Below are 53,435 nucleotides of genomic sequence, written 5' to 3'. Positions count from 1 at the left end.
CCCGCCGTCGACACTGGCCCGGCGCGGTCTGATGCCCGACTCCGTCGAGTACCGCTCGCACGACCTCGCATTCACCAGGGAGGAAGCGCGGGAGTATCTCACGGTGCACAGCGGAGCGCTCGAGGAAGTCGACCTCGACGCCGCCTGCGAACGCACCGGCGGGTGGGCCGCGGCTCTGGCCCTGTTGGCCGGCTGGATGCGGGGGGCTGAGCCGTCGCAGCGGCTTCCCCGCAATTTCAGCGGCGACCACCGCGCCATCGCCGACTATCTCGTGAGCGAAGTGCTCGACCAGCTCACCCCGGGGGATCGCGAATTTCTGTTGATGACCTCGGTCGTTGACTCGATCACTCTGCCTTTCGCGGTGTTTCTGACCGGGCATGACGATGCCGGTGACATCCTGGACCACCTTGAGATCCACACGTCGCTGATCAGTCGTCGAGACGATGGGGAGAGCATCTACACCTATCACCCCACGCTGCTCAGCTATCTGCGGGCCGAGCTGCGCCGCCGGGACTTCAGCGTTTTCACACGCAGTGTTTCTGCTGCATCCGAGTGGTATTGCCGTCACGGCCGCGCCGATCTGGCGCTCGAACTCGGTCTCCGCTCCGACCACCCCGTCGATTTGCTCGCTGCTCTCGACGACGCCGGCGTGCAGCTGGTGTTCGATGGCCAGGCCGAGCTGGTTGTGCGCGTTCTCGGAGCGCTTGACCGTGCTCGTCTCCACTCGCCGACAACCCACGTTCTGAACGCTCTGGTCTCTGCACCGTACTTTCCCGACGAGGTGCGGGTCGATCACCATCTCGCTGCCGCGGCCCCCGGCATCGGGGCAGTCCCCGTCGACATCCGGCTCATCGCGGCGACGCTCACCGTGCTGCGAGCCTCGGCCTCGGAGTTGGCCGGGCTGAAAAGTCGTGTGAAGCAGATCGAAGTCGAGGTTTCGCGCGACGACGATTCGTCGGAAGCACGGGGAGGCCTCGCGTCTGACGCTGTGCTGTTTTCTCGCCTCGCCCACGCCGCATTCTTCGAGGCGGAGGGCGACCTTGACGGGGCGCTGGGCGTTCTGCACGACGCCGTCGAAAGCTCCCGGTTCTCGTCGCATCCCTGGCTTCACTTGATTCTGCTCGAGGCCGCCGCCACGGTGGCGTCCCGGCAGGGGAGATGGCCGGAGAGCGACTCATTGCATGAGGAGATGGCCACGCTGGCCGGCGCCGACGGCCAACCGACTAATCTCGTGGGGGCCCACGTTCAGTTCGCGGTGTCTTCACGAGAATTCGAGCGTCTCGATTCCGGTCAGGTTGAGGCTCAGCTCGATGATCTCATCGCTGCGCTTCCGCTCGACCTCGCGCCCGGTGTGATGATTCCTGCCCGGGCGCTTCGTTTTCTCCATCAGCTCGACACCAGAGAGCATCCGCGCACCACTGTCGACGACCTCGACCGTTTGCTCAAGGCCTATTCCCACTCTCACCCCAGCACACTCGCCCTGTGCTCGTTTCGTTACGTCGCGGCCATGCTCCACCTTCATGACCGGCACCAGGCGAGGCTCGCGGTCGACCTCGTCACCGCCGAATTGGGCGACGCGTCGCTCGAGTCCGCGCTCGCCGTGGCGCAGTACAACTCGTCGGCCGGTCGGCAATCGAGGGTCGAGGTGACCCTCGAAGACGCCCTCGACTCCTCGCGCCAGATTTGGAACGGCACGACGCCGGTGCACGGGTGGATTCTCTTGGCCGACTGGGCCGAGCTGTCCGGGCGCTCGACCCGCGCCGACTCCCTCGTGGTGAAGGCCTTGGAATGCGCCGAGCTGATGCGGGCCCGCCGGCCGTTTGTCGCCGAAGAGCAACGCGGAGTTCGCCTCGTCGAATCCCGCATCGGCAGGCTTGGCTCGCATGACGAATTCGCCCGGTCGATCATCGAGGCGGCGGGGTTCCTCGCCCCACCCAGTCAGCCGCGGTCACCGGATGCGGCCTACTTCACGCCCAAGGAACGGGAAATTCTGCGGGAACTCCCACGGCACCAAAGCGTGGGTGAGATTGCGGCGAAGCAGCAACTCAGCCCGAATACGATCAAAACCCATATGCGTTCGATCTATCAGAAGCTCGGGGTGAGCGGCCGGGCGGAGGCCGTCGAACAAGCGGAGGCACACGGCCTGCTCTAGCCCCAAACGCGTGTTGGGCGCGTGCTGGCGGCGCCGGCGGAGTTCGGTTCGGCGCGAAACTCGCCCGGATCAGGCGAGGTCGTGGGATGCGCGGCGGCGCACAGTTGCACTGAAGGATCAACCTCAGTCACTGGAGACAGATGTCCACCCGATACGAGATTCGAATCGCATGCGCACTCTCTGAGACCATCCGCGCGGCATTCTCCGAGTTGCGTGCCGTCGAACTGTCCCCGACGAGCACGCTGCTGACGGGTGACATCCGGGACCAATCAGAACTTCACGGCATTCTCGCCCGCATCGCAGACCTCGGCATCGACATCACCGAAGTTCGCACGCAACCGTGAATCTCGACAGTCTGTTCCACTCGGGGTCGATCACCGTCTGGAACGCCGTCCTCGCGCTCCTCGTCTTGGTTGCCGCGTTCATCCTCGCCCACTTCGCGAAAAAGGGCGTGAATGCGCTCGCCCGCCGGATGCCCGGCCTGAAGCCCGAGCTCATCGCACTTGCAGCACGCCTCACGAAATACGCGATCATCATCTTCGCCAGCGGGGTCGCCCTCGCCTTGCTGAGCGCGAACGTGCAGCCGCTGCTCGGCGCGGTCATCTTCATTGCCGCCGTCGGATTCCTTGCCCTGCGCGGAATTTCGGCAAATTTCGGCGCCGCGATCGTCATCCAGAGCCGGCACACGATTCACGTCGGGCAGTGGATTGAAGTAGCGACTTCTGCGGCGAAGTGAAACACCTCAACAGCCGTGCGGTCGTCGTTGTGACGCTCGAGTTGCGCGTCTGGCGCCGACCGATGGATGACGCGCGGGCGACCGCCGCGACCGTCACCGCAGTGCATCACGCCCTGACCGAGGCAGGAACTACGGCCACCGTCGTCGCCTCGGTGCCGCCGCTGCAACTCAGCATTCCGTCGACGCCGTAACCAGCACGAGAGGCTTCACCCGCATCGGGCGATGACCTGGTCTCGGTGGAGGGCGACGCTTGAGTGACCGCTCGTGACCAACCGTGGGCGGTGTGAGGGGGACAAATGTCTGAGACCGAACTTGTCGCCGAGACTGACGTCGTTGCCACTACCGGGGCGGCCTATCTCTACGGCTTTCCGCTGGTCTTCAATCTCGATCAGGTGACCCGATTCGTCGAAGAGGGCATCGGGGCGGCGCCGTCAGCTCCGTTCAATCACTTCAGCCATTCGCGTGCGTTGGCCGGTCCCAGCGACGATTTCGTCTCGGTCAACAACGACACCGTCTACTCGATCGCGCAGATCGACCTCGGCGTGGGGCCGGTTGCGTTTCACGTTCCCGACACCGCCGGACGCTACTACGTCATGCAATTCGTCGATGCCTGGACCGACAACTTCGCCTACGTCGGCCACCGGGCCACCGTCACCGCCGCCGGCGATTATCTGTTGGTGGCGCCCGGGTGGTCGGGCGAGGTGCCCGCGAACACGACACTGATTCGATTCCCCACCCGGGTCGGATCGATCATCGGGCGTTGGGCCTGTGACGGAGCGGAAGATCTGCCGGCCGTGCATGCGCTGCAGGATGCGTCCCTTCTCACTCAGCTCGACGGGTCGGCAGTTCCCGAGGGGATTCCGGCTCCCAGCGCGGGTGTTCCCGCCGAGTTGCTCTTTCTCGAAAAGCTGCGCTTGTGGTCGCAGGAGTTTCCGCCGCCGGCGCGCGACGTCGCCCTGCAGAACTCCTACGCCGACCTCGGAATAACCACGGCTGGTCCCTCGCCGTACCTCGAGCTGGCCGCAGATCGGGCCGAAGCACTCGCGGCCGGCGTGCAGGCCGGCGAGGACAAGCTCACCGCGGTGCTCCGGTCGGGCACCAGTCCACAGGTGAACGGGTGGATGTTGACCCTGCACCTCTTCGACTACAACCTCGACTATTTCGAGGTAGGTGCGCTGGATGACCCACAGTTCAAGATCAGCGATCCACAGTTGCGCATCATCGAGCGCGCTGCCGCGGCCAAAGCCGGTTTGTGGGGCAACCACGCGTATGAGGCGGCCTACATCATGACCTACGTCGACAACAACGACGAGCAACTGACCGGCAGCCGCAGCTACCAGTTGCGTCTGCCGACGCTGCCGCCGGTCGACGCCTTCTGGTCGCTCACCATGTACTCGCTTCCGAACTTCTACCTGGTCGAGAATCCGATCAACCGGTACTCCGTGGGGGATCGGACTCCGGGGCTGGTCTACGACGCCGATGGGGGGCTCACCCTGACGATGAGCCACGACCGGCCCACCGATGCGACCGCCGCCGCCAACTGGCTTCCGTCGCCATCCGGTGAATTCCGGCCGATCCTGCGCATGTATGAGCCCCGTGAAGCGGTGCTCGATCAGAGCTACACCCTTCCCCCGATCACCCGCATCGATTGACATCCACCTGTCCCACGACTCGCCCTTCGTCCCCGCATCCTGAATCGAGGTTCACTAGCCATGACCGAATACACGTACGGCCCCGTCGAGATCTTGCTCATCGGTTTCGACGGCGAGCGACCAGGACCCGAGCTGCGCGATGCGCTCGCAGCCGTCGTCGTGGAAGGCACCATCCGCCTGCTCGACTTGCTCGTGGTCAGCGTCGACGAGACGGGCGGGATCAGCTCGGCCGAGCTCGAAGACGATGCTGACGGCTACGGATTGGGCGGCTTCGTGCTCGAGGCGTCGGGTATGGCCGCCGACGAAGACATCCTCGAGATGGCCGCACACCTCGCTCCGGGCACGTCTGCAGCGATGGCCGTGATCGAGCACACCTGGGCCCGGGAGTTAGCTGCGGCACTGGCCGACTCGGGGGGATACGTGATTCACACCGATCGGATTCCGGCGCCGGTGGTCAACGAGGCACTTGCCGAGCTTGACGCCGAATCTGCCGACGCCGAACTGACCGAATAACCGCGAGAAGGAGTCTCAATGCCACTGATCAGACGTTTTGGACGCCCGGGATTGCTCGGCCTGGCCGCCGGCACGGCGGTCATCGCCGGCACCGCCACTGCGGTGCGCGGTGGAATGGAACGGCACCAGCAACAGCAGGCCGCTCAGCAGTACGACGCAGCGCAGTATCAGGCGCAGCAGCAAGCCCAGTACGCGGCCACAGCACCGCCTGCAGCGCCGCCGGTCGACCCGATGATTGCCCAATTGCAGCAGCTCGCCGCCCTGCATGCCCAGGGCGTGCTCTCCGACGCGGAGTTCACGGCGGCCAAGGCCAAGCTGCTCAGCTGAGTCACGCCGCTCGAGGATGGACCACGAGAACGGGCGTCACGCGGAGATCCGCGCGACGCCCGTTGTGCTGTCTCCCGCTCGTGCGGGAGATCGAGGATCAGTAGACGAAAAGCTGCCCGAGAACCACGATGGCGATCACGAAGACGGCGACGACCGCAGCGGCGATGGCGAGTCCTTTGGCCGACAACTTGGCTATTCCGAATCCGACGAGAAAGGGCAGGGCGGCCAGCAGCAGGGTGAGCAGCCACCAGAAGGCGGCATAGCCCCCGCGAGAAGCGGTCTCGAGCGGGCCGCCGAACAGGCGCTGTGTGGCCGGATGCGTGGCGAAGGCGAAGGCTGTGGAGAGCGGGAAAGCGATCAGGACCGCGACGATCAGGCCGGCGAATGCACCCCACCAGCCCGATCGGCGTTCCATCTGGCTGCTGGAGGTTGAGGTGCGAGTGGTCATTGTGTGGATTCCGTTCTCGTCGGAAGTCAGATGGCCCGTGAGAATTGACAGGCTGTGAACCATGTTTAGGGTGCATCGGCGGCCGGTTGCACACCCGAAACGGGTGAGCTGATCACGCTCGGTGCGTATTCATCCGCATCGGGTGAGAACCGGGAAGGTGGCCCTGCGTACCGTGAAATTGACTCGTTCTTCCGGCGAACGAGCACGTAATCGGAGGTGCTGCGAATGTCAGTTGAGTTGATCGACACCCTGGTGGACAGAGTTCAGTACGACGGCGAATTGCCGAGGCGTGAGGATCTCTCTGTCGTTTTCGACGAACTCGACTTTCAACAGGCGTGCCAGGCCTATCTGTGGGCACTGCCACTCGTGTCGTATGCACAGTGGAAGACGCAGCACTACGACGTCTTCGGGGCAACGGGGTCTGACCTCGTGCACTATCTGTCCTACCGCGACCGGTTGGGCCTCATCACGGCCAACGCGACGACTCCGTATATTCTCAACTTCTTCGATCTGAGCGAATCGGGCGCACTCGTCATCGACTTGCCTGCCGGACCCACCGCGGGGGGAGTCTCAGACTTCTGGCAGCGAGAAATCGGTGCGCTGGGGGAGATGGGCCCCGACCAGGGCCAGGGCGGAAAATACCTCATCGTTCCGCCCGGGGAAGCAGCCCCAGCCGCCGACGGCTACTACGTCTTGAAGTCGACAGGTGTCAATATCTTCTTCGGGTTCCGCACTCTTGACCCGGATCCGGTTCGCGCCCAGTCGCTCGTCGACGCAGTCAAGATCTACCCGTACTCGCAGCGCCACAATCCACCGGCGACCCGGCTCATCTCGCCGGACGGCAAGACCTGGACCGGCGATCAGCCGGGCGGGATCGAGTACTGGGAGCGCCTGCATGGCATTTATCAGAGCGAAATCGTCGACGAACGCGACAGGTTCTATCTCGCCATGCTGCGCCAGCTGGGCATTGAAAAGGGCAAACCCTTTGAACCCGACGAACGGATGCGCGCACTCCTTGAGCGCGCAAGCGCCACGGGGGAGCTGATGGCCCAGGCCAATGCCTTCGCCAAGCGGTTTCCGGGATCGATCTACTGGCCCGATCGCCACTGGGACCACGTGCTCAACCTGACCAATCCGTCGCAGCGCGGGAAGGGGTACGAAGAACTCTTGGAGCGCACGGCGTGGTTCTACGAGGCGGTCAGCTTCTCGGAAGCAATGAACAGCCGCACGCCCGGCGCCGGCCAGGCCTACCTGGGCGCCTACACGGATTCCGAGGATGACTGGCTCGACGGCGGGCGAAACTACTCTCTGACGGTTCCGGCGGATGTCCCCGCGAAACTCTTCTGGTCGGTCACCGTGTACGACATCGCCACTCGCTGTCTCATCGACAACGAGCAGCGGCGGGGTGACCGGGGGTCGCGGGATGCGGACCTCGTGCGAAACGCCGACGGCTCGGTCACCGTGTTCTTCGGGCCGGTACGGCCCGAATCGGGCGAGGCGAACTGGGTGCAGACGATTGCGGGCAAGCACTGGTTCTCGTACTTCCGCTTCTACGGGCCGCTCGAGCCCTACTTCGATCGCAGCTGGAAGCTCGGCGATATCACGCCGCGGTAGCCGGCGCCACTCTGGGCGTGGGGAATCCCGGTGGGCGTGCGAGATCTCGCACGCCCACCGGGATTTCGCACGCCGCCGTGGCGGTCGCATCCTTGTGCGCACCCGAGAACTGGACGGCGAGCACTAGAAACTGTCGAGGCCCTTGCCGATCATCATCACGCCGATGACGAGCAGCAGAATGCTCATCACCGTCGCATTGTTGTGCACGAGCCAGGTGCGTAGCTTCTCGAGGGGGGCGGCCATCTTGTCGGCCGCCACCAGGTAGGCGATCACCGGGATGGCGACGGTGCAGCCGGCGAGCACCGTGAAGATGAGGATGACGAGGGAGGTCTCGCCGACAGTCAGGCCACCGGCACCGATCGCAACTCCCGCCGCGATGCCCATCAGCAGGTTCTTCGGGTTGACCGCCGAGAGCAGAAAGGCGAGACCGAAGCTCTTGCCGGCCGTCATGCCGTCGATCGCCTGCATCCACTTGGGCAGAGCCGGCTCCTCGTCGCCGTGCGGGCGACTGCGCCACTGCTTGACCGCCAGAAGCAGCAGAAGCGCCGCCACGATGAGCTGAATGGTCCCCTTGATCGGCTGGGTGGCATCCGCGTTGCTCTCGGGGATCACCGACGACAGCAGGGTGAACAGCGTCACCGTGACAACGATGCCGAGAAGCCAGCCGATCAAGAACCCGACGCTGGTGCCGCGCGCCTTCGGCGAGAGCAGCATCAGAATCGCCGCGATGATCGGGATCGGGCTGATCGCGATTCCGAGGGCGAGCGGGAGTATCGATCCGATGACGGCGAGCATCATTTCTCCTCAAGGTGGCGTTGTGCTTCAGCAAAAGCTGCGATTGCGGCACGGTTTGTGCCAAAACTCGTGGTGCCCTCGATGAGGTCGAAGTGCGCGAGCCCGTCGCGGAGTTCGGGGCGCATCCGGCTGAAATGAATCTGGATGGATTTCTCTTTCAACCAGTCGCACAACTCGCCGAATCCCTCGGCGCCGGTGACGTCGATGTCGGTGACGGCTTCGAGATCGAAAACCAGATGCTTGACCTTCTCTGGACCGGCTTTCCGCACGGCCTTCTTCGCGGCATCCTCAAGCACGCCGACATTCGCGAAGAAGATCGGTGCGGCAAATCGCAGCACAATCACCCCGGGGGCGGTCATCGTCACCGTCGGTTCGAGGGGGAGCAGCGAGCTGTCGGGTGAGTCGTTGGCACTCAGGATGTCGACGGCCGGGTTCGCGGCGCGGCGAGCGAGGTTGATCAGCGAGAGCACGAACGCGATCACGATTCCGGCGATCGGCCCGAGCAGGAGGGCACCGAGAAAACAGGAGGCACCGACGATGAACTCAAATCGATCGAGTTTCCAGAGCGAGCGGAATTCGGGGATTCCGAGCAGCGGGACGACGGCGACGGCAACGATCGCGCCGATCGCCGGCGAGGGGATGTCCTCGAGCAGCGACGTGCCGAAGAGCATCAGCAGCAGCGTGCCGACGCCGACGATGACCGACGGGAGCTGGGTGCGTGACCCGGCCTGGTCCATGGCTGCGGTGCGGGAGGTCGACGATCCGATCGCAAAGCCGCCCGACGCGCCAGCCGCAACGTTGGAGAGTCCGAAGGCCAATAGGTCGCGATTCGGACTCGTGGGGTAGCCCCGCTTCTCACCGTAGCTGCGCGAAACGAGCAGACCCTCACCCATCGACACCAGAGTGAGAGCAATCGCGGACGGGATCAATTGCAGCCACGCCGTCCAGCTGATCACCGGCCAGGTCAGGGTGGGCGGCCCGGCGTCGATATGGCCGAGCACGGCAACGCCGTAGTCCTCGAGGTTCGCGAGCACCACGAGTAGCGTCGCGGCGACAAGCACGACCAGCGCCCAGGGCACGGCCCGTGCGAGCCTTCGGCCGATGACGAGCACGAGGACGGCACCGACGGAAATGGCCACAGATGCCGCGTTGACGGTTCCGAGCCCGGCCACAAGCCCGCTGACCTTGTCGACGAATTCGCCGCCGCTGTCGATCTTCACGCCGAGCATCTTGGCGACCTGGCTGACCAGGATGTCGAGGGCCAGGCCGCCGACGAAGCCGATCAGAATGGGCTTAGACAGAAAGTTGGCCAGAAACCCGAGCTTGAACACCGCGGCGAGGACGAACATCACGCCGCTGATGATCGCCTGCGCCAGCGCCAGCGTGATGTAGTTCGCAGTTCCGGCGACGGCGAGTCCGCCGAGCGACGACGCGACGAGGGCCGCAGCCGCGGCATCCGGTGACGCGACGAGCTGACGGGACGACACGACGAGGGCGTAGATGATGGCCGGAACGATGAGTGCGTAAAGACCGGCGGTGGGCGGGAGACCGGCGATCTGTGCGTAACCGATATTCAGGGGAACGGCGATGGCAATCAACGTCACCCCGGCCAGCGCCTCGGTGCCGAGGTTGTGTCGTGTCAGCCCAGCCAGAGGTCGCCAGCGCATCAGGCGCCCTTCGAATTGTCGACGTCGGCGGCGGGGACGGCCAGCAGCAGTGTCGTCTTCAGCGATGGTGCCGCATTCGCCGCTTCTCCGGCCGGCTCGCTCGCTGCCTGACGTGTTTCGCTCATGGTGTGACTCGTTCCCTCCCGGCGACCAGGTTCGCGTGCGCAGATGCCGGTGGCCTCACCCAGGCCGGGTGAAAGGGCGCCGCGGGGCCTGCCTCTCACCCGGGGCGGGTGAGGCACCGGCCGATCCGAGCAGAGAAAGTGGCTGTGGTCGGAGTCGCTGTCGCACGCTGCGCTGCGCGCCCGGCAGGCGAAAGGACAGAGGGATGAATCAGCTCGACTCGTGGCGGGACGGCCGCACCCGGCAGCAGATCGTCGACTTCGTCGAGCAAGTCACCGGCGACGGCCCCGACGCGGTCGCCCGGCCGGAACGGGTTGCGGTGTTCGACAACGATGGAACGCTGTGGACCGAAAAGCCGATGCCCACCCAGCTGCACTACATCGTCAAGCAGTGGGCCTCCGCCGCCGCAGCCGACCCAGCCCTCGCGACACAACAGCCGTACCTGTCTGCGGTGACGGGTGACTTCGCCTGGCTCGGGGCCGCCCTGAACAAGCATTACGCCGGCGATGACACCGACGTGAAGCTGATGATCGGGGCCATCTTGCGCTCGTCGGCGAATCTGAGCGTCGACGACTATGCGGGATCCGTTGCCGAGTTCTACCGCACTGCGGAGCATCTCACTCGGGGCGGCTCCTACCGGCACGCGGTCTATCAGCCGATGCGCGAGTTGCTGGAGTACCTGGAGATGAATGGTTTCAGCTGCTACATCGTGTCGGGGGGTGACCGCGATTTCATGAGGCCGATCAGCGCCGACTACTACGGGATTCCTCCGGAGCGCGTGGTCGGCTCGGCGCTCGGGCTCAGCTACGACGAGAACACCGCAGAGATTCGCTATCAGGCCACTTTTGCGTTCATGGACGACGGCCCGGAGAAGCCGGTCCGCATCTGGAGCCGCATTGGGCGCCGACCGATTCTCGCGGTCGGAAATTCGAACGGTGACATTCCGATGTTGCGATACACCCAGGGCAGCGCCCACTCGTTGAGCCTGCTGGTGCACCACGACGACGACACCGGGAGGGGCGACGCACCCTACGACGCCGGAGCGGAGACCGCGCTCGCCGCGGCATCCGCTGACGGCTACGTCGTGGTGAGCGTCAAGAACGACTGGTCAACGGTCTTCGTCGAGGCGCACGCAACCGACGGGGCAACCTCGTCGGACGGAGCTTCATGACGCAGCCGACCGCGGAAACCGCGAAACCGCCCGGCGTCACGGTGCGGCGACGATGGCTTCTGCCCACTCTGGCCGGCTACAAGCCCGCCTGGATCGGGAACGATGTGCTCGCCGGGCTGAGCGCGGGCGCCGTCGTGATTCCGCAGGCAATGGCGTATTCCACGATCGCGAGCCTTCCGGTGCAGGTCGGTCTCTACACCTGCATGGTGCCAATGCTCGTCTACGCGTTGATCGGCGGATCGGCGGCGATGAGCGTGTCGACGACGTCGACCATCGCCACACTCACCGCGACGACCTTGGTGACCGTCGGGGTGGCGGCCGGGTCGCAGGAAGCCCTGAACGACCTGGTCACCCTCACCGTCATCGTCGGTGTCATCCTGCTCGCCGCGCGCGCGTTGAATCTCGGCGCCCTCGTCGAAAACATCTCAGAGGCGACACTGACCGGGGTCAAGATCGGCGTCGGCGCGACCGTCGCGGTCGGCGAGCTGCCGAAGCTTCTCGGCGTCGAGACGAACTTCAGCGGGCACGGTTTCATCAGGTCGGTCGTTGCGACAATCGAGGCAATTCCCCAAGCGAACCTCGCCACGATTCTGCTGAGTGCCTCGTCCATCGTCGCTCTGCTGCTCATCTCACGCTTTGCGCCTCGATTGCCGGGCCCCTTGATCGTCGTCGTCGCCGGAATCCTGCTCGCCGCGTTCACCGGCATCGTCAGCTTCGGCGTCGGACTGATTCCACCGGTGCCGAGCGGGTTGCCGATACCCGTGTTTCCGACATTCCAGGATGCCGGCGCCATGATTCCGGGGGCGCTGGCCATCGCGGTGATGGCCTTTCTGGAGTCCGCGTCTGTCGCACGGGGCATCCGCCATGCGGGTGACCCGCAGGTCGACAGCAACCGGGAACTTCTGGCGACCGGCGCCGCCAACCTCGTGGGTGCGTTGATGCAGAGCATGCCGGCGGCGGGCGGTTTCTCGCAGAGCGCGGTGAATCAGAAGGCCGGAGCCCGGTCGCAGCTGGCGACGCTCGTCACCGTCGTGCTGGCCCTCGCCGCTGCGCTCTCTCTCGGACCGATCCTCAGGCTGTTGCCGCAGGCGACACTGGCCTCAATCGTTTTCGTCGCAGTGGTGGGACTGATCGATGTGAAGGGGCTGATTCGACTGCGTCGACTCAGCCCGGTCGAATTCTGGATCGCCACCGTCACTGCGGCCATCGGCCTGACCGTGGGCTTGCTCCCCGCTGTCGCCGCCGGCGTGGTGTTCACCCTGGCGATGGTGCTGCACGAGCTCAACCGACCCCAAGTGGATGTCATCGTCTCGGAGCCGTCCGTGCTCGTGCTGCAACTTGTCTCCCCGCTGTACACGGCGAATGTGCTCTCGACCATTCGGCTGATTCAAGACGATATCGAAGCGGCGGGCCGACCGCCGAAGGTGATCCTCGACGTGTCGGTGCTGCGCATCCTGACCGTCATGGTCATCGACTCGTTCACCGACCTCGACCACGAGATGGCCGGGCTCGGGGTGGAGCTTCATTTCGTCGCGCTGCCGGCCGACTCGCTTGAGCGCGCGCGGAAGACTGCCTGGTGGCAGGGTGTGAGGGCGACCCATCGGGCGCATGCGAGCGTCGACGAGGCGCTGGCGTCCTGATGGCGGCTGGCGAACGCCCGGACTAGAGCCCGTTGAGTTCGTCGTAACTGTCCCTGGCATCGAGAATCGTGGCGACGTTGCTCTCCGCCCAGGTCTTGATGGCTTCGAGGGGTTCAAGCAGGGTTCGCGCGAGCGGGGTGAGGGCATATTCGACCCGCGGTGGCACTTCGGCGTAGATGCGCCGCGTGAGGAGTCCGTCCCGTTCCAGGGTGCRCAGCGTCTGTGTCAGCACCTTGGGGGTGATCCTCTGAACGGTGGTGCGGATGGTGGAGAAACGCTGGGGACCGTTCTTGAGCGCCTGGAAGACAAGGTTCGTCCACTTGTCGCCGATGCGTTGCAACACGACGCGCGACGGGCAGTCGATGGTCAGCACATCGAAGGGGCGCTCAATAGTATCCATTGGGTAACAGTATTACGTTGAGGTACTAAGTATCAAGCGGATACTCTTTTGGAATTGCCGCATGTGTCGGCTAGTTCAGGGAGAAAGGGCCCGCAATGAAGATCGCAGTCTATGGAGCATCCGGCATGGTCGGAACTGAAATCACCGCTGAGGCACTGCGCCGTGGCCATGACGTCACCGCCGTCACGCGCAGCGGAGCAGACGTGGCCGGAGCGACAGCTCGGGTTGCAGAGCTCTCCGACTTGGCCTCGTTCACTGATCTCGCCAGCCACGACGTCATCGTGCTCGCCGTAGCCCCTGACCGCACGGGTCAGTCGCACGAACCGTTCCTCGAGGCGCACCGCGCCATCGCTGCCTCGGGCGTTCCTGCCCGTGTCTTCATCGTCGGCGGTGCTGGCGCCACCGAAATTGACGGAGTTCAGCTGAAGGATCTGCCGGGATTCCCCACCGTATACAAGGCAGAGGCGACCACCATGGGCGCCATCCTCGACGACTACCGGTCGTCGACTGACTTGGACTGGACGATGCTGTCGCCGGCCCCGGTGATTGCACCGGGTGAGCGCACCGGTTCGTACGTGCTCGGCGTTGACTCCCCGGCCGGTGACGCCGTATCGACACAGGACTACGCCGTCGCCGTGCTCGACGAGCTCGAGACCCCGCGCCACCCGAAGCGCCGGTTCACTGTCGCGAACTAGCGGGCGCCACGCACGAGCGGGATTGCGACTCAGCGCACGTCGCGGCTGAGGCGCAGCCCGAACGGGTGCGGGCCCAAGAAATACCAGACGAGTGCCCCGATGAAGGGGGCGACGATCACCGCGATCACCCTGACGACTTTTTCGACATCGATCAGGTCGCTCGCGCGCACGATCTGCATCAGGGCATAGACGATTGCACCGAGATAGGCGGCGGAGACGACCGTTGTGAGAAGAAAAACGAACACTGCTGCGACATCCATCGAGGGCCTCCTGGGGTACTTCAGGTTAGGGGCGCGTGTGTTCGGCGTCAATCATGCGCGAGGCGATCGCGTGTGCCGAGGCGCGCAGGCGCAGCGCCGGTTAGTACCGCAGCAACCCGTTCTCATAGGCATAGATGACGATCTGTACCCGGCTCTGCAACGACAGCTTGCTCAGGATGGCGCGAACATGCGTTTTCACCGTGGTTTCGCTGACGAACGCCGCCGTGGCCGTCTCGGCATTGCTCAGCCCGCGCGCGGTCAGCAAGAAGATCTCCCGTTCGCGCGGGGTGAGCACGTCGAGGGCGAGCTCGATCGGGCGGCCCGAGCTGTTCGAAGTGGCCCCGAACTCGCGCACCAGGTCGAATGTGGCTTTCGGGGCCAGCACCGCGGTGCCCGAGTTCACGGTTCGGATCGCGGCGAGAATGAACTCGGGGGTGGCATCCTTTGTGATGAATCCGCTCGCTCCGGTGCGGATGGCCCGGTAGACGGCCTCATCGCGCTGGAAGGTGGTCAGGATGATCACGCGCGGAAGAGGCTCTGAAGCCGCTGTCTCTCCGGCCGGCCGACGTTCATTCGCCGCGACGATGCGCGCGGTCGCCTCGATGCCGTCGAGCACCGGCATTCGGATGTCCATCAGCACGATGTCGGGGACGGTGCGCTCGACAACCTCCACTCCACTCTGGCCGTCGGCGGCCGTGCCGACCACCTCGAGATCGGCCTGCGACTCGAGCAGCATCTGCATGCCGGAGACGAACAACGGCTGATCATCGACGATCACCACGCGGATTCGAGGTGCCGCGATGCTCACGCGGTCAGCTCCGCCAGGGGGCTGCGTGGTTCAATCGCGTCCGCGCCGGTCGGCAAGAAGACGGTGACGAGGAATTCGGCGTCTGGGCCGTCGGATGCGCCGGCCGTCAACCAGCCGCCGGCCAGACGAGCCCGATCCTTCATCCCGCGGATGCCATGGCCAGTGCCTGTCGGCGCCGGGACCCCGGGGAGATCGTCGACGGGGCGCCGCTCGGAGTCGCAGCGCGAACTGACGGTCAGCGCGAGGCCGGGCCCGCGCCAATCGAATGAGATGCGGGTCGGTGCGGCCCGGCCCGCATGCCGGAGGGCGTTGGTCAGGCACTCCTGCACGATGCGGAACAGCGCGAGTTGCTGCGCGGGCGTCATCGACTTGGCCGGCCCGAAATTCTGAACCTCAACATCCAGTCCGGCAGCCTCGACCCGCGCGATCAGAGCCTCGAGGTCGGACAGCGTGGGTTGAGGCTCATCGCCGGATTCTTCACGCAACCCCTCGATGAACGTGCGCACGTCGATCAGAGACGACCGAGCAGCATCTGAAATCGCCTCAAGGGCGGCCCGAGTGGCGTCTGGCTTCGCCGCGCTGATGAAGCGGGCGCCGTCGGCCTGGGCGATCACCACCGACAGTGAGTGCGCGAGGACATCGTGCACTTCGCGCGCAATTCTGTCGCGTTCCTTCACAAGCGTCAGCTCGTTCTCGGCCCGGCCGAGCTCTGCCGAGGTTTGGTTGAGCAGTGCGTTGCTGCGTTGCTGCACGATGTATACCCGCAACGCGACGCCGGCTGCCCAGGCCCCGGCATACAGCCCGAAGGCGACGAGCGCAGCGACGACAAAGGCTTCATCGACCCCGCTCGTGTCCCGTCCTTGGCCGGTCCAGGAGGTCCAGCCCGAGGGGCTCACCCAGCTCGGGATCACCATCAGGAAGGCGATGATCGCGGCAATCGGAATCCCCAGCGCCAGCGCCACCCAGGGGAGTCGGCCGCTGCCGTGCCGGGCGACGAGAAAGATCACGATCATGATGCCGAAATAGGCCGGCCAGGTCGTGGACTCCGGCGGTTGCATCACTGTGGCGAGTTGCAGGAGAAGCAGCAGACCGACGATGCACAGGGAGGCGAGCGGTCGAATGCGACCGAGGGCGATGGCGATCGCAATGACGATCATCATCGAGAGGCCAAGCGGATCCGAGATGCGACCGATTTCGGCGACCGTCCACAGCGTGAGGTAGACGACCGCGATCGCGGGTTCGAGCAGGGCTCGCGCTGCGGTCGGGGTGGAGGACATGGCCCCACGATATGGGCTGAGCGCGGTCGGCGTGGGCCGGTGCGCCGAAAATCCTCCGAACTGATGACGAGGAGGATCGACGCGACTAGAGGCCGCCGGCAACTCGAATCACGGTTCCGGTCGCATAGCCTGCGTCGTCAGAGAGCAGCCAGGCCACCGCGCCCGCGATCTCCTCTGGCTGCCCGGCCCGGCCGAGCGGCACCGTTTTGGCGACCTGGGCCGGCCGCTCGGGGTCGAGGTGAAAATCGGTCCAGATGGTGCCAGGGGCCACCGCATTCACTCGGATGCCCAGGGCGGCCACCTCCTTCGCCAGGCCGACAGTGAGCGCGTCGACCCCTGCCTTGGCGGCCGCATAGTGAACGTAGGAACCGGGGGATCCGAGCGTCGCCGCAGCAGAGGAGAGGTTGACGATGGCCCCGCCGCCCGTGGGCGTCATGGCCCGGATCGCATATTTCGCGCAGGCGAGCACGCCAAACAAGTCCACGTCGAGATCCCGTCGGATCGCCGCCAGGTCATTGTCGGCCAGCGTGCCGACGGCGCTCACCACGCCGGCGTTGTTCACCAGGCCGGTGACGACACCGAGCTCGGCGGCCCGCTCGAACAGAGCGATGACCGACTCCTCATCCGTCGTGTCAACCGCCACGGTCAGCGCCTGGCCACCTGCGGCCCGGATGTCGGCGGCCACGCTGTCGGCAGCGGCCGCGTCGTGCCGGTATCCGACCACCAGGTCGTGCCCGTCGGCGGCCAGCCGGCGGCAGATTGCGGCACCGATTCCCCGGCTGCCACCGGTGACGACAGTGAGTTTGCGCGGCGGCGTGGTGCCCGTGGCAGAGGTCGGGGCAGAGGTTGCGGCGGCGATCGGGCTCGCCGTCATCGCTTCACCGCCTGCAGGGTGTAGCTGAGCGGCATCCGCCACTGCTCGCGGTCGAGACGCCACTCGCCAGTGCCGTCGGAGGCCATCTGACCCGGCAACGCCTCCCACGGCACACTCTGGTGCTCCACCAACCCGGTGATCTCCATGTCGTGGCGCAGAAGGGCCGTCACGATCTCTCCCATTCCGTGATTCCACTCGTTGGTCGTCGTCGCGGTGAGGCGCTGATCCGTTTCGACGTAGGTGTCATCATCGTCCCAGACGAGTGGCTCCTCCTGTTCGAAGTACGGGTAGACGATGCGCAGGCTGTCGCTGAACTCTTCACCAATCGACCAGAGCACCGGATGTCCCTCGCGGATGAACAAACGCCCGCCCGGTTTCAAGAGACCAGCCACCGCCGCGGCCCACCGATCGATGCTCGGCAGCCAGCACAATGCTCCGATACCGGTGTAGACCAGGTCGAAGGAACTCGCGGGGAGCACGTCGAGCGCGCGATAGACGTCGGCCTCGACGAAGTCGACGTCGTCGCCGGTGCGATCGGCGAGCCGGCGCGCCTCGGTCAACGCCGTCGGTGAGAAATCGAGGCCCGTCATCTGGGCACCGAGCCGCGCGAGTGACACCGTGTCGGTGCCGATATGGCATTGCAGGTGCACGCCGCGCAGGCCCCGGATGTCGCCGAGGAGCGGCAGGTCGAACTGCACCACACCGGAGAGATGCGCCGGGTCTGACTCGAAAGTTGACACCGCGTAGTCGGCAGATGCGGCATGCAGAAGGGCGCGGTTGTCCCAATTGGCTTTGTTGACGGTGAGGTAATCGCTCATGGCGTGTTCGACATCCTGATCTGCCCGATTGTCGAGCCTTGCAGGCTATCAATCGAGCAGGCTCAGGGCCAGCGCGGCACGGAATCTGGTCTGATTCAGCGCGCGACTGATCCAGCGCGCGACTGATCCAGCGCGCGACTGATCCAGCGCGCGACTGATCCAGCGCGCGACTGATCCAGCGCGCGACTGATCCAGCGCGCGACTGATTCAGCGCGCGTCAGACGGTGGCGTGCCGGCGAAGGTGGCCGGAAAATTGTCGAGCCAGGCCCAGTGCTGCGTGGGCCAGCTGACGACAAAGGCGCGCCCGACGACATCGTCGCGGGCAACGAAACCGGTGGCCGGGTCGTCAGTCTTCAGGTAGTGGTAGGCCGAGTCCGCCGAGTTGAATCGGTTGTCACCCATCACCCAGAGACTCCCGGTGGGAACCGTCACGCTGAAAGCTGCCTTCGCCGACAGGGAGTTCTCGCTCGGCACCTGGATGTACGGTTCGTCGAGGGAGATGCCGTTGACGCTCAACTGCCCGGATGCCGTGCAGCAGACGACAGTGTCACCGGGCAGTCCGATGACGCGTTTGATGAGGTGGTTCTCGCTGTCGGATGCGCTCAGTCCGACAAAGGCCAGCGCGCCGTCGAGCATCCCGGTCAACCCGGTGGCAGCGGGCGGCGGGGCGTCCAACCATCCGCCCGGATCCCGAAAAACGACAACGTCGCCGTGCTCGATCGGGATCACGGCGGGCACGAGCTCGTTGACGAGGATGCGGTCCTGGACCCGCAGGGTTCCCTCCATCGATTCCGACGGGATGAAGAACGCCCGAACCAGAAATGCCTTCACGAGCGCGGAAACGAGAATTGCCACGATCACGATCACGAGGAGGTCGCGCACGAACTTCAACGTGCTGGAGCTGGAGCCCGGTCGGCCCGGCCTGACGGTCGGAGGCGAAGTCTCGTCGAACGTCATGGCCTGATCCTACGAGTTGGCGGACAGGAGAGCACCGATTTCGCCGGAACTGGTCGCGGGGGACGTGCACGCCTAGCCAATGGCATCCGTTCGGCATACTCTCCGACCAGTTGGCGTCACCCGAGAGAACTGAGGATCACGATGAGCGACACGGAAACCACCGCGACACTGGCCGAGTGGGAACTCGCCGAGGTCGAGAAGGCCAATGCGTCTGGGCTCGTTCCCGTTGTTTTCGTGCACGGCCTGTGGCTGCTCTCCAGCAGCTGGCAGAAGTGGCGGGATCTCTTCGAAGACAACGGCTTTGCGACCCTTGCGCCGGGCTGGCCGGATGACCCGGCGACGGTCGCAGAGGCGCGGGAACACCCCGAGACATTCGCCCACAAAATGGTGCAACAGGTCACCGACCACTACCTGGCCGCCATCGCGATGCTGTCGAAGCGGCCCGTGGTGATCGGGCATTCCTTCGGCGGCTTGATCGCACAAAAGATCGCCGGCGAGGGGGTCGCCGCCGCGACCGTGTCGATCGATAACGCGCCGTTCAAGGGAGTGCTGCCACTACCCCTGTCGGCGTTGAAGTCGGCGGCTCCGGTGCTCGGAAATCCGACCAACGCCGGCAAGGGCGTGGCATTGACCTTCGAACAGTTCAAATACGGCTGGGCGAACAACCTCGACGAGGCCGAAGCACGTGAACTCTTCGAGACCTACCATGTGCCGGCCGCCGGGGCGCCGCTATTCCAGGCCGCGACGGCGAACTTCAACCCGTTCGGCGGAGAGACGAAGGTCGACTCGAAGAACCCCGACCGCGGCCCGCTGCTGATCATCGCCGGAGAGAAAGACAACACCGTTCCGACAGCGATCACCAACGCCAGCTACAAGATTCAAGCGAAGAACCCGGGCATCACCGTCGAGACGACCATCCCCGGTCGGGGACACTCGCTGACCATCGACAACGGCTGGCGCGAGGTGGCCGACGAGGCCCTCGCCTTCGTGCAGGAGCACGCGGCGTCCTGAGGCGGTGACTAGCGCAGTACCGAGCTCAGCAGCAGGCTGGTCTCGCTGTTGATCACGCCGTCGACCAGGCGGATGCGCCCGAGCACCGCGTCGAATTCGGCGAGCGTCTCGCAGCGCAGCTCGGCGACGAGGTCCCAGCCGCCGTTGGTGGTGTGCAACGCCCGGATCTCCTGAAACCCGCGCAAGGCCCGGATGACCTGGTCGGTCGTGCGCCCCTGCACCTCGATCAAGGTCATCGCCTGGATCGCGAGCGGATCGAGTTCGTCGCGCACCCGCACGGTGAAGCCGATGACCGTGCCAGAGCTGACCAGGCGTTCGAGCCGGCTGTTCACCGTGGCCCGAGCGACACCGAGGGTGCGTGCCAGCGTCGCCACCGGCGCTCGGCCATCTTCGCGCAGCGCGGCGATAAGCCGACGGTCGAGGTCATCCAACACAGCCATACGCACAATGTACATCTATTGGTAGCAGTCTGTGCAATTGTGGCTGTGGTTCTGTGCATTCTGCCAATGGCTGTTACATATCGCCTAGATCTAGCGTTGAAGGGTCCAAGAAGGAGTAACACATGACGCGTTTCGTTGATGTTCGAAATATGGTTCGCTGGGTGGCCGACACAGGCCCCGAGACCATCATCGCCGGCCTGATCGACTACATCGAGAGCGACTTTCGTCGCTGGGAGAGCTTCGACCGCACCCCCCGCATCGCCAGCCACACCCCCTTCGGCGTGATCGAACTGATGCCGACGAGCGACTACGAGACCTACGGCTTCAAGTACGTCAACGGGCACCCCAACAACCCGGCGCGCGGTTTCCAGACCGTCACCGCCTTCGGCGTGCTGTCCGATGTGCACAACGGCTACCCCACCTTCCTCTCCGAGATGACGGTGTTGACCGCGCTCCGCACGGCAGCGACATCCGCCATGGCCGCCAAGGTGCTGGCCCGCGCCGACTCGACCACCATGGCCATGATCGGCGCCGGCAGCCAGGCCGAGTTCCAGGCCCTCGCCTTCCGCACCGCCCTCGGCATCTCGAACATTCGCATCTGGGACACCGATCCGGCCGCAATGGAGAAGTTTGTGCGCAACGTCGTGCCGCTCGGTTTCACCGTGCACATTGCCGACAGCGCAGCGGATGCCGTCGCCGGTGCCGACGTGATCACCACCTGCACCGCAGACAAAGCGTTGGCGACCGTGCTGACCCGCGACCTCGTCGTGCCGGGCGTGCACATCAACGCGATTGGCGGCGACTGCCCCGGAAAGACCGAGCTCGAGGCATCGATTCTCGACATCGCCGATGTCTTCGTCGAATTTCCGGAGCAGACCCGGATCGAGGGCGAGATTCAGCAGATGCCGGCCGACTTCGCGGTCACCGAGCTGTGGGAAGTGCTCACCGGGCGCGCCACCGGGCGTTTGGCCGGAGCTGCCGGAGCCGAACAGGTCACCGTATTCGACTCGGTCGGATTCGCCATCGAAGACTTCTCGGCGCTGCGTTACGCCCGGGATGCCGTCGACGCGACCGACTACTACGAAGACATCGACCTGGTGGCGAACCCCGACGACCCGAAGAATCTCTTCGGTCTCGTCGGCGCGCTGTCGCCCGTGAGCTAACTCCCGGTGTCAGTGCAGGCGCCGTCGGCTGTCGTTCTGATTCGGCCGCATCATTTCGAACCGAACCCGCTGACGGCGGCCGACAACGCCTACCAAGACTTGGAGCATGGGCAGGAGCTTGCTCGGCTGGCGCTCGCCGCGCATGCCGAGGTGAGCGCCGTCGCATCCGCTCTCGAGCAGGCCGGCGTGACCGTGCATCTGTTCGAGGATGAGTCGACCGACCGGCCCGACAGCGTGTTTCCGAACAACTGGCTGTCGACGCATTCTGGTGGGCACGTGGCTATTTTTCCGATGTTCGCGTCGAATCGTCGGCGCGAACGTCGGGGTGACATCGTCGATTTCTTGAAGAGTCACTACCGGGTGCAGGACGTCATCGATTACTCGGGTCTCGAGTACGACGACGTGTTCTTAGAGGGAAYCGGGGCGATGGTTCTCGATCACGAGAGCCGGGTCGCCTATGCCTGCCGGTCGAATCGGGCCGACCCGGTGGCGCTGGAGCGGTTCTGCACGAACTTCGGCTATGAACCGATGGCGTTCGACGCGGTGGATGAGCATGGCACGAAGATTTATCACACCAACGTGCTGATGTGCGTGGGTACGAAGTTCGCCCTGATCGGCCTGGACCGCATCGTCTCCCCGGCGCGGCAGCGGGAGGTGGCCGAACGGTTGACGGCCCGCGGACGCACCCTGATCGAGCTCACGCCGGAGCAGATCCGCAATTTCGCGGGCAACGCGATCGAGTTGGAGGGGCGCGACGGCCCGGTGCTCGCATTGTCCCGTCGGGCGTACGACAGCCTTTCCGCGCAGCAGATCGCTGCACTGGAGAAGAGCTGCGCCCTGCTGCCGCTCGAGATCCCGACCATCGAACTGGCCGGGGGCTCCGTGCGGTGCATGCTGGTCGGCATCCATCTCGACCCGCGTCCGCAGGCCGCCATCTCGCTCGCTGCCGCCGCGTTTCCGGTGCGGGCCGCTCCATAAAGGAGGACTTTCTGCGACTTGCCGACCCAAACCGCCAGTCCTGATCGGCGTGGCGCAGAATCTCCTCCTTTGCGTACGTCGACGTTGACGTCGACCGCGGCTATGCCCGGCCGAAAACGTTCAGGGCGGCCCACTGCAACAGGATGACCGTCTTGCCGTCGACGATTCGGCCGTCGGTGATCATGGTCAGGGCCTCGGCAACGGGAATCGTGAGCACCTCGATGTCTTCGCCTTCTTCGACAACCCCGCCGCCCGGACCGGTCTGGTCGGCCGGCGTGTACGGGGCCACATAGAAATGCACCCGCTCGGTGACCGAGCCCGGGCTCATGTAGAGATCGAAAACGTGCTGCAGGATGCCCACGGTCACGCCGAGTTCTTCGCTCGCTTCCCGGCGGATGGCCACGTCCGGTTCGTCGTCATCGAGCAGTCCGGCGGCGGCCTCGATCAGCATGCCGTCTGGGTGGTCGTTCACGTAGGCGGGAAACCGGAATTGGCGGGTAAGGAGCACCGTTTGCGCAGCCAGGTCGTAGAGCAGGATGGTGGCGCCATTGCCACGATCGTAGGTTTCGCGCTGCTGAGTCGACACCTGGCCATCGGCACGGCGGTAGTCGAAAGTCGTGCGTCGCAGCACATGCCAGCCGTCGGAGGTCACCTCGACACGGGTGACGGCCACATCGGGGTTGCGGGTGAGGTCGGCGCCGACCCGGTCGAGCCCGGTGCGACCGCGACCGTCGGGCACGTCGACTCCCCGATGGGTAGGAGTGGCGGGCGGGTCGGTCGGTGCGGCAGTGGTCATAGTGTCGAGGCTACTCAACGCGGGCGTCCGGTGTTCATGGCCACTGCGTGTGGCCAATCGGCGCCGGGTGCGAGAGACTCTCCACATGGACCAGCGCACTGACCCCGACCTCGTCGCCCCCGAGCGAGCCGCCCTGGACCAGTTTCTTGACTACCACCGAGCCACCCTTCTGAGCAAGACGGATGGCCTGGGTGCGGAGGCGATGGCTGCCCGGCTGCCCACCTCGGAGTTGACGCTCGCGGGGTTGCTCAAGCACCTGGCGCTGGTCGAGTCCAGTTGGATTCAGGAGCGCTTCCTCGGCAGGCCCGAGGAAGAACCCTGGGCGAGTGCGCCCTGGGATGACGACCGGGATTGGGAGTTTCACACCGCCGTCACGGACGATCCAGAGGAACTGCGCGAGCTTTACCGCGCGACCTGCGGGCGCAATCGGGCGGCATTGGCCGGCGTCGACCTGGATGCGCTCTCGGTGGGGCGTGACAGCGAGGGGCGGCAGTGGAGCCTCAGGTGGATACTGCTGCACCTGATCGAGGAGACGGCGCGGCACAACGGCCACGCCGACTTGCTGCGCGAGGCCATCGATGGGGTTGTCGGCGAGTAGCCGACGAGCCGATACAGCCGGCAACCATCGCCTGAACGCAGCAGTGGAGATTCTACGAATTGTCGACTCAGACCGGCGGTTACTCGCGAGACTTGCGGAATCTCCGCTGTGAGGGAGACGAAGGGTGGCGTCATGATGCGGTCGCACGCCGGGCGGAGACTATGAAGCCGGCACCGGTAAGCGCCACCAGCATTCCGGATGCCGCGAGACCGGTGGCCACCCAGTTGCCGGAGTCCACCGTGACGGTTCCCACGCCGTCGGCGCGCAACCAGGTGCACTCCCGCCCCATCGGCCAGGCGGTGAAGTTGCCGGTGACAATGCCGGGACGCTCCGAGATCTCGGCGAGCGGGGAATGCGGACCATCCACCAGGCATTTGTAATCTGCGCCCTGGTAAACGGCGGCGACGAAGCTGAAGAATGTGATGCCCAACGCGGTGAGAAGGCCGGCGATGCAGAGCACGAGACCGAGTCGTCGGCGCTCGATGGCTGAGGCCCTGGTCGAAAGCGGCGGGGCGGCAGCCTGACCCGGCGCAACCAGCGTGCGTCGGAGGAGAACGGTGATGAGACCTGCCCACACGGGCCCACCGATCAGAATGTAGCCGGCCGCCGTGCCAACCACGATGGCAAATCCCCCGGTCATTCCCGGCCGACCGGGAATCCATTCCTCGGCAATGAGCACGGCGAGCGGCGCCACAACCACGCTCACCGATGCAGCGACTGCCCCGCGCCACGCATATCCCCATCGGGTGGTCGGAGCCGCGCTCGCAGTGAGAAGAAACAAAGTCAGAAATCCGCAGGCAAGCGCCGTCGCCGTGACGAGCGGGCGCTGGACGAGCACAAATACTGCGGTCGTGAAGGAGGCGCCGGTGCCGACGACGACGAGAATTGTCGCGACCGCGACGGTGAGAGCGAGCGCCCCGATCACGGACGCCGAAAACCGAACGGCGGATGTGATTGGCAAGCGAGTCGCAACGGGGGCTTCCATGTGCGGAACGCTAGCGCAGGTTCCGCCTGCCATCGCGGAGGAGGGAGACGGCCGACCAGCGGCATCCACTTAAACTCAGACCATGTCCCGCCTCGTCATTGTGCTGCCGCTCACCCCGCTTGAGGTGGGGGAGAGCTTCGCCGTGGCGGACTGGCCCCTGCACATCACCGTGCTTCCGCCGTTTCTCACCAGCGCTGAGCCGGCGGATGTTGCAGCTGCGATCGAGGAGGCCGCCGCCGGTCAGACGGCGCTCGCCGCGACGGTCGGCCCCGACGCGCTGTTCGGCCGCCGCCACAACATTCCCGTCTCACTCGTTGACGACAGCCCGGCGCTCACCGCGCTCCACCGCGCGCTGAAGGAGGCCATGCGTCAGTTCGCCGCGGCTCCGGAGGAACCGGCATTCACCGGAGTGGGCTTTCGCGCCCACGTCACGGTCAAGAATCAGGGCCGGGTACACGAGGGTGATGTGCTGACGCTCACGCAGATCGCGGTCGTGGACATGGCGCCGCGGGCAGCGGCCAGCGGGCGCACGGTGTTGGCGACGCTCGACCTGCCAGCACCTCGACCGACCGACTGACGCCCTCACTCGCGCGTCAACGAACCGACGAGGCCCGAATATCGGCGTCACAAGGGCGGGCCCCCGAAGGGGTTAGCGCGAAGCGACAGTTTGTCTCGTTTTGTTGTTCAAATGAGACGTAAAAAAGTTTGCACAGTCAAGATTGAATATGTTAGCTTTGCCCAGCCATCCAATGACGGATAAGGCCAGGGAAGGAATCTCGATCCAAGTGACAAATTTTCTTGATAAGCAGGCTCTCCGCCGGAGCTCCTATGTTGTCGGCTTGCTTGCCGCGGCCTTGACTCTCAGCGCCTGCGCAGCAAGCCCGGCTTCAACGCCCAGCACCTCCGATGCGGGAGTAGAGGTCGACCAGGCCACCTGCGATCGCAACAGCGCGGCCGGCCCCATCACCTACATCTCGGGTTACGGATACTCGGCCAGTGCCGGCCAGCTCGACGTGTTCCTCGCCAAGGAGCTGGGCTACTTCGACGCCCTCTGCCTCGACGTTGAAATCAACGCCTCTGGTGCGAACGGCCAGCAGCTCGTTTCGTCGGGTCAGGCCCAGTTCACCGCACTCGGCTCGGCGTCCGACGTCATGCTGGCCGCCGCGAACAGCCACAACCTGACCGCGGTTGCCACCTACGGCAGCGACTCGCCCTTCTCGATCTTCACGAACGAGAACATCAAGAGTCTGAAAGACCTTGAGGGCAAGAAACTCGGCTACTTCATCAACATGACGCCGATCGCATCCGCGATGTTGGATGCTGCCGGTGTCGATGTCTCCAAGGTCGAACTGATCAAGATGACCAACTACGACCCCACGGTCGTCACCCGCGGACAGGTCGACGCCATCGTCGGCTACGCGTCGAACCAGCCGGAGAAGCTCAAGTCGCTCGGTCTGCCGTTCAACCAGTTCCTGCCGTCTGAGCTCGGCATCAAGGGCACCTACAACGTGATGGAGGCGAACTCGAAGTTCCTCACCGAGAACCGCGAGGTCTCGGCCGATTTCATGCGTGCCAGCCTCAAGGCGCTGCAGTACTGCCTCGACAATGACGACAAATGCATGGACATGATCAGCACGCTCGCCGCCGACAACAACCAGGGCGACGCGTTCCCGAAGGACCAGCAGGCCCGCACCTGGGCTGTTGAATCGAACTGGGTGCGGAACAGCACCGCCGGGATGCCCGGCGTGCAGACGACCGCCGAGTGGGAAGACGAGTACAAGCTGGTCAAGCAGTTCGGCAACGTCAGCGAGCTGCCGAAGCTGGAGTCGATGATGGACACCAAGCTGGTCGCCGATCTCTACAGCGACGACGCGTTGATCTGGCCGGGCAAGTGAGCTCCGAACTTATCGATGTGACCAGCGCGGTCGGGAACCGATTCGCGGCTTCGGCCGCCGGTTCCCGGCCCGCGGGCAACACCGGAGTGCAGGTCACCAACGTCTCGAAGAGCTTCGGCCCGGCCGGGGCCAAGACTCTGGTGCTCGATGACGTAACGCTGTCGATCAACGCCGGTGAGTTCGTATCGGTGATCGGCCCGAGCGGATGCGGCAAGTCCACCCTGTTGAAGGTGATCGCCGGACTCAGCGACGCCGACGAGGGCACAGTCACCATCGACGGAAAAACGGTGAAGTCGGCGACCAAGGGCAAGATGATCGGTCTTGTGCCCCAGTCGCCGGCCCTGCTGCCGTGGCGCACCGTGCTGGAGAATGTGACCTTGCCGATCACGGTGAACCCCAAGGCGAACGCCGGACGCACCCTCCGTGACCCGAAGGAAATCTTGGAGTCGTTCGGCCTCGGCCACGCGATCAACAAGTATCCGTCGCAGCTCTCGGGCGGCATGCAGCAGCGCGCGGCCATCGCTCGCGCGTTCGTCTTCGACCCGAGCGTGCTTCTGATGGACGAGCCCTTCTCGGCTCTCGACGAGATGAACCGCGACCAGCAGCGCATCGGATTGCTCGACTTCTGGCAAACCAACCGCAAGACGGTGCTGTTCGTCACCCACTCGGTGCCCGAAGCGATCATGCTGTCCGACCGCATCATCGTGATGGCCGCACATCCCGGTCGCATTGCCGAGGTGATCGACGTCAACCTGCCGCGCCCGCGGGATGCCGATGTCTACGCAACCGACGAATTCCGCGACCTTGAGGGTGCAGTGCGGTCGTCGCTACAGAGTGTCATGGAGAAGAAGTATGTCTAACCTGCACACGGTGCCGAGATCGACAACGCAGTCCGTCACCGAATCAAATGCTGTGCAGGCCGGCACACGGAAGGGGGCTGCCCAGTCGGCCGCGCCGCGCCGCGGACTGAAGTGGGGAACGTGGGCACCGCCCACCATCACTTTCATCGTCGCGGGTGCGCTCTGGCAGGCCGTTGCCCTCGCCAACCCGTATGTGATTCCCACGATCGACGCCGTCTGGTCGAGCCTGGCCAAAGAACCGATGATGTACTGGTCGAACTTCTTGGTCACGCTGCAGGAGGTCGTCATCGGCGCGGGTGCCGGCATCCTGTTCGGGTTCCTTCTCGCGGTGATCATGGCGGAGTTCCAGATCATGGAGCGAGCAGTCATGCCGCTTATCGTCGTGGTCATGGTCACCCCGGTTGTGGCCATCGCCCCGGCCCTCGTGGTGGCATTCGGCTTCGGCATGATGCCGAAGTACATCGTCACCGCTCTCGTCGTCTTCTTTCCGATGCTGGTCAACTCGTTGGCCGGGCTGCGGGACGTCGATGGGCGTGCGCTCGACGTGATGCGCACAATCCACGCGAGTCGCTGGGAAATCTTCCGCGACCTGCGCTTCCCCGGCTGCATGCCGTTCGTCTTCGCGGGGCTGCGCATCGCAATGCCGCTGGCGATCGTCGGTGCGGCAGTGGCCGAATTCGTCGCTGCCGGTCAGCAGGCCGGTCTCGGTTCCCTCGTCACAATCGCCGCAGCGCAAGCCAACCTCGCCGTCACCTGGGCCAGCATCGCGCTGCTCTGCCTGATGGGCGTGACCCTGGTGTCGCTACTGGCGCTGCTACGCAAGCGCGTCTTGTGGTGGAGCGAAGACACCACAGTCGCCCGCTAGTCGCCGCGAGGCACGCTGCCTCGTCACTTCACACAAAAAATCAGCACGAAAGGCATCACAATGAAACAGCTTCGCTTCGGCCTGTTCGAAAACGCTCAGACCAACGACTCCGGAACGGCAACCTGGCGTCACCCTGACAACCAGAGGCACCTCTTCGACACCCTCGCCTACTGGAAGAACATCGCCGAGATCTGCGAAAACGCGGGCCTGGACTTCATCTTTCTCGCGGATGCCTGGGGCTGGGCCGACGTCAACGGCGAACGACCCGACATCTGCACGGTTGAGGGCCTCGACCTGCCGCGTCTCGACCCTGCGATCGTTGCCGCGGCACTGATCTCGAGCACCGAGAACCTCGGCCTCGTGCTGACCGGTTCCACCCTGCTGGAGCAGCCGTACTCCTTCGCCCGCCGGATCGCGAGCCTCGACCACCTGTCGAAGGGCCGCATCGGCTGGAACGTGGTCACCACGGGAACCGCCGAGACCGCATCCGCTGCCTTCGGCGTGCCGATGGTCGCCCACGACGAGCGATACAACATGGCCGACGACTTCATGGAACTCGTATACAAGCTGTGGGAAGGCGCCTGGGAGCCCGACGCACTCGAGCTCGACAAGCAGGGACGTTATGCCGACCCCGAGAAGGTGCACCGCATCGAGCACGAGGGCCCGTACTTCCGCAGCAACGGCTACGGAAACACCTCCTACTCGCCGCAGGGCACGCCGGTTCTCTTCCAGGCCGGCTCCTCGGAGCGCGGCCGTGAGTTCGGCGGCCGCCACGGCGAATGCATCTTCCTCGGTGGTGCACCGGTCGATAAGCTCGCCGGCCAGGTGCAGGCCATCCGTGCCGAAGCCGTCGCCGCAGGGCGCGCAGCCGACTCGATCAAGCTGATGGCCGCGTTCTCCTGCGTGGTCGCCCCGACGCATGAAGAGGCTGAGCAGAAGTACCAGGAGGTGCTCGACGCGCAGACTCCCGAGGTGGCCGTCGCGTCGTACGCCTGGTTCACCGGGCTCGACCTGTCGTCGTACGACCCGAGCACGCCGATGACCGACCTGCACACCGAGCTGTCGCAGACCCAGGTCGCGCGCTTCGCCGGGCTCACTGTCGGCGATGTGCTGAAGGACTGGCACGCACACGGTGTGCGCTCGAAGCCCGTCATCGGCACCCCCGAGGAGATCGCAGACGCGATCTGCGAGCTGGCCGAGGGCGCTGACCTCGACGGCTTCCTGTTCACTCCGGTGATCCAGCCCGGTTCGACGATTGACTTCATCGAACAGGTCATGCCGATTCTGCGTGAGCGCGGCGTCGCCGGCACCGGCTACGACGCTCCGACGTTGCGTCAGCGGCTGGTCGGAACCGAGACTCCTGTTCTGCGTGACGACCACCCGGGTGCGGGCTTCCGGGCGCAGCAGGCCGCGTTGACGCTCTGATCCCCCCTCAGGGCTGAAGTGAGAATCCGTGGCGCCGGCCGATGGCCGGGGTCACGGATTCTCGCGTTCGAGAGGGCGGATGCAGGGGCGGATGTAGGGGCAGAAGCGACAGTGGATGCCGCAGCTGCCGCCGCGAGGCTGCGTTTAGGCGTCGAGCGAGCGAGCCGACCGGGCGCGGTCGCTCTCGGGTTCCCCGGCGAAGCTGTACTCGCCGGCCTTCACCCGCTCACCGAGTTCTCTGGCCCACTGTTGTTCGCCGCGCAGGCGTGCCGTCGACAACTCGAAGATCTCGCGAACGTAAAGCGGGGTCGTCGTCGACTTGGCGACATCCTCGATGTGAAAGCCGTTGCTGGCGATCTTGGCGTTGATCTCGTTGACGCGGTGGTCGAGGGCCGCGATGACCTCTTCACGGCTCAGCGCGAACATGAACGACGTGAGGGCCATCACCGGCTTGGTGTCGAAGGTCTCCACAGTCCACAGCGTGAGCCGGAGCAGGCGAAGAAATTCGACCTCTCCCTCTGGCGTCATCTGATAGATGGTGCGCTCGGGGCGCTTGCCGGCCGACTCGGTGCCATTCTCCTCGATGTAGCCGTCTTGCTTGAGGGAGCGCAGCGCGTTGTAGATCGAGCCGGGCTGAATGTTGGCCCATTCGTCGACGTGCCACGTCATCAGTTCGCGGCGCAGAAAATAGCCGTGAACAGGCTGAAATTGGTGTACGGCGCCCAGCACGATCAGGCGGGTAAGGCTCGACATTGCTCCATCGTAAGTCAGCAGATGCGTCGCGTCCCCGAATGAATCACGTTTTATATGTTCAAATCTGAATAAGTACTAGAAATATGATCAAACTTGACTAGTGTGATGACTGAGTCATTTCAATGAAGAAGGAGTTACGTGATGTCTACCGCGACAAACCTGGAGACCGTGCCGCCGGAAGTGGCGCTGCGTCGCGCATTTTCTCTCTTTCCGACCGGCGTCGTCGCCGTCTGCGGACTCGTTGAAGACCGCCCGGTCGGCCTGGCCGTCAACTCCTTCATCTCGGTGTCGCTCGACCCGCCCCTGGTGGCCGTCAGCGTCGCCCGCACCTCGAACACCTGGCCTGTGCTCGCCGACAGCGCCCAGCTCGGCCTGAGCGTTCTCGGGGCAAACCACGAGACACTCTGCCGCAAGCTCGCCTCGCGCAACACCGATCGGTTCGAAGATGCCGAGTGGCACGCGACGGACGACGGGGCTGTGTTGATGCACGGCGCTGCTCTCTGGTTGGAGTGCAAGGTCTCGGCGACCGTCGACGGTGGTGATCACGAGATCATCCTGCTCGAGGTGCTGAACTCCGACGTGTTCCCCGAGATCACCCCCCTGGTCTTTCACCAGAGCCAGTTCCGCGGACTGCTGACCGAATAATGACCGAGGTCGGGGGATCGAGCAGTGTCGGCGCGATCGTGGGGGGCGCCATCGTCACGGACGGCAACGTCACCGACGCCATCGTCACCGGTGGCGCTGTCTCTGGCGGCGCTGTCTTCGGCGGAATCGTCGTCCACGGCGACAAGCGAGGGCGCCAGCTCGGCTTCCCGACGGCGAACGTTTCAGTGGCCGAGGGCTTCGAGATTCCGGCTGACGGGGTGTACGCCTGCTGGGTGAGTTTTCCGCCGGAGACCGCCCGGCACGGCGCCACCGTGAGCATTGGCGACAACCCCACCTTCGACGATGTGACGGACCGCCGTATCGAGGCCTTTGTGCACGACCTCAATGCCGACCTCTACGGCCGCTCCGTTCTCGTGACGATCGCGGCACGCCTCCGCAGTATGGTGCGCTGCGACACGCTCGATGAGCTGATCCTGCGCACGAAAGAGGATGTCGAGCGGTCGCGAGCGCTGCTGGCCGGAGCCGTCGCGTAGCCTCCGAGAGGCGAATCGGGGGCGACCCGAAGTCGCTCACAGGCCGTCACCCGTAAGCTCAGCGGGGGAGGTGGACAGGATGGTACGAATTCTTCTCGTCGAGGACGACCGTGAGATCAGTCAGGCGTACCGGTTAACGATGTCGCGGCGCGGCCACGAGGTCGCCGTCGAGTTCACCGGCGCCGGGGGCGTGCTTTCGGCGATTCGCGGTGCTCACGATGTGGTCGTTCTCGATGCGATGCTGCCGGATCTCGACGGATTCGACGTATGTCGTCAGATTCGAAAATCGTCCTCAGTGCCGATCATCATGCTCACCGCGCGTGACCAGGATTCCGATATCGTCGGCGGCCTGGAAGCGGGAGCAGATGACTACGTCATCAAACCGGTCGCGCCGGCGGTTCTCGAGGCGCGCATCCGTGCCGTCATGCGTCGCAATGCTGAGAACGACACCCCCGACGACGACAGCCTGCTTCACCACGGCACGCTCACGGTGAACCTCGACTCATTGATCGTCACGAAGGCAGGGGCCGAGCTCTCACTCACGCCGACGGAGCTGAAGCTCCTCGCGGAACTGCTGCGGAATCCCGGGCAGGTGCTCAGCCGGGATCAGCTTCTGGACCGGGTGTGGCTCACAACAGAGAATTCCGCCGGGCGAAGTGTTGACGCCGCGATCCAACGGTTGAGAGCAAAGATCGAAGACGACCCGGCACAACCGGTCATGCTCCATACAGTACGAGGCTTCGGATACCGGATCGGTTGATGTTTCGTCGCCGCAACATCGGGCTCCGCGGGCGCCTGATCCTCGCGTTTGGCCTGGTCGCGGCGGGAGTCGCCCTGGCGACCTCGGTCTTGCTGACGTTCAATGCTCGCACTCTCATTTTCGAGTCCAGACAGAACGTGTTATTGAACGAGTTCAGCGACGGCGCCGCCGCCGCATTCGACGCACTCCCGCCGCACCCCAGCGAACAAGAACTCGGTTCGCTGATCGAGTTGTTCCCTGACGGGGCAACGCTGATCAACCAAACGACCGGCGCAGAAGTCGGAAACCCAGTGGTCGGATTTGTGCCCGACGCGGTGCTTCAGTCGATGGCGGAGAGCAGCGATGCCGTGACATTCCGTCGGATCACCGTCAACGGTCAGCTGCTCTTCGTGATGGGGGCGAACAGCCGGGCCAGAGCCGACACCAACGGTGACCAGGTGAACGTTCTGGTCGTCGAGTCGCTGCAGGACGAGTCAGAGCAAGTTACGCACCTCGTGGGCTTGAGCCTCGCAATCACTGCCCTCGCCGTACCCTTGGCGGCAGCGCTCGGCTTCGTGATCGGCACCCGATTCACTCGTCCGTTGAAGAGGATGGTGTCGAGCGTCACCGATCTCGGCAGCGGCCGCACTGTCACTCCCCAGTACACCGGGTATGCGGATGTCGACGCCGTGCTTCTGGCCCTGTCGGAAACGTCGAAGTCCCTCGACGACACCATCGAACGCCTGAAAGAGCGCGAGCAGCTGTCACGGCAACTTGTCGCGGATGTCTCCCACGAGTTGCGCACGCCTCTCACCTCCATGGTGGCGATGGCCGACATTCTGGAAGACACCTCGGCGGCCACCGACGAGGAGGTGCGCATCGCCGGCGAGGTGACGGCGAAAAGCACCCGCCACCTCTCGAAGCTCGTCAGCGATCTCCTGGAGATGTCCCGGGTAGACGCGGGCGAGGCCGACCTCCAACTCGAACCGCTCGACATCGCGCTCCTCCTCGAAGACGTCACCGATCGCAGCGATGGCGCCGGCGCGGTGCGCATCCGGGCTGAGAACAACGATCCCCTCACGAGCGATGCGCGACGACTGCGGATGATTCTCACGAACCTCCTGACCAACGCGTCCCGCCATGGCGTGCCGCCCGTCACCGTCACGAGCACCTCGGAAGACGGATGGCGGGTTGTCCGGGTCGTCGATGAGGGTCCGGGAATTTCCGACCAGCATGTGCCTCACCTTTTCGAGCGCTTCTATCGGGGGAGCGCGGCCAGAGGACGCAGCACGAGCAGCGGTTTGGGGCTGGCGATCGCCCGCGAGAACGCCCGTCTGCTCGGCGGAGATATCACCGTCGAACCTGGTGCCACCACCGTCTTCGCATTGCGCCTGCCAGAAAACCTTCCCGGGTCTCACGAAAGCTGACTTCAGCTCTGCAATCGGCCGGGCTTCAGCGCGCCTGCAGTCGCGATGACTCACTGCGAACACTCAGGTTTCCGTAGCCGTCTTGTCGCATTGCGAAGACGGCTGAGTCGCAGAGGCCGCCGAAGCTGATCACAGAACAAGCGGATCCCCGCTCTGTTGATCACAGGAGTCACCGAATGTCCCCACTGCCAGGCTGCGTGACGCGCAGGTCAATAAGTCTCTGCATCACCGCCGCTTTGTCGATGCTCGCGGTCGTCGGGTGCGCGGCGGTGGGGTCGCCGACGGGCGCCGACGGCGGGATCTCGTCGGAGTCCGTGCACTCCGCAGCTCACGGCTACCTCGAAGAAGGGGAACTGGTCTCACCATTCGACGACTCGCTTCCCCTGATCTCACAGCTCGATCCCGCTCTGCGGGAGGCCGTTCGCGCTGCCGCAACCGCCGCAGAAGCTGACGACTACGACATCCGCATCGCCTCGGGTTGGCGAAGCGCTGACTACCAGCAGAGCCTGCTCGACGACGCCATCGTCGAATACGGCAGTGAGGACGAGGCCCTGAAGTGGGTCAGCACGCCGGAAGCCTCTGAACACGTCAAAGGAAACGCCGTCGACGTCGGCCCCACCGACGCATCCGACTGGATGAGCCGATTCGGCGACGAGTTCGGCCTCTGCCAGATCTACAGCAACGAGATGTGGCACTACGAGCTCGCCACCACACCCGGTGGCGAATGCCCGGACAAGCGCACGGATGCGAGCGGGTAACAGGCCATCGGGCCGCTCCAGAGCCGCGACACAAGCTCGGCGCTCCGCCTCAATCTTTGCGTTCCAATCCATTCATTCAGAAAAGAAACTCATGTACACACACGCCCCATCCAACCGATTCACCCGAACCGCGCGATCCACTCGGCGCGCTCGCCTCGGCGCAGCGCTCGCCGTGCCGGTGCTCCTCCTGAGCCTCGCCGCCTGCGCCCCCGCGTCGGAATCCGCCGGCGGTTCGACGAGCCCCGATAAGTCGACCGCGAGCTCCTTCGAAGACAAACGTTTCGACTGGGAATTGAAAGTCACCCAGTGCCTGAGAGACGAAGGGATCGAGATCACCGACCCAGACAAGGAAAAGGGAATCGGCGAGTTCGTTCAGGACGATGCCTTCACAGCGGCATTCAAAGTCTGCTCGGAGAGGATCGGAGACCCGCCTCTTCCAGAGAATCGCGCGAGTGATGAGGAGATGTTCCAGGAGTCGCTCAAAGCGACGAAGTGTCTGCGCGAGAACGGGGTCGACATCGCTGACCCGCCGCCCGAGGGGGGCGTGCACCTTCCTGACGTGGAGATCCCCGAGTCGGTGCTGGACAAGTGTCTCTGATGCGGCGTCGCTGGATCGTCGGTGTGGCGCTCGGCGCAACGATCGCGCTGGCCGGAGGCGCAGCCTGGGTGCTGTGGGGGTCTCAGACCGCACCATCCGCATCGGGTACGTCGGACGAACACTCACGCGCAGTCGCAACTGCCCCGGTCATTCACGGCTCAGTGGCTCAGGAAACCCAGTTGAGCGGCACGCTGCAATTCTCGGACCAACACGCCATTCTGGCCGGGCTCTCCGGTGTCGTGACCGGGCTGCCCGCGGTGGGAGCAACAATCGGGCTCGGGCAGACCCTCTTCACGGTGAGCAACCGGCCGGTGGTTCTGTTCCACGGCGGGTTGCCGGTGTGGCGCTCGTTCGAGCGGGGGATGGACCCCGGCCCCGACGTGGCACAGCTCGAACAGAACCTCGCGACGCTCGGCCACTTCACGGGTGACGTCGACGCGGAGTTCACCGCCGCGACGGCGCGGGGGATCAGTGCGTGGCAAAAGGCCTCCGGGCAGCCCGCCACCGGAAGCCTCGAACGGGGTTCCGTCGTGTTCAGCTCCGGTGACATCCGAGTCGCTTCACTGACGTCGGCGATGGGGGCCGAGGTCGGCGCCGCCAGCGAGATCATGACCGCGTCAGCGGATCTGAAGATCGTGATGGTCGATGTGAAACTCTCGGATCAGGCACTGGCGATCGTGGGTGCCGCAGTGACCGTCGTCGCGCCCAACGGCACACCGATCGCGGGCTCGGTGAGCAGTGTCGGCCCGCCGGTCGAAAAGACTCAGCAAGACGGGGGCGGTGCGGCAAAGATCGTGATCCCGGTGGTCATTGCGCTTGACGACCAGGCAGCAATCGCCGAGTTCCAGCGGGCGTCGGTGACGGTGACGTTCTCCAGCGTGGCCAGCGACAGCGTGTTGACGGTTCCGGTGGAGGCGCTGATCGCATTGGACGACGAGCTGTTCGGCGTCGAGGTGGTTGTCGGCGACGCTCCACCGGCCCGGGTTCCTGTCACAACGGGACTCTTCGCCGCCGGCCGAGTGGTGATCGCGGGCGAGGGGATCGCCGAGGGTGTCGTCGTTGTGGTGCCGGAACGATGAGTGAGCTCGGTGCCACTCTCGAGGAGGCGCTGCACCCGGACCTGGTCGAGTGGCCGGCCGTATTCATCCGGCCGGAACCCGTGATCCGGCTCGAAGATGTCGGGCGCGAGTACGGCAGCCCTCCGGTTCATGCGCTGCGCGGCGTCAGCCTCACAGTCGACCGGGGCGAGTTCGTGGCCATCGTGGGGCCGAGCGGGTCAGGCAAGTCGACCATGCTCAATCTCATTGGCACGCTCGACCGGCCGAGTAGCGGCCGGGCGTTCATCAACGGGACGGATGTGCTTGACCTGTCCGACAGGGAGCTGTCCGCACTCCGCGGCCACAGCATCGGGTTCGTGTTTCAGCAATTCCACCTCAGCGAGGGAGTGTCGACACTCGACAACGTGGCCGACGGCCTGCTCTACGCGGGAGTGCAGCGCGGAGAACGCCGGATCAGGGCGCGTCACGCGTTGGAACGCGTGGGCCTCGGACACCGGCTCACGCACAAGCCCAGCCAGCTTTCCGGCGGCGAGCGGCAACGGGTGGCGATCGCCCGGGCGGTGGTCGGGGATCCGCCATTGTTGCTCGCCGACGAGCCGACGGGAAATCTCGATTCACGTTCGGGTGAGAGCATCGTCGAATTGCTCCACGACTTGAACCGGGCGGGAACCACGGTGGTGGTGATCACCCACGATGCGGAGTTGGCGGAGCGTCTGCCGCGCCAGATCGCGATCAAAGACGGCCGGCTGATCTCTGACACCGGCTTGTCCGGCACACGTTTGTCTGGCGCCTCGGGCATCCGCTCGTCCGACACACGCCCAGGCGACAGCCCGGTCATCGAACGGAGAACAGAATGATCCGCAGGAGAAGGGCACGCCCCCAGTCAGGTGAACCTCGTTCGCGGCTGCATGCCGGAGACGCGGTGCACCTTGGCTCGGCCGGTCTGCGCGCACGACCGACGCGGGCTGTGCTGTCCGCGCTCGGTATCGCCATTGGTATCGCCGCCATGATCGCGGTGGTGGGCATCTCGGCGTCCAGCCAGGAGCGGCTCACCTCGCAACTCGAGGCACTCGGTACGAATCTGTTGACCGCACAGGCGGGGGAGAGCGACGGGAAGACGATCCCGTTTCCCTCGGATGCGTCGGCTCGAACCGAGCGGATCCCGGGCGTCGAGGCAGCGTCGGCAACGGCCGAGCTCGACACGATCCGGGTGTACCGCAATAGCTTCATCGATCCAGGGCTCACCGCTGGGCTGAGCGTTCGCGCTGCCGAGCTGAATCTGCTCGACGTGATCGGCGGTCGGGTCGTCACCGGGGACTGGCTGAATCCGGCGACCGCGAGTTTTCCGGCGGTCGTGCTCGGCGATACCGCCGCGAGAAGGCTCGGCGTCACCTCGGTGGGAACTCAGGTGTGGCTCGGCGAACGCAACGTCACGGTGGTCGGCATCCTCGCCCCGGTGGTGCTCGCATCGGAGATCGACAGCGCCGTCCTGATCGGGACCACGGTCGCGGTCAGCCACTTCGGCCACACCGGGCAACCGAACACCCTTTACGAGCGTTCGACGGATGCCTCGGTTCCGCGGGTGCGCACGCTGCTGGGCCCCAGCATCCAGCCCGAAGCGCCCGGAACGGTGGCGGTGTCACGCCCGTCGGACGCGTTGGCCGCGAAGAACGCCGCCGACGAAGCATTCACCGGGTTGCTTCTCGCACTCGGGTCAATCTCACTGCTCGTCGGTGGCATCGGAGTAGCGAACACCATGGTCATCTCGGTGCTTGAACGGCGGCGGGAAATTGGGCTGCGCCGGGCGCTCGGAGCGACTCGCGGGCACATCAGGGTGCAGTTCCTCGCGGAGGCACTGCTCTTGTCGGCGCTCGGCGGGGTGGCCGGCGCCGGTCTGGGTGCGGCCGTCAGTACTGGCATTGCGCTCGGCAACGGCTGGGTGCCCGTGGTGCCACCGTTTGTCTTGGTCGGCGGGGTAATCGCCACCCTGATCATCGGTGGTCTCGCCGGTCTCTACCCGGCCATTCGGGCGGCGAGAACCCCACCGACGGTCGCGCTCAACAGCTAAAGGGTGTCTATTGCCCGGGGGCACGGTACGACGGGGTCTTCTGGGCGGCCTCGTCGAGATCCTCCGGGGTCATCAGCGGTGTGAGGTGCATGTTCACGGTGCCCGTCGAATTGATCAGGAGCGAGAGGGCGGCGGCGTCGGCCTGGTTCGGGATCTCGAAGACTCCGAGCGCGTCGGTCTCACCGAATGCATAGTAGAAGCATTCGAGCGTGCCTCCGGCCGACTTGAGGGCTTCGACAACCGCCTCGCGGCGCCGGGTTCCGCCTTCGCGCAGCAGGCCCTTGATGCCGTCGCCCACATAGTTCGCTTCGAACAGATACTTGGTCATGGTCTTTTCCTGTTCCGTGAGGTCCAGGAGATAGGCATCCAAGATGCCCGGCACCCACTGGGGTGAGGTCCCGGAGCCGATCCCCGCAGTGGGCCTGGGCACAGCGTAGGCCCGGCTCGTCGACCTGACAACGCCTGTTCGGGAGTGCTCGCGCAGGGGTATCGTCGCTCGTTGCGACACCGGCGTGAGCGTAGGGTCGATCGTCGGCTAGTCGCTGAGGATCTCGCTCAGCAGCACCTCAATGCGCCGCTTGATGTTGTCGCGAATCGGGCGAACGGCCTCGATGCCCTGCCCGGCCGGGTCGTCGAGCTGCCAGTCTTCGTAGCGCTTGCCGGGGAAGATGGGGCAGGCGTCACCGCAACCCATCGTGATGACGACATCCGAGTCACGCACCGCCTCGGTGGTGAGCATCTTGGGGATGTTGTCGGCGATGTCGATGCCCTCTTCGGCCATGGCGGCGATAGCGACTGGATTGATCTGGTCTTTCGGCTCCGACCCGGCCGAGAGCACGTCGACCCGCCCGCCGGAGAGCGACTGCAGGTAGCCGGCGGCCATCTGCGAGCGACCGGCGTTGTGAACACAAACGAAGAGAACTGTGGGCTTTTCGGACACGTCGTGTGCTTCTTTCGCAAGGGGGTCGGGGGTGGCTGCGGAGCGAGCGAAACGATGTTCGCGGGCTCCCGCATCCGCTGATCAAAATCGTAGGAACTATATTGACGTTTGTCAATATAGTTGTCATGATGTTCAGATGACGTTGACCGAACTGCTCCCTGTGACCGATGTGACGGCGTGCTGCGAGCCGCTCAGTCGTGAGTCTCTCAGCGCGCAGAATGCGCAGAGTTTGGCCGGTTCGCTCAAGGCTTTGGCCGACCCGGCCCGGCTACGTCTGGTCTCCATGGTCGCCGCGGGCGACGGCGGCGAGGCCTGCGTCTGTGACCTCACCGAGCCGCTGGGCCTCTCGCAGCCGACGGTCTCGCACCACCTCAAAATTCTGGTGGATGCCGGATTTCTCACCCGCGAGAAGCGGGGGCTCTGGGCCTACTACCGCCTCGTGCCCGGCGCGTTGGATTCCATCAGTCGGCTGCTCATCACAATCTAGCGCCGCACCCACAATCTCAGCTTTCAACTCTCAGGAGCAATGCATGACTATCGCCGAACTTTCCCTCGCGACTGCCCCGGCCCCGGGGCGGGGCTCGTTCGACCGCCTCGCCGGCCTGCCCGTTGCTGTCATCGGCGCCGGCCCGGTCGGATTGGCCGCCGCAGCGCAACTGCTCGAACGCGGGCTCGACGTGGTCGTGTTCGAATCCGGTGCCGCGGCCGGATCCGCCGTGCAGTCCTGGGGTCACACCCGCCTGTTCTCCCCGTGGGACGTGCTCGTCGACGAGGCTGCCGCGCGGCTGCTCGACAAGGCCGGCTGGGAAGCCCCGGCGGCCAAACGACTGCCGTATGGGCGCGATCTGGTCACCGACTATCTCGTTCCCCTTTCGGAGACCCCGGAACTCGCCGCGCGCATCCGTTACGACAGCCGAGTGACGGCCGTCTCCCGACAGGGCATGGACCGCACCCGCTCGAACAACCGCGGCTCGGTGCCATTTCTGCTGCGGGTGCAGTCCTCGACCGGCACCACGGAGCAGCTCGCCCGCGCGGTCATTGATGCCTCCGGCACGTACTCGACTCCGAACGGCCTGCTCTCGAGCGGTCTGCAGCCGTCCGCGGTCGCCGATATCTCCGGGAATGTGGCGCACGCCCTCCCCGACGTTCTCGGCGCCGACCGTGCCCGGTTCGCCGGCAAGCACACCCTCGTGGTTGGGGCCGGTCACTCCGCGGCGAACACTCTGCTCAAGCTGGCGCAGCTCGCCGACGCAGCGCCCGGAACCACCATCACCTGGGCCGTGCGCTCAGTGAGCCCGGTGCGCGTCTTCGGCTCGGCGAACGATGAACTCGCCGCGCGTGGACAGCTCGGCAGTGCGGTGCACGACCTGGTTCGCGCCGGAACAATTGCCCTGGTCGACCGGTTCGAAATCGACGACGTGCGGCCCGCTTCTGACGGGCGCGTCGAGGTCATCGGGCGTCGTCGCCGGGAGTTGGCTTCGATTGAAGCGGATGTCGTCGTGAACGCAACGGGGTTTCGTCCTGACCTCGACATCCTGCGCGAAATACGCCTGAGTCTGGATGAGATTGTCGAGGCGCCGACGCGGCTCGCGTCGCTCATCGACCCGAACCTGCACAGTTGTGGAACCGTCTACCCGCACGGTGTCGATGAGCTTGCCCATCCCGAACCGAACTTCTACATCGCCGGCATGAAGAGCTACGGTCGGGCGCCGACCTTCCTGCTCCTGACCGGGTATGAGCAGGTGCGTTCGATCGCCGACGAACTCGCCGGCAACACGGAAGCGGCGCGCATTGTGCAGCTCGTTCTCCCCGAGACGGGTGTGTGTTCGACGGCGCTGCCGCTGAGCAATGGAACGCTTCCGGTCGAGGCCGCGACTTCTGCTGCAGCTATCGGAGGCTGCCCCCCCCCCCCCGACCAGGGTGCCCTAGAGGCTAGACGGCCTGCGCGAAACCGAGCGAGGCATCCGCCAGTGACTTGAGATTCTCGGGAATATCCCGGCCCTTCGCCTGCATCGATTGCGCCCAGAGCCGGCCGGCCCGATACGACGACCGCACGAGCGGCCCGGCCAGCACCCCGAGGAAGCCAATCTCTTCGGCTTCGGCCTTGAGCTCAACGAACTCGTCGGGGCGCACCCACCGGTCCACCGGCAAGTGCCGGGGAGTGGGCCGCAGATACTGGGTGATCGTGATGATGTCGGTTCCCGCATCGTGCAGGTCCTGTAGCGCCTGGGTGATCTCGGCGCGTTCCTCGCCCATGCCGAGGATCAGGTTGGACTTGGTGATGAGCCCCGCACTGCGGGCCTGCGTGAGAACGTCGAGGGAGCGTTCGTAGCGGAAGGCCGGCCGGATGCGTTTGAACAGCCGCGGGACGGTCTCCACATTGTGCGCGAACACCTCGGGCCGGGAGGAGAACACCTCGGCGAGCAGATCCGGGTTGCCCGAGAAATCGGTGGCCAGGATCTCCACCCCGGTGCCCGGGCTCTGGGCGTGAATCTGCCGCACAGTTTCGGCATGCAGCCACGCGCCCTCGTCGGGCAGGTCGTCCCGGGCGACGCCCGTGACGGTCGAGTAGCGCAGATTCATTTTCACGACGGATTCGGCGACCCGGCGCGGTTCATCGGTGTCGTACTGCGCCGGTTTGCCCGTGTCGATCTGGCAGAAATCGCAGCGCCGGGTGCACTGGGCACCACCGATCAGAAACGTCGCTTCCCGGTCTTCCCAGCACTCGTAGATATTCGGGCAGGCCGCTTCCTGGCACACCGTGTGCAGGTCTTCGCTTTTCACCAGGTTGTGCAGCGCGCGATACTCGGGGCCCATCCGGGCCTTGGTTTTGATCCACTCGGGCTTGCGTTCGATCGGGGTTTCGGTGTTGCGGATCTCGAGGCGCAGCATCTTGCGCCCGTCGGGTGCGGCGCTCATGCGGAGACCTCGACGGGTGTGTTCTGGTTGGCGGTGTTCTCGACGGTCGCATTCGTGACGGCCGCGTTCTCGAGGTCTGTGCCAGTGGTGTGTGTGTTGTGGATCGCGGCGGCGAAGCGCGCCTGGATCAGCGGGACCACGTCGGCCGGGTCGACCGTGCGACCCAAGACCTGGCTGATTGAGGTGATGCCGGCATCGCGAATCCCACACGCGACGATGTGCTCATAGGCGTCGAAGCTATTCGAACAGTTCAGGGCGAACCCGTGCATCGTGACGCCGTCAGCGACACGGATGCCGATGGCCGCGATCTTCTCGTCACGGCCGTCCCGCGAAATCCACACTCCGGATCGTCCGCGGACTCGTTGCCCGTCGACGCCGAGTTCGGCGAGAACGTCGATCAGCAGGCCCTCGAGCCGCCGCACATAATCGACCACATCGATGGGGTCCGGCAGCCGCAGGATCGGGTAGCCGATCAGTTGGCCCGGGCCATGCCAGGTGATCTTTCCTCCGCGGTCGACGTCGATGACTTCGAGGCCATTCGTTGGCCGTTCGGAGTCATCCGTGCGTCTCCCGGCGGTATAAACCGACGGGTGCTCAAGGAAAATAACGGTATCGGGCGCCAGCCCAGAGACCACAGACGCATGTGTTTCACGCTGTAGTTCTAGGGCCTGAAGATACGGCACGGAGTTGGCGCTTAGCCCCGCGACGACATAGTCGACCATGCGTGAAGTCTACGGGGCGCGCACCCGGCTAGCTGTCGAAGCCGGCGATCCGCTTCATCGCAGCCACCCGAATCAAGTCGGCCGGGTCGGCGATCACTTGGTGGTTGAGGTAGAAACCCTCGAACCACGCGAGCACTTCAGATTCGGGTAAACCGACCGCCGTCCAGTCGATGCCCGGTTCGGCCGCGGATGCCGGGTGTCCGGTTCCGAGATCCAGCCACGCCTTCGCGATCGGCACATCCGCCGGTTCGTCGTTTGGAGACCAGAGCAGCGCGATCGGCTCATCGGGACCATCGAGGTGTTCGTGGTCGACCTGGCCGGCGCCAAGCCAGGGGAGCATGAGCAGGTCGCCCTCCACCTCGACCTCGACGATTTCAAGGGGAACCGGCTCGTAGTCGCGCGCGTAGACGGGCAATCCGATATCGCACCATTCCGCGGCTTCGTCGATGTTGTCGAGCAGTTCGGGAAGGATCGGCAGAACGTGGGCGATGTGAATCGTCGCCCAGGCGAGAAGAGCATCGGTGTCCTCGTCCGACCATGGGCTCGCATCCGCGTGTTCCCCGGCCGCGCCGTGGAAGTGGTGCTCAAGTCGGTCGTTACTGACCTCGAGGTGAAGCTGCCCGTCGGCGAACTCCAGGTAGAACGCGGCGATCTCGGCTCCGCCGTCTTCAAGCAACTCGACATCGAATTCAGGATGCACAAATCGTGCGGGAAGAGGCGGGCCGCCGACCGGGAGGGGTCCGAGGTCGAGCACAGCGCGGAACGTTTTCGCCGGGAGGCGCAGAGTGGGGTCGGTCACCACGTCGAGAATACTGCACATGACGCCGGAGCGCGTTGACCGACCACATTCACCGAGGTCCCGATGGGGGAGAGCTAGCGGCGAACCGTCTGGAGCTTTCCGTAGGCGCGCATCAACTGCGGTACCACCAGGTACACGGCGATCGGAACGACCACGACCGAGAGGACGAACGCGCGCAGCACCGGATTCCACTCGCCCGCAAACGGCGCGATGGCATAAAAGCCGAGCGACACGAGCGGGAAGATGGCGATCCACGTGATGACTGCCTTCGCATGGATCGACGGGGGACGGGTGGCAGTGGCGTTCATGGCGCCGGGCTGGGAGGTGGGCTGGGACATGAGGGTTCCTTACGGGGTGAGGGGCTTAATAGTTGAGAGTGGTGGCCACCACCTCTACAACGACGGTGCCACCACAAGCCAGAAATGTGGGACTTCTGTTGCTGAAACCGGGACGTCGTGTTTCGATGTTCTGATGAGTGCCACGCAACGCATCGCGACAGAGCTGAACCAGATCGCACCGCGGGTGCGTCGCATCCGTCAGAAGAAGAACTTGACTCTCGACGACCTCGCCAAGGCCACCGGGATCTCGAAGAGCACCCTGTCGCGACTCGAATCCGGGCAGAGAAAGCCGAGCCTGGAACTCCTGCTCCCGATCGTCGCGGCCTTAGCCGTGCCCCTGGATGAGATCGTCACCTCGCCGAAGATCGAAGACCCTCGGGTGCCGCTCAAGCCGACCCGAACCGACGGGCGGATCCTCACTCCGCTCTCCCAGCACCACGGCGAGCCGCAGGCCTACAAGATCACGATCCCCGCGTCAGAGCGCGAAGTCGACCTACGAACGCATACCGGCTACGAATGGATCTACGTTCTCTCCGGCCGGCTCCGCCTCGTGCTTGGCGAACATGACATCGTGCTCGGCGCGGGCGAAGCCGCAGAGTTCGACACACGGAATCCGCATTGGTTCGGATCGGCAGGTGCCGCTCCGGTGGAGATTCTGAGCATGTTCGGGAAGCAGGGACAACGCATCCACCTGCGCGCTCGGTCCAGCGCATCTAGCTGATCGGCGCCCCGGCTACGTGGCACACGTCTTCGCCGAATCATCGCGCGCGAATTATTCTAGCGCTAGAGTAATCGCATGTCCCCGACCCTGACCGACGCCGAGCTGACCATTCTCGGGCTCCTCTCCGAGAGTCCCCGACACGGGTATGAGCTCGAGAAGGTGATTGACGAGCGCGGTGTGCGCAACTGGACCGCGCTCGGTTTCTCTTCGATTTACTATCTGCTCGACAAGCTCGCCAAGCGGGGACTGATCGAAGCGGTGGGGCCGGTCGGGTCGGGAAAATCACGAACGACATTTCGACTGACGGTGGCGGGCCACGAGCTCTACGTCGTCGCCTCGCTCGATGCCCTCGCCACGCTGGATCCGCTGCGTGCTCGAGTGCTCGTGGCGATAGCCAACACCGCGGGCCTTCCCTCCGACGAGGTGGCAACCCGTCTGCGGGACCGGGCAGACGCGTTGCGAGCACAACTTGCCGAGGTGCAAGCAGCTCGAAGCCGGCAGCAACCGCTGCCTGCGGCGGCATCCGCGATCTTCGACTACAGCGAGACCATGCTGCTGGCTGACGCGGAGTGGACCACCCGCACCCTGGCAACGATCGAGAGGGAGATGACTATGGAAAAGTACGACGTCAAGGCGGCCAGGAAAGAGCTCTTCTCGCCGCCGTCGAAGAACTTCACTATCGTCGAGGTTCCGAGAACTCAATATCTCTCGATCGACGGGCACGGCGACCCCAACACCGCACCGGCCTATGCCGCGGCGCTCGAAGCGCTCTACGGCACCGCGTACACGCTGAAGTTCGAGAGCAAGAAGTCACTGAACCGGGACTTCGTCGTCGCACCGCTGGAAGGCCTGTGGCGAGCAGACGACATGGAGGTGTTCGTGACGCGTGACAAGAGTTCGTGGGACTGGACCATGATGATCAGCCAGCCCGATTGGATCACCGAGGAGATGGTCGCTGCGGCGATCACCGCCCTGAGCGCGAAGAAGAACCTCCCGGCGCTGGAGCTGATCTCGCTGATCACCCTTGAGGAAGGGATGTCGGTGCAGATTCTGCACATCGGCCCGTACGACGATGAAGCGCCGACCCTCGACCGGCTGCACCACGAGTACATCCCCGAGAACGGCCTCGCCTTCAACGGCGACCATCACGAGATCTACCTCAGCGATGCGCGGCGCACGGATCCGGCCAAGCTCAAGACCATCCTGAGGCAACCCGTTCGGCCGCGCGCCCACTGATCGCCCTCCGAGATTCCACCGACGCGGATGCAGGCCTAGGCTGGCGGCGAACTGACTTACGCGATCCGACCCGACCGATCGGGAGGTGGCCTGATGACCGACCCGGCGCATCCTGCACCAGCCGGTGATGGACGTGACGAGTCAGCGAACGAGCGGTTCGACCGCAACTGGGAGGAGATCCTCCAGGAGCTGCGGGTGACACAAACAGGAACCCAGATCATCAGTGGCTTTCTTCTGGCGATCGCCTTTCAGCAGCGTTTCAGTCAACTGAATGACCGTCAGGTCACGATGTATCTGGTCCTCGTCATACTCGCTGCGTCGGCGACCGCCCTCGGTCTGGCGCCGGTGAGCCTGCACCGTACCCTCTTTCAACGTCACCAGAAGGAGCGCGTCGTCGTGATCGGCGACCGACTCCTGCGGGTGACGCTTCTGCTGGTGGCTCTGCTCACTGGCGGCGTCGTGATGTTCATCTTCGACGTGGTGACCAGCCTCCTCGCCGGGATCATCGTGGGCACGGTGATCTTCGCGCTGCTCATCTTTGTGCTTGTGGTGCTTCCTCGGTCTGCCCGTCATCGCACCCCGAGTCAGTAGGCGCCGCAGCCCCATCTGGTCCTCCGTGTCTCGACACGTCACCCTCGTGAGATCTGGATTGCGCGCGTACCGTGTGAGGAACGAAGCGGTCCTCGCGATCCGGTTGCTGGGTCGCGGCTCGCGCACTGAACCACCGAAGAGGAGACATGATGAGTTCAACGGACGACAGCCAGCTTGATTCGGTCGCGGACGCGGCCGCCGGAATTCTCCGTGATACCGGGAAAAAGGCGTCGAACATCGCCGACGATGTCTCATCGGCGGTGGGGTACGCCACGTCGCGGGTCACCGAGGCGGCTTCCGAGGCGCGGTCACAAGCTCAGCACTCCCTGGACGAGTCCAAGGGATTCGTTCACCGTCAGCTCCTCGAACGGCCTGGTGCCGTCTTGGCTTGCGTTGCTCTCGTCGCCTTTGTGCTGGGCATGTCAATGGGCCGCAAGTCGACGCGATGAAGTCGCCGGGTTTTCCGGCTGAATAATCCGACCTCGGCTCCGCTCGGCTCCGCGTGCGTTGGCACAGTACAGCGTGGGCTGTATTGTTCTCGTATGCTCACAGTCGCTTCCCGCCTCGACGTCATGAACCGGCTGGGCCGGGCGATGGCCGACCCCACGCGGTCCCGCATCCTGATGGTGCTCGTGGACGGCTCCACCTACCCGGCTGCGTTGGCGGAGACGCTGGGCCTCACGCGCCAGAACGTCTCCAATCACCTGACATGCCTGCGCGACTGCGGAATCGTCGTCGCTGAACCGGAGGGTCGGCAGACCCGCTACTCCATCGCCGACCCCCACCTCAGCAATGCCCTGACCGCATTGTTGGATGTCGTGCTCGCCGTTGACGAATCGGCGCCCTGCCAAGATGCAGCGTGCCCGGTGCCCGGATGCTGCGAGGAGACTCGATGACGGTCGCCAGCCGCCCCGAGATGTCGCAAGCTCGCAAGGAACTGCTGCACCGGCGCATCCGATGGATTGTTGCGTTCACCATCGGCTACAACCTCATCGAGGCCGTCGTGTCGGTGGTGGCCGGCTCGATGGCGTCGTCGGCGGCGCTGATTGGATTCGGTCTTGACTCGCTTGTCGAGGTTCTCTCGGCGGCCGCTGTTGCCTGGCAATTCTCTCGAGCCGACCCGGAGAAGTATGAAAAGGGAACGCTGCGTGTCATCGCGTTCGCGTTCTTTGCTCTGGCAGCCTATGTGAGCGTCAGCGCGGTGTTGTCCCTGGCCGGGGCCATCGAGCCCCAGCACAGCACGCTCGGAATCATCATCACCGCGGTGAGCGTGGTCGTGATGCCGTTCCTCTCCTGGTTCGAGCGCCGCACTGGTCGCGAACTGGGCTCTGCGACGGCAATCGCTGATTCCAAGCAGACCCTGCTCTGCACGTATCTCTCTGCTGCGGTTCTGGTGGGGCTTGTTCTCAACTCGACGCTGGGGTGGAGTTGGGCTGACCCGATTGCGGCCTTGGTCATCGCGGTGTTTGCCATTCGGGAGGGAATCGAAGCCTGGAAGGGTGACACCTGCGCCACCCCGGTCGGCATGCTTCTCGAGGATGGCGAGCACGTCGAGGCGTCTCACCACGGCGAGTGATGCCAATGAATCACGAGGAGAGACCACAAGTGCGCGCGGGGGAGTCCGACGAAATCGAACTCCCCGGTGGCGGAACGACGACAGTCGTGAAGGTGGGTGACACCGTGCGCCGGCCGACCCGGGAGTGGACTCCAGCTGTACACCTTCTTCTGACGCATGTGGCCGAGCACGGGTTCCGCGGTGCTCCGCGTGTGCTCGGCACGGATGGCAGTGGGCGCGAGATGCTCGAATTTGTTCCCGGCGAAGTCGGAAACTACCCGCTCTCGGCATCCGTGCGCAGTGAAACTGCGCTGGTCACGGCCGCACGCCTGCTTCGCGAGTTCCATGACGCCACCGTCGACCGCGCGGAAACCGGTCTCGCCGGACTTCAGCACGACCCCCTCGAGCCGGTCGAGGTGGTCTGTCACGGCGATTTCGCGCCCTACAACGTGGTCTTCCGCGCTGCCTCGGCGGTCGCGATGATCGACTTCGATCATGCCCGGCTCGGGCCACGCGCCTGGGACCTGGCATACGCGCTGTATCGGTTCGCCCCGATGTCGCTTTCATTCGGCGCAACCGACGACTTCTCTGACAGCCGAGTGCAGGCACGTCGTGCGCGAGCCTTCCTCGACGCCTATGGTTGCGATCGTGAGTCTCGCCGTGAGGCGATCGGGATGGTGGCGCCTCGTCTCGACGCGCTCGCTTCGCTGATGCGTGCGTCGGCGGCGGCAGGCGACGAGAACTTCGCTCGTCATATCGATGACGGCCATCTCGACATCTATCTCGGCGACATCGACTACATCGAAAGCCATGAGGCGATCTGGCAGAGCGTCATCGACTGACTCCCGGGCGGTCAGTGGCGGGCGGATGCCGCGGCATCCGGCTGAGGGGCAGAGGCCTCGTAGGTGAGACTTTCGGCGGCGCGTGACTTCTCGCGGAGCACGGCAACGAGCTGCTCGGTCGTCGGCAGGCCATCGAAACCGTCTCCGGCCGGGTAAATGCGGCAGGCCAAGTCCGAGGTGCGATCCGCGCCGGGGAAGGCATCGACTCCGTTGACCAGCACGGTCGGCGAGCCTGCGAAGAGGGTGGCGGCGGCGTCTTCGCTCGTGCGCAGCAGCGTGGTGACGATCTCGGCATCCGTCACACCGGCGGCCTCGACCGCACGGCGCACGCGCACCTGCACCTCGTCGGAGTTGGGGCAGTCGTCGATGTGCAGGATTTCGATCTTCATGGATCTATTGTTGTCTGGCGCAATGCAGCGCCGCTGAAAGGAATCGCGTGGAGACCTATCCTCCGATCGAACCGTATGAAACGGGAATGATGGATGTCGGCGACGGCCACCAGATCTATTGGGAGACGAGCGGAAACCCGCAGGGCACCCCGGTGCTGATGCTCCACGGTGGGCCGGGGTCGGGCACGACGCCCGGAGGTCGGCGCAACTGGGACCCTGAGCGGTACCTGATCGTGCAGATGGATCAGCGCAACTGTGGGCGAAGCACTCCGCTGGCGAGTGACCCGCGAGTCAGTCTCGCCACCAACACCACACACCACTTGCTCGCTGACATTGAACAACTGCGCGAACTTCTCGGAGTCGATCGCTGGGTTGTCTGGGGTGGATCGTGGGGTTGCACCCTGGCGCTCGCCTACGCCGAAACCCATCCCGAGCGCGTGCGTGCTCTCGTGCTCGTTGCCGTGACGATGACGCGCAGAAGTGATGTGCACTGGCTCTATCACGAGACGGGGCGCTATCTCCCGGAGCAATGGGCCCGCTTTCGGGGTGGCGTCCCCACGCCCGAACAGGACGGCGATCTGGTCGCGGCTTACAACCGCCTGCTCAATGAATCCGACGACCACGACGCCCAGCGGGAGGCGGCACGGCGCTGGTGCGACTGGGAGGATGCAGCGGTCTCGTTGGAGCCAGGGTGGGCGCCGAGTCCTCGGTACGCGGATGCCGGTTTCCGCCTGCAGTTCGCGAGGATCGTCGCTCACTACTTTCACCACGGCGCCTGGTTGGAGGAAGGTCAGATTCTTCGCGACGCATCTCGCCTCGCCGGAATCCCCGGCGTGATGCTGCACGGGCAGCTCGACATCGGGAGCCCGGTTGACGTTCCCTGGGCGTTGGCTCAAGCCTGGCCCCACGCCGAACTGCATGTTATTGCTGAATCGGGCCACCGCGGAAATCAGCGAATGACCGAAATGATTCTCGAGGCGGGACGACGATTCGCCGACACGCCGTAGTCAGACCGAGCGCGAACGAGGTCGCGACCCGAGGCATCCGCTCTCGCAGACGACCGGTTCGCGCCACCTCGGGGCATCGTGAGTAGTCCCGGCGCGGTGTATCCCGGTGGGCGCGGGGTAGAGCGCGCGCCCACCGGGAAACACCGCGCCAGGCCAGAGTGGCGGGCGCTCGCCGAACTAGAAGTGCGTGCCGCCGTCGATGCGCACCTCGGTGCCGGTGACGAACGCGCCATCGTCGCTCGCGAGCATCGCGACGACGCCGGCGACCGCCTCGGGGCCGGCGAAGCCCTGCTTGATGGCCGGGGCGAGCTTCATGAACAGGCTGAAGTCGGCGTCTTCGGGCAGGCCGGGGCCCTGGCTCTGCTTGCTCTCGCCGCTGCCGTCGGTCATGCCAGACGAGATCGAGCCGGGCTGCACGGAGTTGAAACGGATGCCCTGCTTGGCGTATTCGGCGGCGAGAGCGTGCGTCATCGACTGCACGCCGCCCTTGCTGGCTGCATAGGCCGCCATGTAGGGGTGCGCGAACGCGGCCGAGGTGGAGCTGAAGTTGACGACGGCCGAGCCATTGCCCTCGAGCAGTGCCGGGATCGCCTCACGGATCATCAGGAAGGTGCCGACGAGGTTCACGTTGATGACCTGCTGGAACGCCTCGAGGGTCGTCGAGTGGGTGTGCGACGAGCGCAGGATGCCGGCGGCGTTCACGAGCACGTCGAGTCCGCCGAGCGCCTCGACCGCGGTCGCAACGGCGGAGCGAACGGATGCCTCGTCGGCGATATTGACGACGATGGTCGTGAGGCGTTCGGCAGCGTCGCCGGCCTTGGCGACGGTGTCGGCGAGACCCGCCTCGCTGACGTCGGCCGCGACGACGTTGCCGCCCTCGGAAAGCATGCGGAGCACGGTGGCCTGGCCAATGCCAGAGCCTCCGCCGGTGACGATAGCGCGGCGTCCGGTGTAACGGTTCATGTCGTGTGACCTTTCATTCGGGGAGGAGTTGCGCTACACGTTACGCCGATGTGGCACGATGTGCCACCTGTGCAGGGTATGCACAGGTGGCGCGAGCAGCGTACGCTCCTGACATGGACTCCACACCCCCGAGCCTCACGGAGCGCCGCAAGGCGGCGACCCAGCTCGAGATTGCACGTGCCGCCGCGCGACTGTTCGCCGACCGGGGCGCCGCCGCGGTGACGGCGGAGGAAATCGCCCAGCAGGCGGGGGTTGCCGTGCGCACGTTCTACCGGTACTTCCGCACCAAGGAAGACGCCGTGGCTCCGCTGCTCACGGTGGGCGCCGGTCACTGGCGAGCACTTCTCGCCGCCTCGGCCCCGCAGGAGGAGCCGCTGGAAGCCCTCGAACGCACCATCGTGGAGGTGCTCACCCCGCGAAGCGACGCCGACCTCGAGAGTCTGCGCTGGACACTCGGCTTGCTCCGTGCCGCCGACGATGACCCCGACCTCCAGTTCGTCTGGTACCGCGTCAACGGCGAATCCGAGGTGCAGCTGCGCGAGGTGGTCGCGACGCTCGCCGGCCCCGCTGCCGATCCGTTTGCCGTGCGTCTCATCGCGTCGGCAGCCACGGATGCGCTGCGTGTCGCACTCGAGGCCAGCGCTGCGGCCGAAGACCCGATGTCAGACCCCGGGATGCCGGCCGCGCTCGCGATCCGTGCGCTGCGCCAGCTCACCCACGGGGTGCAGTTGTATCCGGTCGACGCGCGCATCTAAGCACGCAGCGGGTAAAACGATTTGACTTGGTCCGCCGCGGATCAAGCATGCGGTTGACGATCTAGCCGATCTTCCGCCACGCCCCACAGTCGTGTGATGTGAAATCCTGACCGCCATTGACTGTCACCCGAATCACACCTTGAGCGCCCAGGTCATTGTCAACGATGTCGGAACCGTTGGTCCCCGATTTGAGGATGCTCCAGTAGCAACGGCTGCTTGTCGAGCTAGTTTCGTACGTGCCCGGTTGCATGGTGGCGCCAGTGATGTACGAGTAGCCATCTTTCAGCGTGGATTCCTCGATGTGCTTCTCAGCGGAGACAAGTGCGTCCTCGCGGGTTTTCAGCGCTGCCTCCTTCGTCGATAGCTCGATTTCCTTCTTGGCGACATCGCTGGCAGCGTCTTGGTACGAGTCTCGGGACTCCGTCACCGTCTCTAGGTCGCTGGTCAGGCTGTCATTCTCGCCTGACAATTCCGTGTTGGCCGATTGCGCAGCGTTTAGCTCGAGAGCGGTGTTTGAGGCGACACTCGCGGCGACGCCGAATGCAACCCATCCGAATACAGCAATGGCGGACACGACGATCAGCGCGATGCTCCGCTTCGAGCGCTTCCGCCTCTGCGCCTTGCTACTAGGAAGCGAGGCTGTGTCGGCTGCAATCTCATCCGCGGACGCTCTGTCTCCAGATGGAGTTTGGGTCTCGTCAATTGAGGCATTGGTGCTCATCGGGTTCGGGTCCTTCCGGGTCGCCAAACTCTAGCGAGAGTACGTCAGCGGTAGTAGGTCCCAGTACAGGTGGCAGGGCCCAAAGGATCTCTGGCTGCCGACCTAGTGCTGGCTGGAACACTTAGAACGCCAGCATGAGCACGCCGCCCACCACCACGACCGAAGCCACCACGCGCCGCACCGCCGAATCCTCGCGCAGAACCAGCACGCCGAAGAGCGATACGAGCACCACACTGACCTCGCGGATCGGAGCCACCAGGGCCACCGGCGCCAGCGTCACGGCCGTCAGAATGAGCAAGTACGACAGCGGGGAAAGCACCCCGAAGGCCAGGATGCGCGGCCAATGGGAGCGGCAGACATCGACCATCTCGTGCCTACGGCGAAGCATCGATGGGGCGTAGAGCACGAGCTCCACGAGAGTGCACCCGACCATGAAAGCGACCGGCGACAAGCC

At 65.0% G+C, this 53,435-nt stretch carries 65 protein-coding genes (2 of these 65 running past the window's edge); 40 read left to right on the top strand and 25 right to left on the bottom strand.

The annotated features are described in order from the left end of the window. From AB4Y63_RS08590 to AB4Y63_RS08560, 7 genes are all read left to right on the top strand, one after another. Window positions 1-2,152, top strand: partial view of a LuxR C-terminal-related transcriptional regulator gene (locus AB4Y63_RS08590; RefSeq protein ID WP_441790639.1) — the 3' portion only. It extends 515 nt beyond the left edge of the window; 2,152 of the gene's 2,667 nt are visible here — the last part of the coding sequence; its start codon lies off the left edge, out of view; its stop codon occupies window positions 2,150-2,152. Window positions 2,153-2,292: 140 nt separating this feature from the next. Next, the gene (locus tag AB4Y63_RS08585; RefSeq protein WP_441790638.1) at window positions 2,293-2,496 is read left to right on the top strand and encodes a hypothetical protein; all 204 of its coding nucleotides are present in this window, start codon (window positions 2,293-2,295) and stop codon (window positions 2,494-2,496) included. Further along, complete coding sequence (locus AB4Y63_RS08580; RefSeq protein WP_441790637.1) at window positions 2,493-2,888, top strand: hypothetical protein; 396 nt, start codon at window positions 2,493-2,495, stop codon at window positions 2,886-2,888. Before AB4Y63_RS08585 ends, AB4Y63_RS08580 begins: the two co-directional genes overlap by 4 nt. Beyond that, window positions 2,885-3,079 carry a hypothetical protein gene (locus AB4Y63_RS08575; RefSeq protein WP_441790636.1) on the top strand — a complete coding sequence of 65 codons (195 nt, stop codon included), beginning with the start codon at window positions 2,885-2,887 and terminating at the stop codon, window positions 3,077-3,079. Before AB4Y63_RS08580 ends, AB4Y63_RS08575 begins: the two co-directional genes overlap by 4 nt. A gap of 105 nt (window positions 3,080-3,184) precedes the next feature. Continuing rightward, window positions 3,185-4,540, top strand: a complete 1,356-nt coding sequence (locus AB4Y63_RS08570) for a DUF1254 domain-containing protein (protein WP_441790635.1) — start codon at window positions 3,185-3,187, stop codon at window positions 4,538-4,540. A 60-nt stretch (window positions 4,541-4,600) separates the two neighbouring features. Next, on the top strand, window positions 4,601-5,053 hold the full coding sequence (locus AB4Y63_RS08565) for a DUF6325 family protein (protein WP_441790634.1): 453 nt from the start codon (window positions 4,601-4,603) through the stop codon (window positions 5,051-5,053). Between the two features lie 18 nt (window positions 5,054-5,071). Continuing rightward, a complete protein-coding gene (locus AB4Y63_RS08560) occupies window positions 5,072-5,380 on the top strand; it encodes an SHOCT domain-containing protein (protein ID WP_441790633.1) in 309 nt (102 codons plus the stop codon). A 97-nt stretch (window positions 5,381-5,477) separates the two neighbouring features. On the opposite strand, the gene AB4Y63_RS08555 is transcribed toward AB4Y63_RS08560, so the two are convergent. After that, entirely contained in the window at window positions 5,478-5,828 is a 351-nt protein-coding gene (locus tag AB4Y63_RS08555) for a hypothetical protein (RefSeq protein WP_441790632.1), read from the bottom strand. Window positions 5,829-6,053: 225 nt separating this feature from the next. On the opposite strand from AB4Y63_RS08555, the gene AB4Y63_RS08550 reads away from it, so the two are divergent. Continuing rightward, entirely contained in the window at window positions 6,054-7,442 is a 1,389-nt protein-coding gene (locus AB4Y63_RS08550; RefSeq protein ID WP_441790631.1) for a DUF1254 domain-containing protein, read from the top strand. Window positions 7,443-7,565: 123 nt separating this feature from the next. Here the strand turns inward: AB4Y63_RS08550 and AB4Y63_RS08545 are convergent, their stop codons facing one another. Genes AB4Y63_RS08545 through AB4Y63_RS08535 form a run of 3 tightly spaced genes read right to left on the bottom strand, consistent with a single transcriptional unit; the run spans window position 7,566 to window position 10,029 of the window. Then, window positions 7,566-8,240: a GAP family protein gene (locus tag AB4Y63_RS08545; protein ID WP_441790630.1), complete on the bottom strand. Its 675-nt coding sequence runs from the start codon at window positions 8,238-8,240 to the stop codon at window positions 7,566-7,568. Next, the gene (locus tag AB4Y63_RS08540) at window positions 8,237-9,904 is read right to left on the bottom strand and encodes a SulP family inorganic anion transporter (protein WP_441790629.1); all 1,668 of its coding nucleotides are present in this window, start codon (window positions 9,902-9,904) and stop codon (window positions 8,237-8,239) included. Before AB4Y63_RS08540 ends, AB4Y63_RS08545 begins: the two co-directional genes overlap by 4 nt. Then, window positions 9,904-10,029: a hypothetical protein gene (locus AB4Y63_RS08535; protein WP_441790628.1), complete on the bottom strand. Its 126-nt coding sequence runs from the start codon at window positions 10,027-10,029 to the stop codon at window positions 9,904-9,906. Before AB4Y63_RS08535 ends, AB4Y63_RS08540 begins: the two co-directional genes overlap by 1 nt. 203 nt (window positions 10,030-10,232) lie before the next feature. Here AB4Y63_RS08535 and AB4Y63_RS08530 point away from each other — a divergent pair, with 203 nt between their 5' ends. Then, window positions 10,233-11,198 carry an HAD family hydrolase gene (locus AB4Y63_RS08530; RefSeq protein WP_441790627.1) on the top strand — a complete coding sequence of 322 codons (966 nt, stop codon included), beginning with the start codon at window positions 10,233-10,235 and terminating at the stop codon, window positions 11,196-11,198. Then, on the top strand, window positions 11,195-12,838 hold the full coding sequence (locus AB4Y63_RS08525; RefSeq protein ID WP_441790626.1) for a SulP family inorganic anion transporter: 1,644 nt from the start codon (window positions 11,195-11,197) through the stop codon (window positions 12,836-12,838). The genes AB4Y63_RS08530 and AB4Y63_RS08525 overlap by 4 nt, the downstream gene beginning before the upstream one ends. A 22-nt stretch (window positions 12,839-12,860) precedes the next feature. Here the strand turns inward: AB4Y63_RS08525 and AB4Y63_RS08520 are convergent, their stop codons facing one another. After that, window positions 12,861-13,238: a winged helix-turn-helix transcriptional regulator gene (locus AB4Y63_RS08520; protein WP_441790625.1), complete on the bottom strand. Its 378-nt coding sequence runs from the start codon at window positions 13,236-13,238 to the stop codon at window positions 12,861-12,863. A 95-nt stretch (window positions 13,239-13,333) separates the two neighbouring features. Between AB4Y63_RS08520 and AB4Y63_RS08515 the strand changes: the two genes are divergently transcribed. Then, complete coding sequence (locus AB4Y63_RS08515) at window positions 13,334-13,933, top strand: NAD(P)-dependent oxidoreductase (protein WP_441790624.1); 600 nt, start codon at window positions 13,334-13,336, stop codon at window positions 13,931-13,933. Between the two features lie 29 nt (window positions 13,934-13,962). Here the strand turns inward: AB4Y63_RS08515 and AB4Y63_RS08510 are convergent, their stop codons facing one another. From AB4Y63_RS08510 to lepB, 6 genes are all read right to left on the bottom strand, one after another. Continuing rightward, window positions 13,963-14,193: a hypothetical protein gene (locus AB4Y63_RS08510; protein ID WP_441790623.1), complete on the bottom strand. Its 231-nt coding sequence runs from the start codon at window positions 14,191-14,193 to the stop codon at window positions 13,963-13,965. 100 nt (window positions 14,194-14,293) lie between these two features. Continuing rightward, entirely contained in the window at window positions 14,294-14,995 is a 702-nt protein-coding gene (locus AB4Y63_RS08505; RefSeq protein WP_441790758.1) for a response regulator, read from the bottom strand. 2 nt (window positions 14,996-14,997) lie between these two features. Next, a complete protein-coding gene (locus tag AB4Y63_RS08500; RefSeq protein ID WP_441790622.1) occupies window positions 14,998-16,278 on the bottom strand; it encodes a sensor histidine kinase in 1,281 nt (426 codons plus the stop codon). Window positions 16,279-16,363: 85 nt separating this feature from the next. Beyond that, complete coding sequence (locus tag AB4Y63_RS08495; RefSeq protein WP_441790621.1) at window positions 16,364-17,152, bottom strand: SDR family NAD(P)-dependent oxidoreductase; 789 nt, start codon at window positions 17,150-17,152, stop codon at window positions 16,364-16,366. After that, window positions 17,149-17,970, bottom strand: coding sequence for a class I SAM-dependent methyltransferase (locus AB4Y63_RS08490; RefSeq protein WP_441790620.1), 822 nt, complete (start codon window positions 17,968-17,970; stop codon window positions 17,149-17,151). Before AB4Y63_RS08490 ends, AB4Y63_RS08495 begins: the two co-directional genes overlap by 4 nt. Window positions 17,971-18,177: 207 nt before the next feature. After that, complete coding sequence (gene lepB / locus AB4Y63_RS08485) at window positions 18,178-18,927, bottom strand: signal peptidase I (protein WP_441790619.1); 750 nt, start codon at window positions 18,925-18,927, stop codon at window positions 18,178-18,180. A gap of 141 nt (window positions 18,928-19,068) precedes the next feature. On the opposite strand from lepB, the gene AB4Y63_RS08480 reads away from it, so the two are divergent. Continuing rightward, window positions 19,069-19,938, top strand: coding sequence for an alpha/beta hydrolase (locus AB4Y63_RS08480; protein WP_441790618.1), 870 nt, complete (start codon window positions 19,069-19,071; stop codon window positions 19,936-19,938). Between the two features lie 8 nt (window positions 19,939-19,946). On the opposite strand, the gene AB4Y63_RS08475 is transcribed toward AB4Y63_RS08480, so the two are convergent. Then, a complete protein-coding gene (locus AB4Y63_RS08475; RefSeq protein WP_441790617.1) occupies window positions 19,947-20,378 on the bottom strand; it encodes an Lrp/AsnC family transcriptional regulator in 432 nt (143 codons plus the stop codon). A gap of 122 nt (window positions 20,379-20,500) precedes the next feature. On the opposite strand from AB4Y63_RS08475, the gene AB4Y63_RS08470 reads away from it, so the two are divergent. Together AB4Y63_RS08470 and ctlX are read left to right on the top strand one after the other, a co-directional pair. After that, the gene (locus tag AB4Y63_RS08470) at window positions 20,501-21,541 is read left to right on the top strand and encodes an ornithine cyclodeaminase (protein ID WP_441790616.1); all 1,041 of its coding nucleotides are present in this window, start codon (window positions 20,501-20,503) and stop codon (window positions 21,539-21,541) included. Window positions 21,542-21,547: 6 nt separating this feature from the next. Continuing rightward, on the top strand, window positions 21,548-22,519 hold the full coding sequence (ctlX, locus tag AB4Y63_RS08465) for a citrulline utilization hydrolase CtlX (RefSeq protein ID WP_441790615.1): 972 nt from the start codon (window positions 21,548-21,550) through the stop codon (window positions 22,517-22,519). A gap of 100 nt (window positions 22,520-22,619) precedes the next feature. Here the strand turns inward: ctlX and AB4Y63_RS08460 are convergent, their stop codons facing one another. Next, window positions 22,620-23,315, bottom strand: coding sequence for an NUDIX domain-containing protein (locus AB4Y63_RS08460; protein ID WP_441790614.1), 696 nt, complete (start codon window positions 23,313-23,315; stop codon window positions 22,620-22,622). Between the two features lie 85 nt (window positions 23,316-23,400). Between AB4Y63_RS08460 and AB4Y63_RS08455 the strand changes: the two genes are divergently transcribed. Continuing rightward, window positions 23,401-23,913, top strand: a complete 513-nt coding sequence (locus tag AB4Y63_RS08455) for a DinB family protein (RefSeq protein WP_441790613.1) — start codon at window positions 23,401-23,403, stop codon at window positions 23,911-23,913. A gap of 130 nt (window positions 23,914-24,043) precedes the next feature. Here AB4Y63_RS08455 and AB4Y63_RS08450 read toward each other — a convergent pair whose 3' ends face one another. Next, entirely contained in the window at window positions 24,044-24,898 is an 855-nt protein-coding gene (locus AB4Y63_RS08450; protein ID WP_441790612.1) for a hypothetical protein, read from the bottom strand. 82 nt (window positions 24,899-24,980) lie between these two features. Here AB4Y63_RS08450 and AB4Y63_RS08445 point away from each other — a divergent pair, with 82 nt between their 5' ends. The 5 genes from AB4Y63_RS08445 (at window position 24,981) to AB4Y63_RS08425 (ending at window position 29,943) form a co-directional block, all read left to right on the top strand. Further along, window positions 24,981-25,475, top strand: a complete 495-nt coding sequence (locus AB4Y63_RS08445) for a 2'-5' RNA ligase family protein (RefSeq protein WP_441790611.1) — start codon at window positions 24,981-24,983, stop codon at window positions 25,473-25,475. A gap of 208 nt (window positions 25,476-25,683) precedes the next feature. Then, complete coding sequence (locus AB4Y63_RS08440; protein ID WP_441790610.1) at window positions 25,684-26,793, top strand: ABC transporter substrate-binding protein; 1,110 nt, start codon at window positions 25,684-25,686, stop codon at window positions 26,791-26,793. Then, window positions 26,790-27,653 carry an ABC transporter ATP-binding protein gene (locus tag AB4Y63_RS08435; RefSeq protein ID WP_441790609.1) on the top strand — a complete coding sequence of 288 codons (864 nt, stop codon included), beginning with the start codon at window positions 26,790-26,792 and terminating at the stop codon, window positions 27,651-27,653. Before AB4Y63_RS08440 ends, AB4Y63_RS08435 begins: the two co-directional genes overlap by 4 nt. Then, window positions 27,646-28,518, top strand: a complete 873-nt coding sequence (locus AB4Y63_RS08430) for an ABC transporter permease (protein ID WP_441790608.1) — start codon at window positions 27,646-27,648, stop codon at window positions 28,516-28,518. Before AB4Y63_RS08435 ends, AB4Y63_RS08430 begins: the two co-directional genes overlap by 8 nt. Before the next feature lie 60 nt (window positions 28,519-28,578). Then, window positions 28,579-29,943 carry an NtaA/DmoA family FMN-dependent monooxygenase gene (locus AB4Y63_RS08425; RefSeq protein WP_441790607.1) on the top strand — a complete coding sequence of 455 codons (1,365 nt, stop codon included), beginning with the start codon at window positions 28,579-28,581 and terminating at the stop codon, window positions 29,941-29,943. Between the two features lie 144 nt (window positions 29,944-30,087). Here AB4Y63_RS08425 and AB4Y63_RS08420 read toward each other — a convergent pair whose 3' ends face one another. After that, window positions 30,088-30,696, bottom strand: coding sequence for a PadR family transcriptional regulator (locus AB4Y63_RS08420; RefSeq protein WP_441790606.1), 609 nt, complete (start codon window positions 30,694-30,696; stop codon window positions 30,088-30,090). Window positions 30,697-30,837: 141 nt separating this feature from the next. Here AB4Y63_RS08420 and AB4Y63_RS08415 point away from each other — a divergent pair, with 141 nt between their 5' ends. The 9 genes from AB4Y63_RS08415 to AB4Y63_RS08375 all read left to right on the top strand — a co-directional run bounded on the left by AB4Y63_RS08415 (window position 30,838) and on the right by AB4Y63_RS08375 (window position 38,483). Further along, entirely contained in the window at window positions 30,838-31,341 is a 504-nt protein-coding gene (locus AB4Y63_RS08415) for a flavin reductase family protein (protein ID WP_441790605.1), read from the top strand. Then, the gene (locus AB4Y63_RS08410) at window positions 31,341-31,835 is read left to right on the top strand and encodes a riboflavin kinase (protein ID WP_441790604.1); all 495 of its coding nucleotides are present in this window, start codon (window positions 31,341-31,343) and stop codon (window positions 31,833-31,835) included. Before AB4Y63_RS08415 ends, AB4Y63_RS08410 begins: the two co-directional genes overlap by 1 nt. 79 nt (window positions 31,836-31,914) lie before the next feature. After that, window positions 31,915-32,595, top strand: coding sequence for a winged helix-turn-helix domain-containing protein (locus AB4Y63_RS08405; protein WP_441790603.1), 681 nt, complete (start codon window positions 31,915-31,917; stop codon window positions 32,593-32,595). Then, the gene (locus AB4Y63_RS08400) at window positions 32,595-34,001 is read left to right on the top strand and encodes a sensor histidine kinase (protein WP_441790602.1); all 1,407 of its coding nucleotides are present in this window, start codon (window positions 32,595-32,597) and stop codon (window positions 33,999-34,001) included. Before AB4Y63_RS08405 ends, AB4Y63_RS08400 begins: the two co-directional genes overlap by 1 nt. 176 nt (window positions 34,002-34,177) lie before the next feature. Continuing rightward, the gene (locus tag AB4Y63_RS08395) at window positions 34,178-34,759 is read left to right on the top strand and encodes a M15 family metallopeptidase (protein ID WP_441790601.1); all 582 of its coding nucleotides are present in this window, start codon (window positions 34,178-34,180) and stop codon (window positions 34,757-34,759) included. Between the two features lie 292 nt (window positions 34,760-35,051). Further along, window positions 35,052-35,357: a hypothetical protein gene (locus AB4Y63_RS08390; protein ID WP_441790600.1), complete on the top strand. Its 306-nt coding sequence runs from the start codon at window positions 35,052-35,054 to the stop codon at window positions 35,355-35,357. Continuing rightward, window positions 35,357-36,436 (top strand): peptidoglycan-binding protein, encoded by a 1,080-nt coding sequence (locus AB4Y63_RS08385; protein WP_441790599.1) that lies wholly within the window; start codon window positions 35,357-35,359, stop codon window positions 36,434-36,436. Before AB4Y63_RS08390 ends, AB4Y63_RS08385 begins: the two co-directional genes overlap by 1 nt. Beyond that, on the top strand, window positions 36,433-37,272 hold the full coding sequence (locus tag AB4Y63_RS08380) for an ABC transporter ATP-binding protein (protein ID WP_441790598.1): 840 nt from the start codon (window positions 36,433-36,435) through the stop codon (window positions 37,270-37,272). The genes AB4Y63_RS08385 and AB4Y63_RS08380 overlap by 4 nt, the downstream gene beginning before the upstream one ends. A 65-nt stretch (window positions 37,273-37,337) precedes the next feature. After that, complete coding sequence (locus AB4Y63_RS08375; RefSeq protein ID WP_441790597.1) at window positions 37,338-38,483, top strand: ABC transporter permease; 1,146 nt, start codon at window positions 37,338-37,340, stop codon at window positions 38,481-38,483. 7 nt (window positions 38,484-38,490) lie between these two features. Here AB4Y63_RS08375 and AB4Y63_RS08370 read toward each other — a convergent pair whose 3' ends face one another. After that, window positions 38,491-38,811: a GYD domain-containing protein gene (locus tag AB4Y63_RS08370; RefSeq protein WP_441790596.1), complete on the bottom strand. Its 321-nt coding sequence runs from the start codon at window positions 38,809-38,811 to the stop codon at window positions 38,491-38,493. Window positions 38,812-39,018: 207 nt separating this feature from the next. Next, on the bottom strand, window positions 39,019-39,423 hold the full coding sequence (locus tag AB4Y63_RS08365; protein WP_441790595.1) for an arsenate reductase ArsC: 405 nt from the start codon (window positions 39,421-39,423) through the stop codon (window positions 39,019-39,021). A 136-nt stretch (window positions 39,424-39,559) separates the two neighbouring features. Between AB4Y63_RS08365 and AB4Y63_RS08360 the strand changes: the two genes are divergently transcribed. Further along, the gene (locus AB4Y63_RS08360; protein WP_441790594.1) at window positions 39,560-39,910 is read left to right on the top strand and encodes a metalloregulator ArsR/SmtB family transcription factor; all 351 of its coding nucleotides are present in this window, start codon (window positions 39,560-39,562) and stop codon (window positions 39,908-39,910) included. Window positions 39,911-39,953: 43 nt separating this feature from the next. After that, on the top strand, window positions 39,954-41,402 hold the full coding sequence (locus AB4Y63_RS08355) for an FAD-dependent oxidoreductase (protein WP_441790593.1): 1,449 nt from the start codon (window positions 39,954-39,956) through the stop codon (window positions 41,400-41,402). Here AB4Y63_RS08355 and lipA read toward each other — a convergent pair. The 4 genes from lipA to AB4Y63_RS08335 all read right to left on the bottom strand — a co-directional run bounded on the left by lipA (window position 41,356) and on the right by AB4Y63_RS08335 (window position 44,201). Continuing rightward, the gene (gene lipA / locus AB4Y63_RS08350) at window positions 41,356-42,342 is read right to left on the bottom strand and encodes a lipoyl synthase (RefSeq protein ID WP_441790592.1); all 987 of its coding nucleotides are present in this window, start codon (window positions 42,340-42,342) and stop codon (window positions 41,356-41,358) included. The genes AB4Y63_RS08355 and lipA overlap by 47 nt on opposite strands. Then, window positions 42,339-43,064: a lipoyl(octanoyl) transferase LipB gene (lipB, locus tag AB4Y63_RS08345; protein WP_441790591.1), complete on the bottom strand. Its 726-nt coding sequence runs from the start codon at window positions 43,062-43,064 to the stop codon at window positions 42,339-42,341. Before lipB ends, lipA begins: the two co-directional genes overlap by 4 nt. Window positions 43,065-43,092: 28 nt before the next feature. Then, window positions 43,093-43,863, bottom strand: a complete 771-nt coding sequence (locus tag AB4Y63_RS08340) for a hypothetical protein (RefSeq protein WP_441790590.1) — start codon at window positions 43,861-43,863, stop codon at window positions 43,093-43,095. A 74-nt stretch (window positions 43,864-43,937) separates the two neighbouring features. Then, window positions 43,938-44,201: a hypothetical protein gene (locus tag AB4Y63_RS08335; protein WP_441790589.1), complete on the bottom strand. Its 264-nt coding sequence runs from the start codon at window positions 44,199-44,201 to the stop codon at window positions 43,938-43,940. 133 nt (window positions 44,202-44,334) lie between these two features. Between AB4Y63_RS08335 and AB4Y63_RS08330 the strand changes: the two genes are divergently transcribed. The 7 genes from AB4Y63_RS08330 to AB4Y63_RS08300 all read left to right on the top strand — a co-directional run bounded on the left by AB4Y63_RS08330 (window position 44,335) and on the right by AB4Y63_RS08300 (window position 49,146). Next, window positions 44,335-44,922 (top strand): helix-turn-helix domain-containing protein, encoded by a 588-nt coding sequence (locus AB4Y63_RS08330; protein WP_441790588.1) that lies wholly within the window; start codon window positions 44,335-44,337, stop codon window positions 44,920-44,922. A gap of 75 nt (window positions 44,923-44,997) precedes the next feature. Further along, window positions 44,998-46,158, top strand: a complete 1,161-nt coding sequence (locus tag AB4Y63_RS08325) for a GyrI-like domain-containing protein (protein ID WP_441790587.1) — start codon at window positions 44,998-45,000, stop codon at window positions 46,156-46,158. Between the two features lie 93 nt (window positions 46,159-46,251). Then, window positions 46,252-46,749, top strand: a complete 498-nt coding sequence (locus tag AB4Y63_RS08320) for a DUF6328 family protein (RefSeq protein WP_441790586.1) — start codon at window positions 46,252-46,254, stop codon at window positions 46,747-46,749. A 149-nt stretch (window positions 46,750-46,898) separates the two neighbouring features. Beyond that, a complete protein-coding gene (locus AB4Y63_RS08315; protein ID WP_441790585.1) occupies window positions 46,899-47,198 on the top strand; it encodes a hypothetical protein in 300 nt (99 codons plus the stop codon). 93 nt (window positions 47,199-47,291) lie between these two features. Continuing rightward, a complete protein-coding gene (cmtR, locus tag AB4Y63_RS08310) occupies window positions 47,292-47,645 on the top strand; it encodes a Cd(II)/Pb(II)-sensing metalloregulatory transcriptional regulator CmtR (protein WP_441790584.1) in 354 nt (117 codons plus the stop codon). Next, a complete protein-coding gene (locus AB4Y63_RS08305) occupies window positions 47,642-48,325 on the top strand; it encodes a cation diffusion facilitator family transporter (protein WP_441790583.1) in 684 nt (227 codons plus the stop codon). The genes cmtR and AB4Y63_RS08305 overlap by 4 nt, the downstream gene beginning before the upstream one ends. A 29-nt stretch (window positions 48,326-48,354) precedes the next feature. Beyond that, a complete protein-coding gene (locus AB4Y63_RS08300; protein WP_441790582.1) occupies window positions 48,355-49,146 on the top strand; it encodes an aminoglycoside phosphotransferase family protein in 792 nt (263 codons plus the stop codon). A gap of 11 nt (window positions 49,147-49,157) precedes the next feature. On the opposite strand, the gene AB4Y63_RS08295 is transcribed toward AB4Y63_RS08300, so the two are convergent. Then, on the bottom strand, window positions 49,158-49,535 hold the full coding sequence (locus AB4Y63_RS08295; protein WP_441790581.1) for a thioredoxin family protein: 378 nt from the start codon (window positions 49,533-49,535) through the stop codon (window positions 49,158-49,160). A 47-nt stretch (window positions 49,536-49,582) separates the two neighbouring features. On the opposite strand from AB4Y63_RS08295, the gene pip reads away from it, so the two are divergent. Then, window positions 49,583-50,542 (top strand): prolyl aminopeptidase, encoded by a 960-nt coding sequence (gene pip / locus AB4Y63_RS08290; RefSeq protein ID WP_441790580.1) that lies wholly within the window; start codon window positions 49,583-49,585, stop codon window positions 50,540-50,542. A 177-nt stretch (window positions 50,543-50,719) separates the two neighbouring features. Here the strand turns inward: pip and AB4Y63_RS08285 are convergent, their stop codons facing one another. Further along, entirely contained in the window at window positions 50,720-51,505 is a 786-nt protein-coding gene (locus tag AB4Y63_RS08285; RefSeq protein ID WP_441790579.1) for an SDR family NAD(P)-dependent oxidoreductase, read from the bottom strand. Window positions 51,506-51,618: 113 nt separating this feature from the next. On the opposite strand from AB4Y63_RS08285, the gene AB4Y63_RS08280 reads away from it, so the two are divergent. Next, a complete protein-coding gene (locus tag AB4Y63_RS08280) occupies window positions 51,619-52,260 on the top strand; it encodes a TetR/AcrR family transcriptional regulator (protein ID WP_441790578.1) in 642 nt (213 codons plus the stop codon). A 61-nt stretch (window positions 52,261-52,321) separates the two neighbouring features. Here AB4Y63_RS08280 and AB4Y63_RS08275 read toward each other — a convergent pair whose 3' ends face one another. Next, complete coding sequence (locus AB4Y63_RS08275; protein ID WP_441790577.1) at window positions 52,322-52,981, bottom strand: hypothetical protein; 660 nt, start codon at window positions 52,979-52,981, stop codon at window positions 52,322-52,324. 121 nt (window positions 52,982-53,102) lie between these two features. Continuing rightward, window positions 53,103-53,435, bottom strand: partial view of an EamA family transporter gene (locus AB4Y63_RS08270; RefSeq protein ID WP_441790576.1) — the final stretch only. Its footprint extends 546 nt past the window's final position; the window shows 333 of its 879 coding nt (coding positions 547-879); its start codon lies off the right edge, out of view — the gene reads right to left on this strand; it ends in the stop codon at window positions 53,103-53,105.

The organism is Leifsonia sp. YAF41 (genome assembly GCF_052113185.1).
GTDB lineage: Bacteria > Actinomycetota > Actinomycetes > Actinomycetales > Microbacteriaceae > Cryobacterium.
Note: the sequence above shows the minus strand (reverse complement) of the source record. Positions and strands in the feature narration are given on the sequence as shown.

What these genes read in the sequence shown, in the direction of transcription:
- AB4Y63_RS08490 (WP_441790620.1), bottom strand. Translation starts at nt 17,970, where the DNA reads ATGAGCGATTACCTCACCGTCAACAAAGCCAATTGGGACAACCGCGCC.
- AB4Y63_RS08530 (WP_441790627.1), top strand. Translation starts at nt 10,233, where the DNA reads ATGAATCAGCTCGACTCGTGGCGGGACGGCCGCACCCGGCAGCAGATC.
- cmtR (WP_441790584.1), top strand. Translation starts at nt 47,292, where the DNA reads ATGCTCACAGTCGCTTCCCGCCTCGACGTCATGAACCGGCTGGGCCGG.
- AB4Y63_RS08475 (WP_441790617.1), bottom strand. Translation starts at nt 20,378, where the DNA reads ATGGCTGTGTTGGATGACCTCGACCGTCGGCTTATCGCCGCGCTGCGC.
- AB4Y63_RS08510 (WP_441790623.1), bottom strand. Translation starts at nt 14,193, where the DNA reads ATGGATGTCGCAGCAGTGTTCGTTTTTCTTCTCACAACGGTCGTCTCC.
- AB4Y63_RS08380 (WP_441790598.1), top strand. Translation starts at nt 36,433, where the DNA reads ATGAGTGAGCTCGGTGCCACTCTCGAGGAGGCGCTGCACCCGGACCTG.
- AB4Y63_RS08535 (WP_441790628.1), bottom strand. Translation starts at nt 10,029, where the DNA reads ATGAGCGAAACACGTCAGGCAGCGAGCGAGCCGGCCGGAGAAGCGGCG.
- AB4Y63_RS08275 (WP_441790577.1), bottom strand. Translation starts at nt 52,981, where the DNA reads ATGAGCACCAATGCCTCAATTGACGAGACCCAAACTCCATCTGGAGAC.
- AB4Y63_RS08420 (WP_441790606.1), bottom strand. Translation starts at nt 30,696, where the DNA reads ATGTCGAGCCTTACCCGCCTGATCGTGCTGGGCGCCGTACACCAATTT.
- AB4Y63_RS08335 (WP_441790589.1), bottom strand. Translation starts at nt 44,201, where the DNA reads ATGTCCCAGCCCACCTCCCAGCCCGGCGCCATGAACGCCACTGCCACC.
- lepB (WP_441790619.1), bottom strand. Translation starts at nt 18,927, where the DNA reads ATGACGTTCGACGAGACTTCGCCTCCGACCGTCAGGCCGGGCCGACCG.
- AB4Y63_RS08430 (WP_441790608.1), top strand. Translation starts at nt 27,646, where the DNA reads ATGTCTAACCTGCACACGGTGCCGAGATCGACAACGCAGTCCGTCACC.
- lipA (WP_441790592.1), bottom strand. Translation starts at nt 42,342, where the DNA reads ATGAGCGCCGCACCCGACGGGCGCAAGATGCTGCGCCTCGAGATCCGC.
- AB4Y63_RS08525 (WP_441790626.1), top strand. Translation starts at nt 11,195, where the DNA reads ATGACGCAGCCGACCGCGGAAACCGCGAAACCGCCCGGCGTCACGGTG.
- AB4Y63_RS08555 (WP_441790632.1), bottom strand. Translation starts at nt 5,828, where the DNA reads ATGACCACTCGCACCTCAACCTCCAGCAGCCAGATGGAACGCCGATCG.
- AB4Y63_RS08425 (WP_441790607.1), top strand. Translation starts at nt 28,579, where the DNA reads ATGAAACAGCTTCGCTTCGGCCTGTTCGAAAACGCTCAGACCAACGAC.
- AB4Y63_RS08400 (WP_441790602.1), top strand. Translation starts at nt 32,595, where the DNA reads ATGTTTCGTCGCCGCAACATCGGGCTCCGCGGGCGCCTGATCCTCGCG.
- lipB (WP_441790591.1), bottom strand. Translation starts at nt 43,064, where the DNA reads ATGGTCGACTATGTCGTCGCGGGGCTAAGCGCCAACTCCGTGCCGTAT.
- AB4Y63_RS08305 (WP_441790583.1), top strand. Translation starts at nt 47,642, where the DNA reads ATGACGGTCGCCAGCCGCCCCGAGATGTCGCAAGCTCGCAAGGAACTG.
- AB4Y63_RS08460 (WP_441790614.1), bottom strand. Translation starts at nt 23,315, where the DNA reads ATGACCACTGCCGCACCGACCGACCCGCCCGCCACTCCTACCCATCGG.
- AB4Y63_RS08395 (WP_441790601.1), top strand. Translation starts at nt 34,178, where the DNA reads ATGTCCCCACTGCCAGGCTGCGTGACGCGCAGGTCAATAAGTCTCTGC.
- AB4Y63_RS08385 (WP_441790599.1), top strand. Translation starts at nt 35,357, where the DNA reads ATGCGGCGTCGCTGGATCGTCGGTGTGGCGCTCGGCGCAACGATCGCG.
- AB4Y63_RS08355 (WP_441790593.1), top strand. Translation starts at nt 39,954, where the DNA reads ATGACTATCGCCGAACTTTCCCTCGCGACTGCCCCGGCCCCGGGGCGG.
- AB4Y63_RS08370 (WP_441790596.1), bottom strand. Translation starts at nt 38,811, where the DNA reads ATGACCAAGTATCTGTTCGAAGCGAACTATGTGGGCGACGGCATCAAG.
- AB4Y63_RS08445 (WP_441790611.1), top strand. Translation starts at nt 24,981, where the DNA reads ATGTCCCGCCTCGTCATTGTGCTGCCGCTCACCCCGCTTGAGGTGGGG.
- AB4Y63_RS08360 (WP_441790594.1), top strand. Translation starts at nt 39,560, where the DNA reads ATGACGTTGACCGAACTGCTCCCTGTGACCGATGTGACGGCGTGCTGC.
- AB4Y63_RS08560 (WP_441790633.1), top strand. Translation starts at nt 5,072, where the DNA reads ATGCCACTGATCAGACGTTTTGGACGCCCGGGATTGCTCGGCCTGGCC.
- AB4Y63_RS08470 (WP_441790616.1), top strand. Translation starts at nt 20,501, where the DNA reads ATGACGCGTTTCGTTGATGTTCGAAATATGGTTCGCTGGGTGGCCGAC.
- AB4Y63_RS08570 (WP_441790635.1), top strand. Translation starts at nt 3,185, where the DNA reads ATGTCTGAGACCGAACTTGTCGCCGAGACTGACGTCGTTGCCACTACC.
- AB4Y63_RS08285 (WP_441790579.1), bottom strand. Translation starts at nt 51,505, where the DNA reads ATGAACCGTTACACCGGACGCCGCGCTATCGTCACCGGCGGAGGCTCT.
- AB4Y63_RS08515 (WP_441790624.1), top strand. Translation starts at nt 13,334, where the DNA reads ATGAAGATCGCAGTCTATGGAGCATCCGGCATGGTCGGAACTGAAATC.
- AB4Y63_RS08495 (WP_441790621.1), bottom strand. Translation starts at nt 17,152, where the DNA reads ATGACGGCGAGCCCGATCGCCGCCGCAACCTCTGCCCCGACCTCTGCC.
- AB4Y63_RS08280 (WP_441790578.1), top strand. Translation starts at nt 51,619, where the DNA reads ATGGACTCCACACCCCCGAGCCTCACGGAGCGCCGCAAGGCGGCGACC.
- AB4Y63_RS08405 (WP_441790603.1), top strand. Translation starts at nt 31,915, where the DNA reads ATGGTACGAATTCTTCTCGTCGAGGACGACCGTGAGATCAGTCAGGCG.
- AB4Y63_RS08315 (WP_441790585.1), top strand. Translation starts at nt 46,899, where the DNA reads ATGAGTTCAACGGACGACAGCCAGCTTGATTCGGTCGCGGACGCGGCC.
- AB4Y63_RS08410 (WP_441790604.1), top strand. Translation starts at nt 31,341, where the DNA reads ATGACCGAGGTCGGGGGATCGAGCAGTGTCGGCGCGATCGTGGGGGGC.
- AB4Y63_RS08415 (WP_441790605.1), top strand. Translation starts at nt 30,838, where the DNA reads ATGTCTACCGCGACAAACCTGGAGACCGTGCCGCCGGAAGTGGCGCTG.
- AB4Y63_RS08325 (WP_441790587.1), top strand. Translation starts at nt 44,998, where the DNA reads ATGTCCCCGACCCTGACCGACGCCGAGCTGACCATTCTCGGGCTCCTC.
- AB4Y63_RS08500 (WP_441790622.1), bottom strand. Translation starts at nt 16,278, where the DNA reads ATGTCCTCCACCCCGACCGCAGCGCGAGCCCTGCTCGAACCCGCGATC.
- AB4Y63_RS08450 (WP_441790612.1), bottom strand. Translation starts at nt 24,898, where the DNA reads ATGGAAGCCCCCGTTGCGACTCGCTTGCCAATCACATCCGCCGTTCGG.
- AB4Y63_RS08480 (WP_441790618.1), top strand. Translation starts at nt 19,069, where the DNA reads ATGAGCGACACGGAAACCACCGCGACACTGGCCGAGTGGGAACTCGCC.
- AB4Y63_RS08330 (WP_441790588.1), top strand. Translation starts at nt 44,335, where the DNA reads ATGAGTGCCACGCAACGCATCGCGACAGAGCTGAACCAGATCGCACCG.
- AB4Y63_RS08320 (WP_441790586.1), top strand. Translation starts at nt 46,252, where the DNA reads ATGACCGACCCGGCGCATCCTGCACCAGCCGGTGATGGACGTGACGAG.
- AB4Y63_RS08455 (WP_441790613.1), top strand. Translation starts at nt 23,401, where the DNA reads ATGGACCAGCGCACTGACCCCGACCTCGTCGCCCCCGAGCGAGCCGCC.
- AB4Y63_RS08550 (WP_441790631.1), top strand. Translation starts at nt 6,054, where the DNA reads ATGTCAGTTGAGTTGATCGACACCCTGGTGGACAGAGTTCAGTACGAC.
- AB4Y63_RS08565 (WP_441790634.1), top strand. Translation starts at nt 4,601, where the DNA reads ATGACCGAATACACGTACGGCCCCGTCGAGATCTTGCTCATCGGTTTC.
- AB4Y63_RS08545 (WP_441790630.1), bottom strand. Translation starts at nt 8,240, where the DNA reads ATGATGCTCGCCGTCATCGGATCGATACTCCCGCTCGCCCTCGGAATC.
- AB4Y63_RS08295 (WP_441790581.1), bottom strand. Translation starts at nt 49,535, where the DNA reads ATGAAGATCGAAATCCTGCACATCGACGACTGCCCCAACTCCGACGAG.
- AB4Y63_RS08585 (WP_441790638.1), top strand. Translation starts at nt 2,293, where the DNA reads ATGTCCACCCGATACGAGATTCGAATCGCATGCGCACTCTCTGAGACC.
- AB4Y63_RS08540 (WP_441790629.1), bottom strand. Translation starts at nt 9,904, where the DNA reads ATGCGCTGGCGACCTCTGGCTGGGCTGACACGACACAACCTCGGCACC.